Here is a 57,671-nt window from a genome sequence, read left to right as displayed (position 1 = left end):
TGTTACAATATAATTATCTTCATCATTTAAAAACTTAGCGATGTCTTTAGACTGAAACTTTCTTAAAATTAAAACAGCAGCTAACCTTAAGCTTTTATTAGGGCTTTTTACTAATGCTGTTATAGGGAGTATTTCTCCAATACGATATAAGGCTAATACACCAGCGTGTCTTATATATACATCTTCGTCGTTATTTTCTTCAAGCATTTTTAATAAAGGCTTAACAGCTTCTTTATGTTTTAATCTGCCTAGCGCTTGAGCTGCAAAAAAGCGAACACGTGCATTATCGTGTTTTAATAAAGGGATTAATTTAGAACTCGCGTTCTTATGTTTAACGTCTCCTAATATTTTTGCTGCTTGTGCTATAATTTCGGGGTTAGAGTCGGTTAGTAAGTCTAATAAAGGCGAGGCTTTTTCTTGTTTAGAATCGGATATTTGACCTATACCCCAAATGGCATGAATTCTAGCAAATTGGTTGGTGTTATTAATAATAACCTCTTTAAATACATTGTATCCAGAAGTACCTCTTTTTACTAATTCGAACTGTGCTTTTTTTCTAATACGCATGTCTATATAACTAAGTAGTCTCGTGAGCTCGCTTATAGATTGCTTTTTGTAATCTAAAGTTATTAATTTTTGAGTTTCTAAACGCGCGTTTTTTAAGTCGTTTTTATTGGCTTCAACATCTAGTTTCCATACACGTCCTAGGTTTTTTGTTTTCCAACCATTTATCCAATCTGTCATGTATAATGCACCGTCGGGGCCAAAGCGTAAACCGGTAGCTAAAATGCCATTTAAAATAGATTCGTCTTTATCTAATACAAACGAAGCTCCTTTAGGTTTTAATGTGAAATTCCAGACATGAGACCTGTTTGGAGCTCCAGAAAACTGAACCAGAAAAAAACTATTTAGCCAATCTATCCCTAAACCAGTTCCGGGGTTAAATGCCATGCCAGTTGGCCCACCATGAAAATTGGCAATTGGCGGAATAATGTAAGCAGCTTGTCCATCCCAACGTGGTTTAAAAAGTTCTTCATCCATCCAGACTTTGTACTCGTTGTTTTTTGGGTCTGTGTATTTTCCATACTGCCAATTGGCTCTCCATCCTGCATCGTGTCCTTCTACAATATAAATTAAACGTTCTGTTTCTCCTTTGTGATCTCCATCATTATCTGATGTAATAATATTACCATAGGCATCAAAAACAAATTCGTGTGTATTTCTTAATCCGCGAGCAACAATTTCAAAGTTGCTACCGTCTGGGTTACACCTTACAATAACGCCTTGATTTGGGTATTTATAAGTATTGCCTTGGTTGTCTGTTAGGTTAGCACCAATATCACCAATACCCCAATATATTTTCCCGTCTGGGCCTTCGATAGCTCCAGACATACCATGCCCGCCAAAGCCAACGTGAATACCAAAACCATTGGCTAGAGATGTTTTTTCGTCAAAAACACCATCGTCATTGGAGTCTTTAATTTTCCACATATTTGGTGCAATACCAACATATAAATTATCGCCTTTAACTAAAAGAGCACCGGCAACATCATCAACTTCATTGTTAAAATCGTTTAAAATTCGTGTCGATTTATCTGCTATTCCATTACCGTCTGTATCTTCTAGCATCCAAACTTCATCTTTTTCAATCGTTAAATCTTTCCAATCGTGAATAGAGTCGTTATTTAAATCTTTTAACCAAGTATTTTTTGTACTTAAATTGGTTGCAAAGTTTTCGTAAAGAAACTTGCGTCGGTCTTCTACAGTTTGCCAAGAAATAGATGGAGTCATCCAATTTCTATGACCTCTAATATCGAATTCTGAATTTTTTTGACGATTGGTTCTTGTCATAAAAACACGTCCATTTTCATCAATATCCATCGAAACAGGATCTGGAGCCAAAGAATCTGAAGCCCATAAACTTAAAACTAATCCGTCTCCAACTTTAGCAGTAGTAGTTTTTTTGGCCTCTATGGCGCGTATTTCTCCAACTAAAGAATCTTCGATAATGGTTAGGGGTATTTCTGTTGGTTTTTTAGGTTTGTTATTGCAAGAGGTAAGGGCTATGCAAAATAAAAAGGCATAACCCACTATTGGTTTAAGTTTCATAAAATAGTTGTCGTTGGTGTTTAACTTTCTAAAAATAGGAAATTCTAGTTTGATAGGGCTTCTGTTTTATGGGTTTGATTATAAATTAAACGTATTTAGCTGTTTAAAGAATATATGTTGTATTAATTAATGTGTTGTATAGATATTTTAGAGTTGTATTATTTAGGTATTTTTTTCAAATTAACTACATTTGAGTAAATACTTAATAGTTAGGTCTTTAATTTATAAAAATAAAATACGAATGGATAGAAAAATGTTTTTAAAAAAGAGTGGTGTATTATCTGTAGGTGCTTTAGCCTTAATGTCTCCAGCATGTAATTTGTTAACTCCAAAATTTCATTTTGATATTTCGTTGGCGCAATGGTCTGTTCGAGAGGCTTTAAAAAGTGGCACTATTGCTAATTTAGATTTTCCTAAATACGCAAAAGATAAGTATGGTATTTTAGGTGTTGAGTATGTAAGTTTCTTTTTTGATAAACCAGCAACCGATAAAAGCTATCAAAAGGAATTAAAACAAAGAGCAGAAGACGAAGGGGTTAAAAACCTTTTAATTATGGTTGGTAAAGAAGGCTTGTTGGGGCATCAAAGCGAGACAAAACGTTTGGAAGCTGTAGAAAATCATAAAAAATGGATAGAAGCAGCAAAAGCAATAGGTTGCCATTCTATTCGTGTTGATGCAAGGGGAAATGGAAGTAAAGAAGAATTGCATAAAAACACGGTTAAAAGTTTTATAAGCTTATCTAATTTTGCCAAAGATTTTGGGTTAAATGTTATTTTAGAAAACCATGGCGGATACTCTAGTGATGGTGCTTGGGTGGTAGATGTTATGAATTCGGTTAACTTACCAAATTGTGGCACATTACCCGATTTTGGGAATTTTTGTATTAAACGTGGTAAAGAACGTGCTTGTTTAAATGAATATGATAAATATAAAGGTATAGACGAAATGATGCCTTTTGCTAAAGCAGTAAGTGCTAAGTCTTACCATTTTGATGAAAAAGGCGAGGAAACTAAAATTGATTACAAGCGTGTTTTAGAAATTGTTAAAAAACATAATTATTCTGGTTATATAGGTATAGAGTACGAAGGAGAAATTATGAGTCCAGATACAGGTATAATGGCAACTAAGAGGTTGCTAGAAAAGCTTCGTGCAGAATTAAGTTAATCTGTTATTGTTGTAAAATAAAAAACCCTTGAAAATCAAAAGATAATCAAGGGTTCACTTTTCGAAGTGGTGCCTCCAGGAATCGAACCAGGGACACAAGGATTTTCAGTCCTTTGCTCTACCAACTGAGCTAAGGCACCTCGCTTAGCGGATGCAAATATATACTCAATATTGTTATCTGCCAAAATAAAAAGGTAAAAAATTAAAAAAATTATTCATTTTTTTTAGTCGACACCTATAATTGCTTCAATATTAATTACATGAGGAAATAAAATTATTTTAATAAAGTGTTTTGTAAATTTGACACTTGATACAAAAAAATGAATTTAATAATAGATGTAGGTAATACATTAGTAAAGTTTGCTGTTTTTAGTGATAACACACTAATAGATAAGAAAGCAGTTAAGATGGAACACTTTTTAGTTACGGTTAATGGTATAAAAAAGCAGTATCCTTTAATAAAAAAAGCCATTGTTTCGTCGGTAGGAAGTTTAAAAGATGAAGATTTAAAATATATTGACACACATTTTAAATTAATACAATTAAGCTCAGAAACCAAATTACCCTTTAAAAATTTATACGATACGCCAAAAACTTTAGGTGTAGATAGAATAGCGTTAGTTTGCGCTTCTGTGCAGCAATTTCCAAGTAAAAATGTATTAATTATAGATGCGGGAACATGTATTACTTACGATTTTGTTACCGCTAAAAACGAGTATTTAGGTGGAGCCATTTCTCCAGGAATAGTCGTGCGATATAAGTCTTTAAATAATTTAACAGCAAATTTACCGTTGTTAGAAATAGAAGAACCAAAAAATATTATAGGCACATCAACAAACAGCTCGATTCATTCAGGAGTTATTAATGGTGTTTTAAAAGAAATTGACGGGGTAATTGAGGAATATGCTCTTAAATACCCAGATTTAACAGTTATTTTAACAGGAGGCAATAGTAATTTCTTGTCTAAACAATTAAAAAGTAGCATATTTGCGAACTCTAATTTTTTATTAGAAGGATTGAATCATATTTTACAATTTAATTAAACAAATGATAAAAAAACTTGTATTAGTTTTTGTTACAATTTTTACTTTTCAAACTTATGCTCAAGAGAATACGGCATCGCCTTATTCTTTTTATGGAATTGGAAGTCTAAAATTTAAAGGGACGGTAGAGAATAGAAGTATGGGAGGTCTAAGTATTTACACCGACAGTATACATGTTAATTTACGAAATCCAGCATCTTACGCAGGAGATAATTTAGAGCTTTGGAACAACGAAAGTAGACCAGTTAAATTTACAGTTGGTGGTAGCCACTCTAGTATAAACTTAGAAAGCGATGTAAGTGAAGGTAGCACATCTTCTACAACATTCGATTATTTGGCAATGAACGTACCTATGGGTAAGTTTGGCTTTGGCTTTGGTTTAGTGCCATACACAGCAGTAGGTTATAAACTAGAAGATGTCAACGATGATGGTGACATTTCTAACAGATTTACTGGAGAAGGTGGCGTAAATAAAGCCTTTTTAGGTTTTGCTTACCGCATTAAAAAAGGATTTAGCGTTGGTGTTGATGCACAGTATAACTTTGGTAATATAGAGAATAGCTCTATAATTTACAGATACGATAGCGATGGGTTGCCATTGCTTAATCAATCTAAAGAAAGTAATAGGTCAGATTTAAGTGGCTTAAACTTTAACTTTGGTGTGTCGTATAAATCGATGATTACAGAAAAATTAGAACTTGTTACAGGGCTTACCTATATGCCAAAGCATACTTTGGTTTCTAAAAATACAAGAGATTTGTCTACGGTAGTTGTTTCAGATACAGGAACAGATTCAGAAATTAGTTCTGTAAGTGTAGACCTAGAATCAGTAGGTTTGCATCAAACAGATTTAACAATACCGTCAAAATTTTCGTTTGGAGCAGGAATAGGAGCTCCTAGAAAGTGGTTTGTAGGTACCGAATTTACGTCTCAAAAAACTGGCGATTTTTCAAATCCATTATATTCTAGTTCATCTACAACATACGAAGATGCGTCTACTATATCTATAGGAGGTTTTTATATTCCACAATACAATTCGTATACAAGTTACTTAAAACGAATGGTTTATAGAGCTGGTTTACACCAAGAAAAAACAGGTTTAAATATAAACGGACAGTCTATTGAAGAGTTTGGCATGTCTTTTGGAGTAGGATTACCATTAACAGGAGGAATCTCTAATGCAAACCTAGGTCTAGAAATTGGCAAAAGAGGTACTAAAAACAGCAATTTAATACAAGAGAATTTTATTAATTTGCATATAAGTTTATCTTTGAACGATAGATGGTTCGAGAAACGAAAATACAATTAACAGCATAAAATTATTACCATGAAAACAAAAATTACTTTTTTATTAGCTTTCTTATTTATAGGCTTTAATTCAGGTTTTGCACAGCAAGATGAGGAGTGTATGACAAAACTGTCTATATTTCACGAATATGTAAAAGCTAAAAATTATGACGCGGCATTCGAACCTTGGATGGCGGTAAGAAATAAATGTCCAAAGTTTAATACAGCTATTTATATTGATGGAGAAAAAATATTAAACCATAAAATAGACCAAGCATCTGGAGCCGATAAAGTAGCTTTAATTAACGATTTATTATTGTTATGGGAAAAAAGAGCTGAATATTTTGCAAGCAAAACTAAAAAAGGAGAGTATGCTGCAAAAGCTTGCCAATTAATGTATGATAACAAAAAAGAGTTAGGTAAAACTGATGCTGAATTATACGATTGTTTTGATGCAGCTTACAAATTAGATAAAGATACTTTTACAAACCCGAAAAGTTTATATACCTATTTTTCTTTAATGGTAGATTTGTATGATGCAGGGGCTAAACCAGCTCAAGATTTATTTAATAAATACGACGATATTGTAGAGAAAGTAGATGATGAGGTTAAAAGTTACTCAGAAAAACTTAATAAGTTAGCAGAAAAAGTTGATGGAGGAACAGTATTATCTAAAAAAGAAAACAGCTATAAAAGATACTACGAAAGTTATTTAAAAGCTTACGATCAAATTGCTGGTAGTATTGATAGTAAATTAGGAGAAAGAGCAAATTGTACAAACCTTATTCCTCTATACCAAAAAGATTTTGAAGCACATAGATCTGATGCTGTATGGTTAAAGAGAGCGGTTAGCAAGATGTATCATAAAGAATGTACAGAAGATCCATTATACGAGCAATTAGTAAAAGCTTACGATGAAACTGCACCATCTGCAGATACTAAATACTTCGTAGCTACAATTTTACTTAAAAAAGGAAAAACATCTGAAGCAGAAAGCTACTTAAATCAATCTTTCGAGTTAGAAACAGATACTTACAAAAAAGGTAAATTGGCAAACAGAATTGGTTTAATATTAAAAAAGAAGCATAGTTACGGTAAAGCAAGAAACTACTTTAGACAAGCTTTAAAATTAAACCCTTCAAGCGGAAGACCACACCTATCTATAGCAGCAATGTATGCATCTAGTGCTAAAAACTGTGGAGATACTAACTTTAATAAAAGAGCAGTATACTGGTTAGCAGCTCAAGAAGCTCAAAGAGCATCAAGAGTAGATCCAACTTTAAAAAAGGCAGCAGCACAATCTGCTACAAGTTATAAAGCAAAAGCACCTACTAAGTCAGAAATTTTTACAGCTGGTATGACAGGTAAAACAATTACTATTGGTTGTTGGATTGGGTCGTCTGTAGTAGTGCCAAAAATTTAAATGAAACTAATATCAACATATAGAATGTTTAACATAGTCACAGCAATTGCTGTGACTATGTTTTTTTCATGTAATAATAATTTAAGTCAGGTTAATAAAATTGGTGTTTCTGAGAACGAACCCATTGCCGAAGCTGTAGATCTTAATTTTAAGTACATAGATTCTGGTAGGGTTAAATCTATTTTAATTAGCCCGCAAATGTTAGATTACTCTAATAGAAGCTACCCTTATAAAGAGTTTCCTAAGGGGCTCGATTTAGAAGTGTTTAACGAAGACAATAAACGAAGTAATATAATAGCAGATTACGCCATAATTTACGATTTAACAAATTTAATCGATTTACAAGGTAATGTTAAGTTAATTACAGCCGATAAAGACACCTTGTTTGCAGAGCAATTATACTACGATAATACTAAAGGATGGCTGTTTACTAACAAGCCTGTAAAATTTAGAACAGGGTTAGATTTAATACATGGTAATGGTTTCGATTCTAACTCAAAATTTACTAATGCCGAAGTATTAGAAGTTTCTGGTATTGTAACTTTAGACGAGTAGTTACTGCACGTCACTATTTAATAATAAGCTATCAAATAATATAAAGATATATAATACCATATGGTTTTTATCTATCTTTGTATTAAGAATGATTAAATGTTATGACCAAATTTTCAAAATTTTTCCAATATGCCTATTTAATTTTTGCAGCATTATTTCTTTATGACGCTTTTGCAAAATATACTAATACAGGAGAAGTAGCTTATGCTTCTTTATTGTTAGGAGCAACAGCTATTTTTATGTTTTTCTTCAAACGAAAGTTTAGTAAAAAATTCGAAAACAGAAACAACTCTAAATAAATGAGTGTTTATGTAATAATTATAATTGTTTCGTTATTACTATCTGCCTTTTTCTCAGGGATGGAGATTGCATATATATCTTCAAACAAAATACACATCGAAATAGAGAAAAAACAAGAAGGTTTTTTTGCTAAAATATTAAGTAAACTTACAGCAAAACCTTCTAAATTTATAGCAACTATGCTTATTGGTAACAATATAGCACTAGTTATTTATGGGTTTTTTATGGGCGATTTATTGGTCGATTGGTTTCAAACATTTTTACCAACAAGCAATAGTTTTTTAGAGGCAATGCTAACCAATTTTAGTTTGTTAACTCAAACTATAATTTCAACTTTAGTTATTTTAATAACTGCCGAGTTTTTACCTAAGGTATTCTTCCAAATTTATTCTAATTCTCTAATAAAATTCTTTGCCATACCTGCATACATATTTTATGTGTTATTCTCGTTGGTTTCAGATTTTGTTATTTGGATATCAGATTTTGTTCTTAAACATTTTTTTAAAACCGAAGGCGATCAAATTCAGCTAGCATTTACAAAAGTAGAGTTAGGTAACTATATTAGTGAGCAAATGGAATCTGTTGAAGATGATGATGAGGTCGATACCGAAATTCAAATTTTTCAAAACGCATTGGAGTTTTCAGAGGTAAAAGCTAGAGAGGTTATGGTGCCAAGAACCGAAATAATTGGTGTAGAGATTAACGATAGCATTAAAAACCTTAGCGCACTTTTTACTGAAACAGGTTGTACAAAAATTTTAGTTTATAAAGACACGGTAGACGATATTTTGGGTTATGTACATTCTTTCGAGTTGTTTAAAAAGCCAGAGACTATAAAGTCTATGTTACTACCAGTGGAGTATGTGCCAGGTACAGTTTTAATAAACGATGTGCTTAATATTCTTATTAAAAAAAGAAAAAGTATAGCTGTTGTTTTAGACGAGTATGGAGGTACATCTGGTATTATGACTGTTGAAGATATAGTAGAAGAGCTTTTTGGTGAAATTGAAGACGAACACGATAATGTAGATTTAACAGAAGAACTTGTAGACGATAATATATTTAAATTCTCTGCACGTTTGGAGGTAGACCATATAAACGAAACGTATAAAATTAATTTACCCGAAAGCGAACATTACGAAACACTTGGGGGACTTATAGTTAGCCATACAGAAGAAATTCCGCAAGAAGACGATGTTATTAAAATAGATAAGTTTCAGTTTACTATAATAGAGGCATCTAGTGCTAAAATTAGCTTAGTAAAATTAGAACTTGTAGACGAAGATTAATGGTAATAAAATGATTAATATCACAGTAGGTATCAATCATTTTAATTTTCTTACTTCAACAAAAGTAAAAATCTAAAAGTTTAATAGAATTAATGCGCTTTTCTATTTTCATTATTAAATAGAAAATGGTATTTTCGCGCACGATATTTTTGTGAAATTTAAAATAAAAGTGTGTTATAAACACTTAATAATTATAAATTGGGCAAAAAAAATAACAATTTGAATCCCAATAATGGGTATTTTTTAAAAATTTAAATGACAGATGGCAGTTTTAAATAAAATTAGACAACGTTCCTTATTTTTAATCTTAATTATTGCATTGGCTTTATTTGCTTTTGTAATTGGAGATTTATTTAAAAATAGTGATGCACTTTCGGCAAAATCGCAAAATACGGTTGCAACAATAAATGGAAAGGACATTGATCGTAATGAATTTTTACAAAAAGTAGAAGCTGCACAAAGACAAGCAGGACCAAATGCTACAAACACTCAAGTAATGAATTCTGTTTGGGAACAAGAGGTTAGACAAGCTGTTATGGAAACTCAATTCGAAAAATTAGGTATTTCTGTAGAGAAAGACCAAATGAGAGATTTGTTAAAAACAACTTTAGCTAGTAGTCCAGAGTTTTTAAACGAAGCAGGTTTATTTGACGAAAATAAACTAAACGAGTATATAGCTAACTTAAAAGAAACATCTGTCGCTGGTTACCAAGGTTGGGTTAATTACGAAAAATCTATAGCCTCTAATGCCTTACAGCAAAATTACTTTAACATGGTTAAAGCTGGTTTAACAGGTACTTTAGCAGAAGGAGAATTAGCTCATAATTTAGAAGGAAACAAAGTAGATTTAAAATTTATTCAAATTGCTTATTCATCAATTGTAGATAGTACAATTACAGTTTCAAAATCAGATATATCTAGTTATATTAATGATAATAAGCAACAATACGAAGCAGAAGCCTCTAGAGATATTAGATATGTAGAGTTTAAAGAAGTTGCTACTGTTGAAGATGAAAACGCTATTAAAGCAGAATTAAATACTTACTTAACAGGAAAAGAAGCTGGTAGAGATGACGCTATAGAGCCTTTTGCTAAAGTAGAAGATAACGAAACTTATATTAACGAAAATTCTGATGTTAAGTTTGATAACCGTTTTGTATTTAAATCTAGTTTACCAACTGCTGTTGCAGATAATATTTATAACCTTAACGTAGGTGAGACTTACGGACCATATAAAGATGGTGGTAGCTTTAAAATATCTAAACTTATTGCTGTTAAGCAAATTCCAGATTCTGCAAAAGTAAGACATATTCTTATCCCTTATTTAGGCTCTAGATCTGCTGATGCAGCGGTTACTCAAACTGAAGAGCAAGCAAAAATAACTGCAGATAGTTTAGTTAAAGTTATTAAATCTAATAGATCTAAATTTCCTGAATTAGTAAAAGCATTTTCTTCTGATAAAGGAAGTGTAGAGAATGAGGGACGTTACGATTGGCACCCATACAATACAATGGTTCCAGAATTTAACGATTTTGAATTTGAAGGAAAAACAGGAGATATAGGTGTTGTAAAAACAGTTTTTGGTTTCCACGTTATAGAAATAGAAGGACAAAAAGAAAAAAAGAAAGTGGTGCAAGTAGGTACTATTTCTAGAGTTATAGAGCCATCTGAAGCTACAATAGATAAAGTGTTTAGAGATGCTTCTAATTTCGAAATTAAAGTAGGAGAAGGAGATTTTCAAGATATAGCTACAGAAAGTAAGTTTACTGTACGTCCTGTAAATGGAATTAAAGTATTAGACGAAAACATACCAGGCTTAGGTAGCCAAAGACCAATTGTACGTTGGGCTTACGAAGAGGATGCAGAAACAGGAGATGTAAAACGTTTTAATGTTAATGGAGGCTATGCAATTGTACAGTTAGTAGCTAAGCATGAAGCAGGTTTAATGAGTGTAGAAGATGCTTCTGCAACTGCATTACCAGCAATTAGAAAAAAGAAAAAGGCTGAAATGATTAAATCAAGAATTTCTGTAACTAGCCTAGAAGAACTTGCAAAAGCAGAAAACGCTACAATAAGAAACTCGTCTGCTATAAGCATGAAAAACCCAACCATTTCTGGAGCAGGTAGAGAGCCTTTAGTTGTGGGTACTGCCTTTGGACTTAATGAAGGAGAAACATCTGGATTAATAGAAGGTGTTAACGGTGTTTATATGGTTCAAGTAACTAAAGTAATACCTGCTGTAAAGTTAGATAATTACCAAGCAGCTGCTAATAGAGTAGAGCAACAAAAAACAAGTGTTGTTAACTCTAAACTTTATACTGCATTAAAAGACGCTGCAGATATTGAAGATAATAGAGCAAAAACTCAGATTCAATAGAGACATATAGCTTATAAAATTTAAAAAAAGCCTCAATAAATTTGAGGCTTTTTTTATGTCTTAAAATCATCAGTTTTTCTGTCTTGTATTTTCATTTTTTAATATCGAAAGCGCTTTTGTATTTTAAAAATCATTAGTTTATATTACATTTGTCTTTACACTAAAAACAATATATTGATATCACAATCTTCCATAGAACAAGTATTTGAAACCGCTAGAGTAGAAGAGGTTATTGGCGATTTTGTTCAGCTTAAAAAATCGGGTAGTAACTTTAAGGGATTAAGTCCATTTAGCGACGAAAGATCTCCTAGTTTTATGGTGTCTCCTGTTAAGCAAATATGGAAAGATTTCTCTACCGGTAAAGGCGGTACGTCTGTTTCGTTTTTAATGGAACATGAGCATTTTACATATCCTGAAGCTATAAAATATTTAGCTAAAAAGTATAATATAGAAATTGAAGAAACAGTTCAGTCAGACGAGCAAAAAGAGCAAGCTAACGAAAAAGAAAGTTTGTATTTAGTAAGCGAATTTGCAAATACATATTTTCAAAATATACTGCATAAAACAGATCAAGGAAGATCTATAGGTTTAAGCTATTTTAAAGAACGCGGATTTACTGAAGAAACCATAAAAAAATTCGATTTAGGTTATTCTCTTAACGAGTGGCAAGCCTTTACAGATGAAGCATTAAAAAAAGGCTATAACATAGATTATCTAGCAAAAACAGGGCTTACTATTGTAAAAGAAGACAAACGTTTCGATAGGTTTAAAGGTCGTGTTATGTTTCCTATAAAGAGTATGAGTGGTCGTGTTTTAGGATATGGCGGACGTATACTTGTTGCAGATAAAAAAGCTGCAAAGTATGTAAACTCTCCAGAGAGCGATATTTACCATAAAAGCAATGTGCTTTATGGTATTTACCATGCCAAACAAGCTATAGCTAAAGAAGATAATTGCTTTTTGGTAGAAGGCTATACCGATGTTATTCAATTTCATCAAAGAGGTATTACAAACGTTGTATCGTCTTCTGGAACTGCATTAACACCACAACAAATAAGGTTAATAAATAGATTAACTAATAATATAACTGTGCTTTTTGATGGCGATGCAGCTGGTATGCGTGCATCGATAAGAGGTATAGACCTTATTTTAGAACAGGGTATGAATGTTAGGGTTTGTGGTTTTCCAGAAGGAGAAGATCCAGATAGTTTTGCAAAACAAAATTCTTTAGAAGAGCTTACAGATTATTTGTCGAGTAATTCTAAAGACTTTATTCAGTTTAAAGCCTCTATTCTTTTTGAAGAAACAAAGAACGATCCTATTAAAAAAGCCGATACTGTTAGGGATATTATAAATAGTATATCTAAAATTCCAGATCCAATAAAGCGCGAAATTTATATTCAAGAGTGTTCTCGTATTATGGATATAAGTGAAGAGGTGTTGTTTACATCTCTTGCTCAAATAGGAAATAAAGAAGCACAAGATGCTTCAAGTAAACCTAAACAGCAGCCTAAGGCTTTTGAGGTTATTAAACCAGAACAAAAAGTAAAAAAGGTAGATGTACAGTACCTTTTAGAACGAAAGTTGATAGAATCTCTATTATTATATGGTAATAAAGTAGAAGATTTTGAAGATTTAATTTTGAAGGAAAATGCTAAGGGCGATTTGGTTTTAGAGCCTGTTATACAACAAGCAAAAGTGTTCGAAAAAATATTTTTAGACTTGCAAGATGATGAGATGGAGTTTTCTAATTCGCATTTTAAAAATATTTATTTTACAATTATTGATGCTTTAAATCAGAATCCAGATTTTGAGCTAAAAACGTTTATAAATACTATAGATTACGATATGGCTTACGAAATATCTAGTATTTTAATGGAAGACGAACGTTATGGGCTGGACGATTGGGAACGTATGAATATTATACCCAAGAAAAAGAATGATGGAGTAGCGCAACTTGTAAGCGAAACTATTTTAACCTTGCGTTGCTTTTTAATAGATCAAAAAATATTAGAGTTTCAAAAAGAAACCATGCAAAATAAAACCCAAACAAACCGTAACATTCTTGAAGAAGTTAAGGAATATTCGGGTTTAAAAATGTTACTCTCTAGAAAATTAAACCGAGCTTTATAGAGAAGTCTCCATAAGTTTAGCTTGGTTTACTAAATCAACTAAATTTGTTACTTTTAATTTTTTCATCAATCGGGCTTTATATGTACTAACGGTTTTCTCGTTAATATTAAGCTCTTTCGATACTTCTTTGTTTTTTCTTCCAATTGCTAAAAGTTTTAAAACTTCGGTTTCTCTGGTCGATAGTTTTTTAAAGAACGTACCATTTTTGTTAACACGAGTTCCAAAAGCTAATTGCTGCGTTAACTCATTACTTAAATAAATTCCGCCTTCATGTACTTTAATAAGAGCATCATTTATTGTAATAATATTAACGTTTTTAGAAATGTAACCAGATGCACCAGCTTTTATGGCATTTAAACCATATACTTCTTCTGGGTGCCCGCTAAACATAACGGTTTTAATGTCTGGATAATCTGCTTTTAAATAACGTAATACAGTTAATCCATTAAGTTTAGGTAAATCTACTTCTGTAAGGATGATGTCTACCGGTTCTTTTTTAATGAATTCTAAAATGGCTTCGCCATTGTCTAAACTACCAACAATTTTAATGTTTGTAGATGTTGAGAAAAGATGTTCTAAACCTTTTCGAATGATCGGGTGAGGATCTGCTATTAATAATTTTATCATATCTTAGGGGTGGTTTTAATTATCATGATTTGTAGTTAATCTATGATTGAGAGAGTTCCTAAGGTGTAAAAGTAAGAAAAATTTACGAATATAACAAAGTTCAAATAAGATTGTCAGGAATTTCGCAAATTGGTATAGCAATCATTTTGTGTTTATTAGCAGTGTTAAAGCGTTTGTAAATTTTAAACACTTCTTTTTCTCTGTCAGAAAAGTCATTTTCAGTCTTGCCTTCATCATCCATTTTCATAGCCCATTCTAGTTCTGGATACGACGCTCCTATTTGGTCTTCATCGCTTCTTGTGTCTCCAAAAAGCCCATCACTTGGAGCAGCATTAAGTATGGAATCTGGGACGTTAAGAAATTCACCTATTTTATAGACTTCAGATTTTAATAAATCGGCTATCGGACTTAAATCTACACCTCCATCTCCATATTTAGTATAAAAACCAACACCAAAATCTTCAACTTTATTACCTGTGCCTGCAACTAAAAGTTTGTAAAGTCCAGCATAATAATACAAAGTGGTCATTCTTAAACGCGCTCTGGTATTAGCTAATGCCATATCTACTGTAGCTTGGTCTCCATCAAAAAACACTTCGGTTTTAAACTCTTCAAAAACAGGAGTTAAATCTGTTCTTGTGGTGCTTACGTTGCTAAAGTTGTTTTCTAACAATGCCATATGTTCTTGTGCTCTAGTTACATGGCTTTGAGCTTGGTGAATAGGCATTTCTATACACAATACATTTAAGCCTGTTTTTGCACATAGTGTAGATGTTACTGCAGAATCAATTCCGCCAGAAACCCCAACAACAAAACCATTTACTCCTGCTTTTGTCGCATAATTTTTTAACCAGTTTACAATATGATCAACAACTTTTTCTGTATGCATATGAAATAAATTTAATATAAGAATAGTACCTTTGCTAACAAAAATAAAAGAATCACTCAATTAATAAAAATTTATAACGTTTAAGTTTTATATGAAATGCGTTGAGTAAAAAAAAGATGGACTATATACATGGTTGTAACATAACAACCAGCTTGGCATATATAGGTTTGCACATGAGAAAATTTATTACCCTTTTTATTATTGTACTTGGTGTTGCTTCTTGTAAAAAAGAATCGCAATTAGAACAAAATATAGCTAAAATAGATACAAATATTACGGTTGAACGTTTTGATAAATTATTTGCTGAAGCAGATATTAAAGATTTACCAAAAATTAAGAAGCATTATCCGTTTATGTTTTCAGAAAAATATAGCGATACCTTTTGGATCGCTAAAATGCAAGATACTTTGCAAAAGCAGCTTTATGGTGAGGTAGAAAAGGTGTTTGCCGATTTTAGCTCTACAGAACAAGAAATAGAATCTTTATTTAACCATTTAAAGTATTATTTTCCAGAATTTTCTGTTCCTAGAGTGATTACTACAACATCTTTTGTTGATTATAGAAATAAAGTGTTTGTAACAGATACGATTGCTTTAATATCTACTGATACTTATTTAGGTAGTAACCACGAATATTATCAAAGCATACAGAAATTTATAAGAGCAAATTTAAGTAAAGATCAAGTGGTTGTAGATTTAGCAGCCAAATATGCTGATAAGTATGCATTTCAAAAAGAGAAAAAAACATTGTTAGACGAAATGATATATTTTGGAAAGCAATTGTATTTTAAAGATAAAGTTATTCCTTTTAAAACCGAAGCAGAGCGTATAGGCTATACCAACCAGCAATTTAATTGGGCTATGGCCAACGAAAATTATATTTGGCGCTATTTTGTAGAACGTGAATTGTTGTTTAGTACAGACTCTAAGCTGCCTAGTAGGTTTATAAATCCTGCTCCATTTTCTAAATTTTATTTAGAAGAAATAGATGCAGATTCTCCTGGTAGGCTAGGGCAATATATGGGTTGGCAAATAGTAAGAGCTTATATGCAGCAAAATGAAGTGTCTTTAAAAGATTTAATGATAACAAGTACAGAAGAGATTTTTAATAATTCGAAGTTTAAACCCCGTAAATAAAAATGGCTAATAAAATAACATCTAAAATAGAACTAAATGTTGAACTTGATGAAAATCGAGTGCCAGAGAAGTTAAGTTGGACTGCGCAAGATGGCGGTATAACAAATGAAGAGGCTAAAGCGATGATGTTGTCTGTTTGGGACTCTAAGACTCAAGAATCGTTAAGAATAGATTTATGGACAAAAGACATGCCTGTTGATGAAATGAAGGTGTTTTTTCATCAAACACTTGTAGCTATGAGTGATACTTTTAAAAGAGCGACTCAAGACGAAAAAATGACAGCTACAATGAAAGATTTTTGCGATTATTTTGCAGAAAAACTAGAAATTAAAAAGTAAAAGATAGTGTTTATTTGGTGTCTGATATATCTTTTTTTAGATGATCTAGATAAAGAATACCATTTAAATGATCTATTTCGTGTTGAAATATTACAGCAGTAAAACCTTCAATCGTTTCCGTTTTCTGTCTGGACGTCAAGGTATCGTAGGAAATGGTAATTTTAAAATGTCTACTGTTTAAGGTGTCGCTTCTATTGGGTATAGATAAACAACCTTCTTTTACCGTTTGCTTTTTATCTGAATACGATGTTATTTTAGGATTTAAATAGACTTCAAAAGGAAAAAGGTCTTTATCAAAACGTTGTACCCAAATAATATTTTTTAATATGCCAACTTGTGGAGCTGCAATGCCTACGCCCATAGACATGCTATCTCTTACTGTAGCATAAAGGCGTTTTATAAAATGATTAAGCTCAATATTATTAGCATCAGGATTTATGTAATTGCTTTTAGAGCGAAGTAAAAGGGAATCTTTTTTGTTGTTAATTTTATAAATACGCATAGGTTTTAAGCTATCTGCATTCATTATTAAAGCGCTTTCTTGCGAAGTAAATAAAGAGGCTTTTAAGTTTTTAGATCCAGAGCAGCCAAGTATAAATAAAAATGTTATAACTATAAAGAAGTTCTTTATCATTTTAATACATGTTGTTAATGCTAATTTTTGTTACCATTCGTTAATCCTATTAGAGTCTAGTTTTATAAATATAAATATTAATATGGTAAATGCCCAAAGCCCAGAACCACCGTAGCTAAATAAAGGTAGCGGTATTCCTATAGTTGGAATTAAACCCATAACCATGCCTATATTAATTAAAAAGTGCATAAAAATAATGGCTGCTACTCCATAGCCATAAACGCGACTAAATTGAGATTTTTGTAACTCGGCTAAATGTAAAATGCGTAGTAATAATAAAATAAATACAATAACAACAAACGAGGTACCTATAAATCCCCATTCTTCGCCCACTGTACTAAATATATAATCTGTATGTTGTTCTGGTACAAACTTACCCGTAGTTCTTGTTCCTTCCATAAACCCTTTACCTGTAACACCTCCAGAACTAATAGCTTTTTCAGATTCATTAAGGTTGTAGGCAAAAGTTTTTTTCATTTGTTTAAGTTTTACTGGGTCTTTTTCTAGACGCAACCACAAACTTATTCTGTCTTGTTGGTGTGGTTGTAAAATATTTTGATAGAAAAATTTAATACTAACAGATATAACAATACATACTATTAATGCTAAAATAGATTGTATTATTGGTGGCTTTTTTCTGCTTAAAAAATGAAAAGTAGCAATAATTAACGAGGCTATAACACTAGTAATAATAGCACCAAATTTTAAAGATAAAACAGCTATTAATGTGGCAGCAAGGCCAAGTGTTAAATATACTTTAGGTAAACCTTCTCGGTAAAGTACAAAGAAAAAAGCAGCATAAACAATGGTACTACCTGTATCGTTTTGTAATAAAACTAATAAGGCAGGTGTAATTATTATTACAAATGTTTTAAGTTGATCTTTAAAATTTTTAATATCAGTATTTAAATCACTTACATACTTAGCAACAGCAAGTGCGGTGGCTGCTTTGGCAAATTCACTGGGCTGCAATGTCATGCCTCCAATGCCATACCAAGAGGTGGCTCCATTTACATTTTTACCAAAAATAAAGAGGCCTACAAGCGACAGCATGGAGACTATGTAAATTAGACTAGAAAACCGCTCGTAAAACTTAGACTCTATGGCTAGCAATAAAATAATTAACCCAAAGGTTAAAAATATAAACATGAGTTGTTTACCGTAGGGTTGCGAAAAATCTAGATATTCTATTACGTTGCCAGAGTGTGAAGCCGATAATATATTTAACCAGCCAAAACCTGTTAATAATAGAAAAAGGGTAATAGTAATCCAGTCGAATTTAAAATGTTTGTTGCTGTTTCTAATCATTAACTTGAAATGGCGTTTATTTTTTTAAGCGCCTTTTTTAATTGATAATACTCTTGTTCTTCTATAATTTGTAAGGTTGTATTTCCGTTTATTTTAAGAGGTTGGTCTAGATATGGTTTTTTATATTCGTTTTCTAAACTATGCTTTAAAATCCATTCTTCTAAATCTGTTCTTGTAATGGTGTTATTGATGTATTTTTCTATCATTAAACTTGCAATTTTACCTGCAAATCGGCTTCCCCAATATCCGTTTTCCACAAAAACAGCTATAGCTATTTTCGGATTGTCTTTGGGCGCAAAAGCAACAAAAATAGAGTGGTCTGTTAATTGTTGTTTTTTACCATCAATTTTCATAAAGTTTTCTGCGGTACCTGTTTTTCCGCAAATATCTATACCCTTTACTTTTAAAGCAACTGCAGTTCCTTTATTGTAAACATCAAACATACCTTGTACAGCAGGTTCAAAATGTTGTTTGTCTATAGTGGTGTATTTAGGTGTTGTGTAATTAGAGTTTATTGTGTCTCCTTCAATATGTTTAATAATGTGTGGGGTATAAAAGTATCCACGATTGCCAATAGCTGCAACCATGTTTGCGAGTTGTATGGGTGTTGCCTCTACTTCTCCTTGGCCTATGGCGTTAGATATATTGTAGGTTGCAGCCCACCTGTTTTTACCATACCATCTGTCATAAAAAGCACCATCAGGAATTCTTCCTTTGTTACCAATTTTTAAATCGTAGCCCAGATAATTTCCTAGTCCAAAACTTTTTATATGCTTGCTCCAAGCATCCATTCCGTCAGCTGGTTTGTCATATTTTTCAATAATGCGTCGGTATACATTAGCAAAGTAGGCATTGCAAGATTGAGCAATACCCTCGTTCATACTTAACGGACTTTTATGGTGGTGACAACCAGTTAGTTTTTTGCTACCTAAATAATACCCCATTCTACATTTAAACTTATCTTCTGTTGTTACAACATTTTCTTGTAAAGCAACTAGGGCGTTTAATACTTTAAAAGGAGACCCTGGAGCATATTGTGCTTTTAAACCACGGTCGAATAGTGGTTTTGCTATGGTATCGTAATAAAGTTTAGTAAAGTTTTTAGAACGCTCTCTACCAACTAAAAGGTTGGGGTTGTATGAAGGCGCAGAAACCATGGATAGTATTTCTCCAGAGCTAGGTTCTATAGCTATAATACCTCCTCTTTTATTACGCATTAATAATTCGCCATAGGCTTGTAATTTAGAGTCTATGGTTATTGTAATGTCTTTTCCTTGTTCTGGAATGGTATCGAATTTACCGTTTTTATACGGACCAATATTTCTGTTAAATCTATCTTTTTGAATGTGTTTAATACCTTTAGCTCCTCTTAAAATTTCTTCGTAAGATGCTTCGACACCTTGTAAACCTATTAAATCTCCCATTTTGTAATAGGAGTCTCTATTAATAACAGCATTATTTACTTCTCCAATATCGCCTAAAACATTAGCGCCTATTGTAGTCTCGTATTTTCTTAAAGATCTTTTTTGAATATAAAACCCTCTAAATTTTCGCATTTTTTCTTGTAAAACAGCATAATCTTCTTTAGAAATATGAGATTGGAAAACAGAAGATAGCCTTGGGGAATAATGCTTAGCTTTATTGTAGGTTTTTATAAATTTTTCTTTATCAATTTTTAAAAGGGCACAAAACTCTAATGTGTCTAAAGGTTCTACTTCGCGAGGTATAACCATAACATCGTAAGAAGGCTGATTGGCTACTAATAATTTACCATTCCTGTCGTAAACAAAACCTCGTTTAGGATAATCGTATACTTTTCTTATAGCATTGTCGTTTTCTATGCTATAAGTATCGGATGAGTATACTTGAAGATAAAAGAGTCTTGCTAAAAACAAAAACCCAGTAAGTATAATGGTAAGAAATAGTAAGATTTGTCTCAAGTTAATTATATTTTAATAGGATGCAAAGGTCAAATAATTTTTTAAAAATTATTAAAGAATCTATCAATAAATGACATTTTTATTTACTTCGTGTTTCTGCTAAAAATAATAGATAATATGACACACAATAAAATAGTAAATATACTTGAGAATAACGTCTTTTGAAGCACTAAAATTGTTTTAGAAATACTAAAAACTTCTAAAGAGAAAAATATAAAGTGATGCAGAATAGTAAGCAGTGCTATATATGTTATTTTTGAACCTAATTCTGTTGAATCAAATTTTATATTATGATACATAGATCCAAAAGCAAACTTTAAAAAAATTGGGCGTGCATAAGCAATGGTTAATATAGATGCAGCATGAATACCTCCACTATCTGCAAGCATATCGATTGATATACCTAACAAGAAACTAAAAAAGAGAAACAATAAGCGGTTGTTTTGAACAGGGTAAAAGGCAACAAATAAAATATAAACATAGGGGTTTATATTACCCATAAAATTTATATGGTTGCATATTAAAACTTGGGCAAGTATAAGTACGAAAAAGCGAATGGTATGTATAGATATTACCTTATTCATTATTTTCGTTTAGTAAATTGTTAATTTCTAGAATATCTCTATTCTCTATAATATAAACATGCTCTATGTTAGTCATGTCGTTAAATAAAGCAATGTTTATTTCGTAATAATTTTCGGCAGCATCTAATTCAAAATCTTTTATAGTACCTATAGGAATGCCTTTAGGAAAAATAGACGATCTTCCAGAAGTTATTATAGTGTCTCCTTTTGCTACGGGTGCTATTTTTTCTACGTCTATTAATTGTATAATATTAGGTGAGTTACCATTCCAGACCAAAGATCCAAAATGATTTGTTTTTTTTAACTGTGCGCTAATTTTATTTGTGGTATTTAGAATAGAAATAACAGTAGCATAGTTGCTGCTTACACGATCTATTATACCTACAATACCTTTTGTGGTAACCACACCAAAATCTTGTTTAATACTATCGTTTTTACCTTTGTTTAAAAGTAAAATGTTATCTGTGCCAGAGTAGCTGTTTTTTATAATATTGGCTGTGCTAAATTTATAAGTTTTTGCAGTTGTAGAATCTAAAATAACAGAATCTATTGCAGTTTCGCTATTGTAAAGTATAGATTTTAAAGTGTTATTTTCTTCTACTAAAAGTTTATTTTGAGACTTTAAATTTAAATATTGGCTTGTATTATTAATTGTGTTGTATAGACCTCCAGATAAAAAATTCGCAGAATTTATAAACTTACTCTTATGGTAAGAATGCGATTGAATTGTAAAAATAAGAGATATAGAAAACAGCAATAGAAACAACAAAAACAATTTGTTTCGTATTATAAAATTTATAATCTGCTGCATGGGGTAAAACCTATTTTAATGCTTTTTATTTTATCAATACACTTTTGTATTTAGGTAAATTTTTAAGTGTAATACCTGTACCACGAACTACAGCTCTTAAAGGATCTTCTGCAATATAAACAGGTAAATCTGTTTTTTGCGATAAACGTTTGTCTAGTCCGCGAAGCATAGAACCACCACCAGCTAAATAAATACCCGTATTATAAATATCGGCAGCTAATTCTGGAGGAGTTTGAGATAGAGTTTCCATTACTGCATCTTCAATACGTAAAATAGATTTATCTAAAGCTTTTGCAATTTCTCTATAAGAAATAGAAACTTGTTTCGGTTTTCCTGTTAATAAATCTCTACCTTGTACACTCATATCTTCTGGTGGTAGCTCTAAATCTTCAGTAGCAGCACCAATTTGTATTTTTATTTTTTCAGCAGTACGTTCTCCAACATATAAATTGTGTTGTGTACGCATGTAATAAACAATATCGTTTGTAAATACATCACCTGCAATTTTAACAGATTTGTCGCAAACAATACCACCTAGAGCAATAACAGCAATTTCTGTAGTACCGCCACCTATATCTACAACCATATTTCCTTTAGGTTGCATAATATCTACACCAATACCAATAGCTGCAGCCATAGGCTCGTGAATTAAGTATACCTCTTTACCATTAACACGTTCGCAAGATTCTTTTACCGCACGCATTTCTACCTCTGTAATTCCAGATGGAATACAAACTACCATGCGTAAAGCTGGGGTGAAAAATTTCTTTTTTAAAGCTGGTATGTTTTTAATAAACATACTAATCATTTGCTCCGAAGCATCAAAATCTGCAATTACACCATCTTTTAAGGGGCGAATAGTTTTTATGTTTTCATGCGTTTTACCTTGCATTAAACTAGCTTCTTGACCAACAGCTATTATTTTTCCAGATATTCTGTCGCGAGCCACAATAGATGGCGCATCAACAACAACCTTGTCGTTATGAATAATAAGTGTGTTTGCAGTACCTAAATCTATTGCAATTTCTTCGGTTAAGAAATCAAAAAAGCCCATGTATTAAGAGTGATTAATGAAGTTATTATTGAAACGCAGTAAAAGTAATAAATCTAAAGAAAAAAAGGGATGTTTATTATTGTAAGTTAACAAAATAATTTTTATTGCTCATATTGCTTCATAAAAAGTAACTTTTTTTTGGTAAAGAACTATCAATTTATAACAGTGAAATTCAATATTTAGTGTTTTTTATCTGATTAATTTGCTTTTTATCGAATTTATAGTATATTTGAATCTCTTTTATCAAAAAATATAATATTAATTATAATCTCTCACAAAATGGAAGTTACAACTTTAAGTGTATCCAACCCACCTGGTCAACCTCTAGCTCAAAGTAATTTAAAAATTAGAAAACTAGAAGCTCAAATTAATTTTGCGTTTAATTCAACAAGTATCAAACCGTTCTCTCCGCTTGTTCAAGCTAGTTTTGGTATAACAGGCGACTTGCAAATTAGCGCAGTTGTTTATTTGGCTTCGTGCGAATCACCTCAATTATCTGCAGTAAACCAAGAATCTATTATTTTAAACTCTGATAAAACTCAGTTAAATTTTTTTATAGTTTATGATGCTCTAGAAAAAAGTAATCAAACTTTTGATGCTTATAGAATAGATTTTATTGTTAAAAACCCACCTAAAGATTTAGTGCAAATACAAACGTTTCTTTGGGGAAAAGAGTCTATGGCTTCTGGCGGAACAATTACAGTTTTAAATTAAGCTAATTGTTAAAATAAATAAGAACTTAACCCTAAATTTAATATATTATGATTTCTACAGAAGTTGAATTGCCACCAAACACAACCAAATTAACAACAGTTACTAATTTAAACAAAGGAGCCTTAATATCTCCATCTACACAAACAACGGTTACACCGTTACCTCCAGATAATGTAACAGCAATACAAAGCAATAATTTAATTGCTGTTACAGCGACAATTTATATTGATGCAGCCGATAATTTAACAAGTTTAGATATCTATACAGCAAATTCTTTAAAAGTAGGAGGTATTCAAGATGTTTATGTAGTTTATAATTATGAGGAAGAAGTGCCTTTGGCATTATATCCTTATACTATTTCCTTTAATATTGATAACCCAACCAATGCGATTAATAAAATTGAATCGTATTTATGGGATGAAGATCCGGTTTCTTCCAGAGGAACGGTTACAGATATTACGGGTGGATAAATCTGTTTTTAAATAAAAGTATTTTAATAACTACAGGTAATTGCTTGTAGTTATTTTTTTTATTTATTTGTCTTTATGAAATTTCACAAAAAAAGTTTTTATAAAATTAAGTTATGCATAGTTGTAATATTTTTTTGTAACCAACTAATAGCTCAAAAACAGGAGAAACTAGATGCATTTAGTATAGCCATTAAAGAAAAATTAGATTTAAATAAATCGAGTTCTTTTTTTTATAAAGCAGGTATGTTTTTTTTAAATAAAGAATGGGATTCTGTATTGGTTTATACAGCAAGACATAGAAATTTAGATAAAAACCAAAATAAATTAAAAGATTATAATCATTATTTAAGAGGGTATAGTTTTAAGCAAAAGTTATTGTTAAAAGAAGCAAAAAAGGAATATAAGACAATATCGTCCAATTTTAAGTTTAGTAATTTAGTAACCTTTCGTTTAGCCCAAGTAGCGTTAGAAGAAAATAAATTTGAAGTTGCTATCTCGTATTTAAATAGTATAATAAATCTTCCAGATAGTCAATATATTTATTTAAATAAAGGAGATGTTTTGCAAAATTTGGGTGTTTGTTATTTACATTTAAAAGCGTTCGATAAAGCAGAACCATATTTGCTCGATTTTATGCATTATCAAGAAAAAGCAAAAGATACCTTAGGGATAATTGCAGCTTACGGAAATCTAGCAAATTTTTATTACGAACAGTATAAAGATAATCTGGCTATTCCTTATTTCGAAAAAGCGTATTTATTGTCTAAGAGCACTAATGATTTTAAAAAAAGAAATAATGCATCTTTAAATATGGCGGTGGTAGAAGAGAATCGTAAAGATTTTAAAAAAGCACTACAATACAGAAAAGAATACGAAAAATGGCACGATTCTTTAAACGACCAAAATAAAATTTATGAAGTAGCAAAGTTAGAAAAGCTGTTTGCTGTTAAACAAAAGCAAAAAGAAGTGAGTTTGCTTAAAATAGAAAACAAAGCAAAAATAATTGAGCGAAATGGCTTGTTGTATTCTGCATTAACCTTATTAATTTTATTGGGGGTGACTTTTTATTTTTATAATGAGAAAATAAAATCGAATAAAATTATAATGGCTCAAAAAGAAGGTTTAGACGAGTTAAATGCAACAAAAGATAAATTGTTTTCTATTATTAGTCATGATTTACGTTCTTCGGTTAACGCACTAAAAAGCAGTAATACTAAGTTGTTAGATAATTTAGAAGAAAAGAATTTAGAGGCTCTAGATGGTTTGCTTCAAAATAACAGTGCCATTGTAAATAGTGCGTATAGTCTGTTGGATAATTTGTTGCATTGGGCATTATTGCAAACAAAACAATCTTATTTCGAAATTGAAGCTTTGCGCTTGTTTTTTATAGTAGAGCAAATGGCATATAATTACAAACCACTTATGCTAGACAAGTCTATAGATTTTAATAATAAAGTGTTAAAAAAAGATATTGTTTTAGTAGATCAAGAATCGTTAAAAATTATATTAAGAAACCTACTAGACAATGCTATAAAGTTTTCTAAACCTAACGGAAAGATAAAGATTTACACAACATATACTACAGATAATTTTTGCGATTTAGTTATCGAAGATTCGGGTTTGGGCATGAGTAAAAACACCCAAAATAGTCTTCTAGAAAATACTATAATAGTGTCTAAAAAAGAAAACAAAGATATTATTGGTACAGGTTTAGGGTTGCAGTTATGCAAATCGTTAATACAAAAGAATAACGGAAAATTAGCTATAGAAAGCGAATTAGGAAAAGGTACAAAAATGATTGTATCTTTACCAAAAACAACATTAAATGGATAAGGTTAATGTTCTTATTATAGAAGATACTCCTGCAGAAAGTAATAGGTTGATAAAAGTACTAGAAGCCAATAATTATAATGTCGTTGCTGTTGCTACAACGTTTAAAGATGGTTTAAATTTCTTTTACAACCAGCTTATAGACATTATTATTATAGATATTTTTTTAAATGGAAATGCCGATGGTATTTCTTTTGCAGAAACCATTAGTTTAAATCCAAATGGCTCTAAGCCTTTTGTGTTTTTAACCAGTTCTACAGATCGCAAAATTTTTGAGCGCGCTAAGCTAACTCAACCTTTTAGTTATTTAATGAAACCCTTTAATGAGTTAGAAATTCTTTATGCCTTAGAAATGGCTTTAGAGAAATTTTACGAGCAACCAGATACTTTTTTAGGAGATCAAGAAAATACTGTTGTTAGTAAAGACTACTTATTTATTAAAAAAGGAAAATCTTTAAAAAAGGTACAGCTATCTCAAATTATCTTTATTGAGGTAGAAGAGAAATATTGTAATATAATTACCGAAAAAGAAAAATTTGTTATACTAATATCGTTAACAAAAATTTTAAAATTGTTAGATCAATCTGTGTTTTCTAGAACGCATAGAAACTACATTGTAAATACAGCAAAAATTGTAGAAATTGTACCTGCAGATAACCTTATTGTGCTTTCTGGTAACCATAAAGCATTACTTAGCGATACTTATAAAAGTATTTTAAAAACCATACCAACACTTAAATAAAGCTCTTTTTTTTTGCTTAAAACGATTATAATTTATGCATCGTTTTAATTTTTTCTGTCTTATACCAAAAAATACCTGCCTTATGCCATTTTTTTAATTTGGCACTGCCTTTGCATGTAGTTTTACATTATAAATAAAATGTACCAATTTACTTGGTGTATATATTTTAAATATGGCACTTAAACGAAAAAACAAAAAAGGGATGCAGGTAGCTAAAAGAAAAAAATCAGATTATTTTATATGTTTTATAATGTTGGCTGTTATTTTACAGTTGTCAGTACTTCTTTACCGTTTGTTTGCGTTAACAGTATTGTAATGCGCTATTTTTTTCAATCAAAAAAGAATGCTAAGGGATTATATTTTTTCTTTTTTGATTTTTTAACCAAGAGATTTTATATGTAGTAAACTTAAAAACTAAGGGATTTTTTTTGAGAGGATTATTACTGTATTCAGGTTAAAAAAAAAGAGCACCTTTTGGTGCTCTTTTTAAATTTTAATATGTTTTTGTTTACCCTCAATTTTACAAGAGTTTAAACTTTATTTTAATGTTTAAAATGGCGTGTTCCCGTCATAACCATAGCAACATTATTATCGTTACAATAATCAATGCTTAATTGGTCTTTTATAGAACCGCCTGGCTGTATTACAGATGTAATACCCGCTTTATTTGCAATTTCTACACAATCTGGAAAAGGAAAAAATGCATCACTAGCCATAGCAGCTCCTTTTAAGTTAAAGTTAAAAGATTCTGCTTTATGTATCGCCTGTTGTAAAGCATCAACACGACTAGTCTGTCCTGTTCCACTAGCACATAATTGTTTGCCTTTTACAAGTACAATAGTGTTCGATTTTGTATGCTTACAAATTTTAGAAGCAAATATTAAGTCCTCAACATCAGCAGTAGTTGGCGCAGTATTAGTAACCGTTTTTAAATCTTCAGCTTTATCTGTAATATTATTTCTGTCTTGTAATAAAACACCATTTAAACAGCTTCTTACGTTCATTTTTGGCATTTCAATATCATGAATTTCTAATAAAATTCTATTCTTTTTACCTTTTAAAATCTCTAAGGCATCTGCAGCAAAAGCAGGAGCAATAACCACTTCACAGAATAGTTTGTGTATTTCTTCAGCGGTAGCTAAATCTATTTCTTTATTACTAATTAAAACACCACCAAAGGCAGATACAGGATCTCCTGCTAAGGCATCAATATAGGCTTGATGTAAATTATCGCGTTGCGCCAAACCGCAAGCATTATTGTGTTTTAAAATGGCAAATGTTGGTGCATCGTTTTTAAATTCTAGCATTAAGTTTACAGCAGCATCAACATCCAAAAGGTTATTGTAACTTAATTCTTTACCATGAAGTTTAGTAAATAACTCATCAAAATTTCCAAAGAAAAAACCTTTTTGGTGTGGGTTTTCTCCGTAGCGTAAAACCTTACCTTTAGTTTCGCTAATTTTTAAAGCAGCTTCATCATGATTTTGATTAAAATAATTAAAAATAGCAGTATCGTAATGAGACGAAACATTAAAAGCCTTTCCAGCAAAACGTTTTCTGTCTTCTTGAGAAATAGACCCTTTATTGGCAGATATTACATCTAAAAACTCAGCATAATCATCAACAGAAGATACACAAATAACATCTGCATAATTCTTAGCAGCTGCTCTAATTAAAGAAATACCACCTATATCAATTTTCTCGATAATATCTTGCTCTGCAGCACCAGAAGCTACAGTTTTTTCAAACGGATATAAATCAACAATAACCACATCAATTTGCGGAATTTCGTATTCTGCTAATTCGGCAACATCGCCATCATGGTTTTGTCTATTTAAAATACCTCCAAAAACTTTAGGGTGTAATGTTTTTACACGACCACCAAGTATAGAAGGGTAAGACGTTACATCTTCTACCGGAACAACATTTATTCCTAAATCGTTAATAAATTTTTCGGTACCTCCAGTAGAGTAAATAGTTACGCCTTGTTTGTCTAATTCTTTAACTATAGGCTCTAAACCGTCTTTACTAAAAACAGATATTAATGCCGATTTAATTGTTTTTTCGTTGCTCATTGCTGTTGTGTTGTTCAAAATTCCATGCTTATAATACCATGAAATTCAAGTTATTTTAAAGTCTAGTTTTTTATAAAATGCAAAAGTACTTATTTCCTTTAAAAAAAATAGCTAAGAATACCCGAAAAAGAAAGTGAGTTTTTAACTAAAAACACAATTTGTTAACATTAAAAATTAAAATACTACAAAAACACAGCGTAAAAATAATTTGAGCGTTACCTTTTGCGCTCCTGCAAGGTTAAAAAGAAACCATGCAGGAGCGCAAAAGGTCAGGCTTTCGGCAGTCGCTTTTTTTGAGAAAAACAAAAAAGAGCTTCAACAAATGCCTCAATCCTTAACGCGGGTGTATATCTGCAAAAATAGTGTTTGCATAAATACTGTTAAAGCATGCTAGCAACCTGGCTGCAAACAAACTCTAAAAAGCGCTCGTCAGCTTCAGTAAAAGGGTCTGGTGTGTTAGAGTCTATGTCTATTTGTCCAATATTTTCTCCATTAACAAAAACCGGAACCACAATTTCTGCCTTTACCGTAATGCTACAAGCAATATAATTGTCTTGAGCAGCAACATCTGGCACAACAAAATTCTGGTTACTTACAGCAACTTGTCCGCAAATACCTTTTCCAAAAGGAATAACAGTATGGTCTGTAGGAGCGCCAACATAAGGACCTAAAAGCAATTCTTCTTTATTTCCGTTTCTAAAATAGAAACCAACCCAATTATAATAGTCTAAATGTTCTTCAAGTAATTCGCAAATGTTTAGAAGGCGCTCGTCTACCGTTTTTTCTGTGCTAGCTATTATATGTTCTACCTTAGGTTTTAATATTTCGAAAATCATTGCTTTAAATTTTAGGCAAAAGTATTTAAAAAGCTGTAACTTCGATATTCTATTTTTAATAAATTTAACATTCTGAAAACTTTAATTGTAAAATACAAATCGGTAATAAAATTTATAGCTACTTTTTTAGTGGTTTATATCTTGTTGTCTGTAACGTATAAGTTTTATTTACAGTTTTCCCATGGCTTAAAATTCTATCCAGATTATTTTACACATTTGGTAGCAATACAAAGCGAGACGTTGTTAAACACCTTTGGGTATAACACAGCAATATTGCCACACCCAAACGAGCCATCTATAAAATTAATAGTAAATGGACAATATTTAGCAAGAGTAATAGAAGGTTGTAACTCCATTAGTGTTATTATTCTTTTTGTATCTTTTGTAATAGCCTTTTCTGGTCAATTAAAAGACACGGTGCTTTTCGTGCTTTCGGGAGGTGTGCTACTATATGTTGTAAATTTATTACGTATTGTTATGTTAAGTATAGGTATTTATCATTTTCCAGATAAATCTGGGTTTTTACATACCGTTATTTTTCCAGGAATTATTTATGGTATGGTTTTTTTATTATGGATGTTTTGGGTAAATCGTTTTTCTAAATTAAATAAAAAGAATGAGTAAGTCTCTTAAATACATTTTGCTTTTTATAGGGTTTACTTTATTGGTTTTAATCCGGTTTTTCGAGCATGAATTATTCTACGATCCGTATTTAACTTTTTTCGAAAACGATTATTTATATATAGATAACCCTAGGCGAGAAGTTTTAAAACTAACCATATTTACAACCTTACGTTATGCTTTAAATACCCTAATTTCTTTAGCAATACTGTTTCTTGTTTTTAAAGATAAAAGTATTGTTAAATTTTCAGCACTAATATATATCTTATCTTTTTTAATACTAATTATATTGTATTTGTATTTTGTAATTAACCCAAGACAAGAAGATTATTACTTGTTTTTTAATTTGCGTCGTTTTCTTATTCAGCCTATTATTTTAATATTATTACTGCCCGCTTTTTATTATCATAAATTAAAAAAATAAATGTTAATCATTTTATAAAATAAGATAAGTTATTGCCTTTTTTGTATTTTTACAAGGTGATAAAGAAACTATTACATAAAGCTTTTTCTATTGTTATGATGCTATTAGTGTTGTTTTCAACAGTATCTTTTACTATTGAAAAGCATTTTTGTGGCGATGTTTTAATAGATGTCTCTTATTTTTTTGAAGGAGATACATGTGCTATGGACGTAGAAGAAACCATAAAAAAACGAAGCTGTTGTAAAGATGAGGTTGATGTTGTAAAAGGCCAAGACGAATTGCAATTAGGAGCCTTTAAAGATTTTGATTTGCAACCAGAGTTTGTTACAGCATTTGTTTATACTTACATTAATTTATTTAAGGGTTTACCTAAGCAGGTTATACCGCATAAAGATTATTCTCCACCTAATTTGGTTGCCGATATTCAGGTTTTAGACCAAGTTTTTATTATTTGATAATATACATTTTTAAATTCACTTTATTTAAAGTGCATTTAAATTAAATGTAATACTCAAATAAAACTCACAATTATACACATATTAATTTCGGTTTGTACTGGAATGCTTTTTAAGTATATTAAATAATAGAAAAGTTAATATGTATGTTATTCCATTATTTATTTTGAGTATCTCAACTTTATAGAGCAGCTAAAAGTTTATGCCTATTTGTTTAAAATAGCATCATACTAAAAAAGCTGCAGGTATTAAATTAGCACGATAATAGTTTAACTGTTATTATGCGTAAAACCTTGTGTATACAGGGATATTTTAAAATAAAAATGAAAAAAATATTATATATGTTTCTGTTTCTTCCAACGTTAATGTTGTCTCAAGACAAAATTTCGGGAATTATAGTGGAAGCTACAGAAAATAATGTGCCAATGGGTTTAGCAGGAGCTAATGTATATTGGTTAAACACATCTGTTGGTGCTGTTACCGATATAGATGGTAAGTTTAAAATAAATTACTCGCCAGAAAATACAAAATTGGTAATTAGTTATGTTGGGTTTAAAACCGATACCATAACAGTAAGTACACCAAAGTACATTAAACATGCTTTGTATGCCACTAGTAATTTAGATGCGGTAACTATTAATTCTAGAAAGCAAGCTACAGCAAAATCGTACTTACAGGCACAAAATGTATTTACGGTAAGTAGCGACGAGCTATTAAAGGCTGCTTGTTGTAATTTGTCTGAGAGTTTTGAAACAAACCCATCAATAGATGTTAATTTTGCCGATGCTGTTTCGGGCACACGTCAAATAAAAATGCTGGGCTTAAATAGTCCGTATATTTTAATAGCTACAGAAAATATACCGTCAATACGTGGTGCATCTCAAGCTTTTGGTTTAAGTTTTATACCCGGAACATGGGTGGAGAGTATACAAATTACTAAAGGAGCAGGTAGTGTTGTTAATGGTTACGAGAGTATTGCTGGGCAAATAAATGCAGAATTGGTTAAGCCAGCATCCGATAATAAATTGTTTGTTAATCTTTTTGGTAATAAGGCAGGTAGGTTCGAATTAAATACTCACATAAATACAAAGGTAAGCGATAAGTGGAGTACAGGTTTGTATATACACGGTAATACACATAACGAAAAGCATGATGTAAACCACGATGGTTTTTTAGATATGCCATTGTATAACCAAATAAATGTAATGAATCGTTGGCAATATATCGATGCTCAAAAAGGCTTTGTAAGTTTTATTAATTTCAAGGTTTTAAATGATGAAAAACAAATGGGTGAGTTGGATTTTAATCCGAATACAGATAAATTAACAACCAATGCTTGGGGAAGCGAAATAGACACAAGACGTTATCAGGTGTCTACAAAATTAGGGTACGTAAATCCAGAAATTCCTTGGCAAAGTATTGGTTTGCAAACAGCTTTTAGTAGCCATGAGCAAGAATCTTATTTTGGGTTAAATCAATACAATATTACTCATAATAGCTTGTACTCTAATATTATTTATAATTCTATAATTAGCGATTCTAGGCATAAAATTAAAACAGGAATAAGTTATACTTACGACCATTATGATGAGTTTGTAAATACAGCCGATTACGAGCGCACAGAAAAATCTGTAGGTGCTTTTTTTGAGTATAATTTCGATAATTTAGAAAAATTGAACCTAACAGCTGGTTTGCGTGTAGACAACCATAATGTATTAGGAACTTTTGTTACTCCAAGATTTCATGTGCGATACACTCCTTGGGAAAAATCGGCTTTTCGAGCTTCTTTTGGTAGAGGTAAACGTAGTGCTAATATTTTTACAGAAAACCAGCAATTGTTTGCAACCTCACGAACTATTAATATTTTAAACTCTGGAGGAAATGTTTATGGTTTACGTCCAGAAATAGCTTGGAATTATGGATTGTCGTATTTACAAGGTTTTAATTTTTTGGGTAGAAAAGCAGATATTACTTTAGACTATTATAAAACAGATTTTAAAAACCAAGTGGTTGTCGATTACGAAAACCCGTTAGAAGTTAATTTTTATAATCTTGATGGCGATAGTTATGCTAACAGTTTTCAAGCAGAACTTAATTATAATGTTTTTGAACGGTTTGATTTGCGAATGGCTTATAAATATTACGATGTTAAAACCCAGTATAACTCTGGTAAACTGGATAAGCCCTTAACGCCTAAACACCGTTTTTTTACAAATGCGTCATACGAAACCCAAATGAGTAGCAACAGTTCGCAATGGAAATTTGATGCGACTTACAATTGGCTAAGTAAACAGCGTTTTCCGTCAACAATTAGTAGTCCTGAGGCTTATCAATTATCAAAATACACACCAACATTAGGGACTTTAAACATGCAAATTACACGGGTGTTTTCTTCTAAGTTTGAAGTGTATGTAGGAGGAGAGAATATATCAAATGTAAGACAAGATAATCCTATTATTGGTGCAAACGATCCTTTTGGAGCGAATTTTGATTCTACTTTTGTCTATGGACCTATTTATGGAAGTAATTATTATGCAGGATTAAGGTTTAAAATTGAATAATTAGTAGAATGTTTATAAAAGCTATAATAGAAGACGCTAAATAGAAGTACTAGAGTATTATGCTAAGCATGTCTAAGCTTTTTAGCTTAGGTCTTAGGCAAGTTCGCACAGATAGCATGTTAAGCAATTGTGAGAATTGAAAAATTGAAAAATTGAAAAATAAAAATTATTAATAACAAGTTTCCGTTTTAAAGGAAGCACAAACCAAAAACCATGAAAAAATTAATATTATTAACACTATTATTCACCGGACTAACAACCTTTTCGCAAAACAAAGTAGCCAAAGGTGCTTTAGAAGTAGATGGTGTTTGTTTAATGTGTAAGTCTAGAATTGAAAAAGCGTGTTTAACATCAAAAGGCGTAAAGTCTGCCAATTGGGATGTTAAAACACACGAACTAAAAGTTATTTACGACGATAGAAAAACCGATTTAAAGGTTATAAGTCAGACGGTAGCTAATGCGGGTCACGATACAAAACTTATAACAGCATCTGATGAGGCTTATGCAAAAGTGCACCCATGTTGTAAATATAGAGATGAAGCTGTGCAAGATGATCATAAAGATGAATAAGTCTAGGTAAAATTAATTATATAAAACCCAAGGTGTAAAGCTTTGGGTTTTTTTATAGGTTTTATATTTCGATAAAATGTAATGAATTTAATATTGAAAATAATAAAAACATCAATCATCCATTAATCCCCTTTTTACTCTTACGTTTTTTAGAGTTGTTTAGTCTGTACGTGTAGCTCATAATTACATAACGCCCTAAGCTTTCGGTTGTAGTTTCTTCAAAATAATTAATGGTGCTTCGTCTGTATATATCAACGTTTTTGTCTAATAAGTCTATAAATAAAAGTTTTAAAACGTTGTTTTTCTTTTTAGAAAAGGCGTATGATACAGCAGCATTCCATAGTGGTAAATTGTCAATAGAATCAAATTTATTATCAGAAAAAATTAAGTAATCAAACTGCGTGTTAAAATTTAGTTTTTTAGAGACGTCAATATCAAAAGAACTAAAATAATCTTGTTTAGTGTAGGTTCTATCAAGATCGTTAATTATGGAGAAGCTTGTTTCGTTTATAGTAAAAGACGCACCTGTTTTAAAATCGAAGTTGTTTTTATTATGGTTTTCTACAGAAAAACTAGTTAAAAAGTTTTGAGATGTAACATCGTTTAAAATGTTGTTTACAATAGAGTTTGTGGTGCTAAATAGGTTTTGGTTTTTAAGTGTGTACCTAAGTCCAAGTTTACTAATTTTTCTGCTAAAACTAAGCGTAGTATTTAATCGTTTTCGGTTTCCTCCATTTTCGTAGCTTCGTGTTCTAACAAAATCTTCGTCTATATTAATATTAGGTATAATGGCATCTTGAGTATATAAAAATTGAATTTTAGACGAAAATGTAGCTGCAGACTTGTGCTCGAAAATATTGGCAGTTAATTGCAACAAATCTGTTTTTTCGGTTTTTAGCTCAGGGTTTCCACGTCTTATAGAAAATGGATTTAAATTGTTTATAACAGTTGTACTTTGGTTTATTGATGGACTTTTAATAGACCTTCTATAAAAAAAACGATATTTTTTGCCTCGATTAGGTCGGTATTGTACTATTGCTGTTGGATTTACGTAAAATTGACTTTTAGTTATAGGATTTACATGTGTTTCTCCAAAATAGCGATTAAGGTCTTGTAAAATAGTACCTATAGAGATGTTTAATTTTGGTGTGTTATAGTTGTTTAAAATCTTAGTAAAATAGCTATTTTCTCGATATCGGTATTTATAGCTTAAAAAGTCTTCGGTTGTGTTGTTGGTTATTGTTGTTTTAGATTGATTGGTGTTTTCTGTTCCTACAATTTTTAGAAAACTAGTTTCTACACGTAAAAAATAATTTCCGCCAAGAGGTTCTGTGTATTTAAAATTGAAATTAAAACGGTTGTTTCTAAACGATTCGTCTCGAAGAGTTTCTAATTCTCTATAATTTGGATTGTTGGTGTTTAATTTGCGAGATGTAAAAGTGCTTTGCTCGTTATCGCGGTCTGAGCTACTACTAGTTAAATCGAAACCAGTACTAAAACTACGCCCCTTTTTAGCCAACCTTTTAATGTAATTTATATTTACATTTGCTAGTTTTTTGTCGTTTTCGTTTTCTAATTGGTTATTGTTTGTAGTAACTAATTCGTTAGAATTGTTTAAATAAGAACCATCTCTGCCAAGATAACTAGTTCTTTTATCTGCATTTAATTTCCCCTTTACAAAAAGACTATAGCTCTTGTTTGATTGATTTTTGTAGTTGAAATTTAAATTATGATTATTGGTAATGTTAGAGAATGTGTTTTCTGCTTGATAATCAAAATTATTAACGTTAGCAAAATTGATGCGTTTAGAATGTGAAACACCATTGTTTTCAGAATTGTTATAAAAATAATCAGCGTTAAACGATTCTCTTTTTTGATACTCATGACCATAATGAACGCCTGCAACTCCAGTTTTTAAAAAACCGCTAAGGCTTTTTGATGGTTTTTCGCTGTCTTCCTCATCCGATTCGTCTGTTAATCCATCAGCATTTTCTAAAAAGCTTTGTATGTTAGATCCAGTAATATTGATGTTATTGAATTTTCCAATAACAGAAATCTGTGTTTTTTTAGAAAAGTTATTATAGTTGAGGTTGCTAAAATAGCGATTGTCTAACCCTACACCTCCAGATAGTTTACCAAAACCACGGTTTTTCCTTTTTGTTTTTTTTAATGATAGATTAATAACAATTTGTTTGTTACCATCATTTATACCTGTTAACTCGGCTTCATCGCTGTTTTTATCAATAATTTCGACTTTTGCTATTTCATCTGCCGATAAGTTTTTTAAAACAATCGCAGGATCTCCACTAAAAAACTCTTTACCATCAACATATATTTTAGTAACCTCGTTACCTTGTGCTATTACTTTTCCGTCTGTGCCAATATCTAAACCAGGAAGTTTTTTTAGTAAGCCTTCAATATTATCATCTGGATTTACTTTAAAAGAGCTTGCATTAAAAGCAATAGTATCTTTTTTTACTTGTATGGGTACTACAGCCGAGATTACTACTTCGTCTAACTGACTTAAATCCTCTTTTAGTTTAATTGTTTTTAAATCTATAGCTGCCTTTTTGTAAACTATACCCTTGTAATAAGAGTTGTAGCCCATAGAGTAAATGTTTAATAAAAGGGAGTCTTTTGTAATTTCAAAAAGATTGAATATGCCTTTATCGTCTGTTATGGTGTAGCTAACTAATGTCGAGTCTTTTGCGTTTAAAAGAGACACGGTTGCCAGTTCTATAGGTAAGTTGTCGGGACTAATTACAGTGCCTGTTATTGGTGCAGATTGGCTATGTCCAGTAGAGTATATAAATATAAAGAAGAGGACTATAAGAGTTTTTAAAAAAGAGCTTTTGTACATTTAGTTGTTTTATTGGCTAATTATAAGACGAATAACAATTTGTTACAGCTTAATTTATTTTAACAAAAAACGCTCCAAAAAATGATTTTGAAGCGTTCTCTTGTTTAAAATGTGTATTTAAAAACTATACTTAATATATACAATAAGTTTTTTCTTACATCATTCCAGGCATGCCACCATGACCATGATCATGTCCGCCACCTCCAGCTGGAGCTTCCGGAAGGTTTATTAATGCACACTCTGTAGTAAGAATCATTCCTGCAACAGATGCTGCGTTTTCTAAAGCAATACGAGTTACTTTTTTAGGATCGATTATACCTGCTTTAAGCATATCTACATATTCTTCAGACTTAGCATCGTAACCAAAATCTTTTTTACCTTCTAATACTTTAGAGATAACAACACTACCTTCTCCACCTGCATTATCTACAATAGTACGTAATGGGGCTTCTATAGCGCGCGCTACAATTTGAATTCCTGTTACTTCGTCTAGGTTTGCATTAGATATTTTTTCTAGTACAGATTTAGCTCTTACTAAAGCAACACCACCACCGGCAACAATACCTTCTTCTACAGCTGCTCTTGTTGCGTGTAAAGCATCATCAACACGATCTTTCTTTTCTTTCATTTCAACTTCACTAGCTGCACCAACATAAAGAACAGCAACACCTCCAGCTAATTTAGCTAAACGCTCTTGAAGTTTTTCTTTGTCGTAATCTGAGGTTGTCGTTTCTATTTGAGCTTTTATTTGATTAATTCTAGCCTTAATGTTATCTGCATCGCCAGAACCATTAACAATGGTAGTATTGTCTTTGTCTACAGTTACAGTTTCTGCAGAACCTAACATACTTAAATCTGCGTTTTCTAAAGTAAAACCTCTTTCTTCAGAAATAACAGTACCACCAGTTAAAATAGCGATATCTTCTAGCATAGCTTTACGTCTATCTCCAAAACCAGGTGCTTTTACAGCAGCAATTTTAAGCCCGCCACGTAATTTATTAACTACTAATGTAGCTAATGCTTGTCCGTCTACATCTTCAGCAATAATTAATAAAGGTCTGCCAGATTGTGCAACTGGTTCTAGTATTGGAAGAATTTCTTGTAAGTTAGAAATCTTTTTATCGAATAATAAAATGTATGGATTTTCTAAATCGGCAATCATTTTATCGGGATCTGTTACAAAGTAAGGCGATAAGTATCCTCTGTCAAACTGCATACCTTCAACAACGTCTACATAAGTTTCCATACCTTTGGCTTCTTCAACAGTAATAACACCTTCTTTTCCTACTTTTCCAAAAGCAACAGCAATTAGCTCACCAATAGTATCGTCGTTGTTTGCAGAAATAGCAGCAACTTGTTTTATTTTTTCTGAAGAGTTTCCTACTTGTTTAGATTGTTTTTCTAAATCTTCAGTAATAGCTAATACAGCTTTGTCGATACCACGTTTTAAATCCATTGGGTTTGCACCAGCAGCAACATTTTTTAATCCTTCTTTAACAATCGCTTGTGCTAAAACTGTAGCAGTAGTTGTACCATCTCCAGCTAAATCGTTGGTTTTAGAAGCAACTTCTTTTACCATTTGAGCACCCATGTTTTCTAACGGGTTTTCTAATTCAATTTCTTTTGCTACAGATACCCCATCTTTAGTTACTTGTGGAGCCCCAAAACTTTTGCTAATAATTACATTACGACCTTTTGGTCCTAAAGTTACTTTTACTGCGTTTGCTAATGCATCAACACCACGTTTTAAACCGTCGCGTGCTTCAATATCAAATTTTATATCTTTTGCCATTTTAATAAATGCTTTATGCCTTAAGTTCTATGCTTTAGGCGTTCGTTTAATTTTTGTTTTAATGAATAAATTTTTCGTTTAATCGTGTTGCTTCAAGCGGTTTAAATAATAGCTAAAATGTCGCTTTCTCTCATAATTAAATAATCTGTACCTTCTAATTTAAGATCTGTACCAGCATATTTACCATATAAAACAGTATCGCCAACTTGTACAGTAATAGGTTCGTCTTTTGTGCCTTTACCAGCAGCAACAACAGTTCCTTTTTGTGGTTTTTCTTTAGCGTTATCTGGAATAATAATTCCTGATGCTGTTTTAGTTTCTGCAGCAGCTGGTTCGATAAGAACTCTATCTGCTAATGGTTTAATGTTTAAGCCCATTTTTGTTTATATTTTTAAATTATTAAGTTAATATTTATTGATTTGTTATTGTTCGAAAATTATGCCAAGTCTTGTTAACTGACAAACTTGCAGAAACAAAAAATGCCAACTTTATAAGTTGGCATTTTAAATATATTTTGTGAGTGGTATTAGTTTCCTGTTGGAGCAGTATCTTGCGCAGGAGTATTATCTGTAGTAGGTAATGCTTGCGGTAAAGGTTGTGTTGCTTCGGTTTCGTCATAAGCTTTAGAATCTCCAGATCCGCCACCTCTGTTTATAGCTACGTTTGATGCTAATATTAACACTAGTAAAAATGTTGCTAAGTACCATGTACTTTTATCTAAAAAGTCGGTTGTTTTCTTAACGCCTCCTAATTGTTGAGTACCGCCACCTCCAAAAGAAGATGATAATCCTCCACCTTTTGGGTTTTGAACCATAATTACTACAATTAGCAAAAATGCTACAACTACTATTAGTACTAGAAATATTATAAAATTACTCATTACTCTTTATTATTTTGTTCTTGTAAAAGTTCTACTGCTTTAATTTGGTTTGCAAAGAAACTACTTTTTTTTGGATATTTCAAACTTAAAATTTTATAAGATTGTATTGCCTTTTTATAGTTTTTTTGTTCTACATAAATTCGTGCTAAAGTCTCGGTCATTAAGGCTTCGGGTTGAATCATTTGTGCTTTAGCAATATTTCCTTTAGTAGTTGTTGCTTTTGTTGGTTTAATTTTTGGTTTTTTTATTATAAAATCTTCTATTAATTTAAACTTATCTTCTCGTGCTTTTTGGTCTAGAGATTTGTTTTCTTTAATAGGTTCTTGCTGCGATTCTTCTGTTTTTTCGCGTTGTATAGGTTTTAATTTAGCCAATTTAAGCCATTCGTTAAACGAGTGTGCTTCTTGTTTGTCGAACTGTAAAGGTGATCCTAGATTTAGTATGTCTGTACTAATAACTTCTTCTGTTATTTCTGTTTTATTACCTTGTGTTGTAGCAGTGCTGTTATTTATAGATGTGCTAGATTCTTTTTCTGGTCTATGTTCTTTAGGTTGAAATAGAGCAGGGTCTAAAACGCCATCTGTATCTCTAATTTGTTGCTTTAAAGTGTCATCAATAGTTACTTTTTTATCTACAGATATGTCTTCAGCTGTAACATCTAGTCCTTTTAAATGTTCTGTGTTTTGTTTTATAAATTGTGATATTTCATTCTGAAGAAATCCTTTGGAGGTTATAAAATCGAATAAAATACTACGGTCTGTAGTGTAAGCAGCTGTCGTTTTTAAAGTTTGATTGTATTTAAAGCTGTTTTGGTTTTTTAATCCTTTAAGGTAAATGGCTCTTGCAGATTGAAAATATGGAAACTCGTCAATAATAGATTTTAATGCATCTGATTGTTGAGGCGTTACTGCTTCTGCCTGTTTAAGTATGTATGTAAAATCACTATTATTCATTAACTAATTTAAATTTGTTTTAATTTTAGAAGTGTGTGTGTTTTTAGTTAATCATTTTACCATTTAGCCAAAGATGCATTAAAAATATCTTGCGTTATGCGTTCAAAAATTTCTTCGTGGGCTGTGTCTTTTGTGCCTCCTATAAGTTGTGTGCTACCAGGGTAATCGTAAAAGAAAGAAAACGTTTGATCGAACTCTGCTTCGTCATCATTTCTATCTATAAAGTGTACTTTTACACTAATAGTTAAACGGTTTTGCGCTGCTGTGTTTTGAGATGTTGCAGTAGTTGGAGATATTCTATACTCTGTTATTTCGCCTTCGTAAACAATGTCTCCGTTAGAATTTACATTACCTAAATTGGTTTGGTTTTCTAGTAATGTAATAAGTGCGTTTCTAAAATCGACATCTAATCCAGGTTCTACTAATAACGAGTTGTTTTCGAAACGATTAATTTGAAAGGTTTTTGTTTTGTCTGATATTGATGCACCTGTAAAGGAGTAGGCGCCACAACCAACTAGTGCTGTTGTAATAAGTAAAACTAAAATGAGTTTGTATAATTTCATTTGATTTTTTAATGGTATGTTATAATAGAACTTTAAATTACAAATCGTATTGCTTAATCTTTCTATATAATGTGCGTTCGCTAATTCCAAGCTCGGCTGCTGCTAATTTACGCTTTCCTTCATGACGTTCAAGCGATTTTTTAATTAATTCTAGTTCTTTATCGTGTAGCGACAGTGTTTCTTCTTCTTCTATTTCTTCTGCAAAATGGTATTTATCTTGAGATGAAATAATTTCTGGTGGGTTAGTATTGTGTTCTGGAATAGATAAAACATCAGTTTTTTTTATGGGTTCTTCATAAGTTGTGTCATCATCACTATTGTTTCCGTATATTTTTTGAATTAACGACTCGTTATCCTTTTCAACATCTTTAATATTACCATTCTTCATAAGCTCCATAGTTAACTTTTTCAAGTCGTTTAGGTCGCTTTTCATATCAAAAAGAACTTTGTATAAAATTTCGCGTTCGCTACTAAAATCACTTTCGCTTTTAGATGTTTTTATAACTGCAGGTAGGTTGTTTGTACCTGAAACAGGTAGGTAGCTTTTAAGTGTTTCTGCTGTAATGTTTCTATTTTGTTCTAAAACAGATACCTGCTCTGCAACATTTCTAAGTTGACGAATATTACCACTCCATCTGTGTTTTAATAATAGTTGTACCGCAGCATCTGCTAGTTTTACTGTAGGCATTTTGTATTTTAAAGCAAAGTCGCTAGCAAATTTTCTAAATAATATATGGATATCGCCTTGGCGCTCTCTAAGCGGTGGTAAATTAATATCTACGGTGCTTAATCTATAATATAAATCTTCGCGAAACTTTTCTTTCTCTATAGCTTGAAACATATTTACATTGGTAGCAGCTACAATACGTACATCTGTTTTTTGTACTTTACTAGAGCCTACTTTTATAAATTCGCCATTTTCTAAAACACGAAGTAAGCGTACTTGTGTGGTAAGTGGTAGTTCTCCAACTTCATCTAAAAAAATGGTGCCACCATCTGCAACTTCAAAATAACCACTTCGGGTAGATGTTGCTCCGGTAAAAGCGCCTTTTTCGTGCCCAAAAAGTTCGCTGTCTATTGTGCCTTCTGGTATAGCACCACAGTTTACAGCAATATATTTATTGTGTTTTCTGTGCGATAATTGATGAATTATTTTAGGTATACTTTCTTTACCAACACCGCTTTCGCCAGTAACCAAAACAGAGATGTCTGTTGGGGCTACTTGTATCGATTTTTCGATAGCACGATTAAGTGTCTCGCTATTACCAATAATGCCAAAACGTTGTTTTATAGCTTGTACTGATTCCATGTTAATTATTTGTTGATAATTCTACAGCTTCTCCAATAAGTGTTGCACTGGTGCAATCTGTTATTTTAACATTTACAAAATCGCCAATTTTATAGTGTTCTTTAGGGAAAACAGCAACAATGTTATGTTGTGTTTTGCCAGACCATTGAGCGTTCGATTTTTTTGATTCTTTTTCTATTAAAACCTCTACAACGGTATTTAAATGTTCTTTGGTTCTTATTTCGCTATGTGCTCTTTGTAAGTCTACAATGTCCTGCAATCTTCTTTTTTTTGTAGCTTGCGGTACATCGTCTTCCATTTTACGCTCTGCCATAGTTCCAGGCCTTTCAGAGTAAGCATACATAAAACCAAAGTTATATTTTACATACTCCATTAACGACATGGTATCCTGGTGATCTTCTTCTGTTTCTGTAGGGAAACCAACAATCATATCTTGGCTTATAACGCAGTTAGGTATAATATCTCGAATATTATCTATAAGTTTAAAATATTCCTCACGTGTGTGTAGCCTGTTCATTTCCTTTAAAATACGATTGCTTCCGCTTTGTACAGGTAAATGTATATGGTTGCAAATATTTTGATGTTTGGCCATGGTTTTAATAACATCCATGGTTAAATCTTGTGGGTTAGATGTCGAGAAGCGAATACGCATTTTAGGATACGCTTTAGCACACATATCTAACAAGGTAGAAAAGTTTGTTGAAGTTGCTTTTTGAATTTCGCTAGCCTTATCAAAATCTTTTTTAAGTCCGCCACCATACCAAAGATAACTGTCTACATTCTGGCCAAGAAGTGTTATTTCTTTAAAGCCACGACTCCATAAATCGCTAATTTCTTCTATAATACTTTGCGGATCTCTACTACGTTCTCTACCTCTAGTAAAAGGTACAACGCAAAAGGTGCACATGTTATCGCAACCACGTGTAATAGATACAAAGGCGGTTACCCCATTTGTGTTTAAACGTACGGGCGAAATATCGCCATAAGTTTCCTCTTTAGAGAGAATAACGTTTATAGCATCTTTACCATCGTCTACTTCGGCTAAAAGATTTGGTAAATCTTTATAAGCATCTGGGCCAACAACAAGGTCTACAATTTTTTCTTCTTCAAGAAATTTTGTTTTTAAACGCTCTGCCATGCAACCTAAAACGCCAACTTTCATTTTAGGGTTGTGGTCGCGTTTAACAGCATTATATTTTTCTAAGCGTTTACGTACTGTTTGTTCTGCTTTATCTCGAATAGAGCAAGTGTTTACTAAAACTAAATCGGCCTCTTCAAGAGTTTTAGTTGTATTAAAGCCTTGGTTTGCTAAAATAGAAGCAACAACTTCGCTATCGCTAAAATTCATTGCACAACCATAACTTTCTATAAATAGCTTGCGTTTGTTGCCTTCTTTTTGATCAAGAATTAAAGAATCTCCTTGTTTATCTTCGTCTATAATTTTTTCCATAGTGTATTGAAACTCTAAGCAGTCAATAAGTATGCAAAGATATAATTTATTTATGTCTTGTGACAAGATGTCATGTGTATTTATTAAATATTTAACGCAACCATACCAAAGATTTGGTATCTAAATATTGTGTTTAAAAATGTATTATTATGTTGCAAATCAAAAGATTGTTTTTCGTTCTTGTTGTTTCTTTGGCTTTTTTTAATATGACCTGTGAAGAGGATGATGTTGTAAAGGTTAATTGTGATAACACAGTGGTTGTTAGCGAAAACGATTTTAATAATTTAGAATCGGCAAACTTTATAATTATTGATGCCGAAATTGAAGGCGATTGTTTATTGCTTAAAATAGGAGCTTCTGGTTGCGATGGGAGTACTTGGCAATATAATTTGGTAGACTCTGGCGCTATAGCAGAGTCTTTGCCAGAGCAGCGCTATTTAAAATTTCAATTAATAAATGAAGAAATGTGTGAAGCGTATTTTAATAAAACGGTGTCTTTTAATTTAAGTCCACTAAAAATTGATAATGGAGTGGGTAAAGTCGTTTTACATATTGAAGGTTTAGAATCGTCATTAACTTATACATATTAAATTAAAATATAATCAATTAAAACCAATCAACCTTATGAAAACAAAATGCTTTTTTGTCTGTTTTTTACTAGCTTTATTAAGCTCTTGTAATAATGATGACGCCAATTTCGAAACTGTTACAGTAGCTATTCCAGAAGTGTTAAGTATGTCGGAGTTTAGAAAATCTGTAAGTGTTAAAGATCCGCAAATAATTGAAGAGTTAGGTAAAATATATGCTTATGAGAATTATATTTTTGTAAGCGATGTAGCTCATGGTATTCATGTTATAGATAACACAAATCCGGAATCGCCTCAAGCTATTAAGTTTATAAATATACCTCGAAACGAAGACATATCTATAAAAGATAATTTTTTATATGCTGATAGTGCTTCTGACTTGGTTGTTTTCGATATATCGGATATTAATAACATTATAATAAAAGAACGTCTAGAAAATGTATTTGTAGAGCATAGTTTGCAAAGACCAGCAGAGGCAGATTTTATAGATTGGGGAAGTGTAGATTATAAGTCGGACATGGTTGTAGTAGGATGGACTTTAAAAGAAGAGCGTAGAACAATCGATAAAAATAGTTATGTCGATAATTTTACTATTGAAGCAGCATCAGCAGATAGCAGAGCATCTGACAATGTAGGAACAGGAGGCTCTTTAGCGCGTTTTCAAATTGTTAAAAATTATTTATATACTGTGAGCTCTCACGAAATGACAATTTTTAATATTAGCGATTTAACAAAGCCAACACAGACAAGTACCTTTTATGCAGGTAATAACATAGAAACATTGTTTTATGCAGAAAACTATTTGTATATAGGAAGCACAGATGGTATGTATATTTACGATTTAAAAAATGCAGAAGCACCAGAGTATGTGTCAGAGTTTATACATTGGACAGGTTGCGACCCTGTAGTTGTAGACGGAAATTATGCTTATTTAACCTTGCGTGGAGGCAATAACTGTGGGCAACAAGACAGCGTTTTAGAAATAATTGATATAAGCGATAAAGCAAACCCTACTTTGGCAGCAAGGCATATATTAGAAAACCCTTACGGGTTGGGTGTAAAAGGTAATAGGCTTTTTGTTTGCGATGGTAATGCAGGTTTAAAGGTGTTTAACAAAGAAAATCCGTTAGATATTAAACAAATTGGTCAGTTTAAAAACATACAGTCTAAAGATGTTATTCCTTTAAAAAACACACTAGTAATGATTGGTGGCAATTCGCTATACCAATACGAGTACACAGATAATGGTGTAGCACATTTAAGTACATTTTCTCTTAACTAAATTATAGGTTTAATAGTGAATTTAAAAATCCTGTTTTAACAGGATTTTTTTTTGATTTAATAAGGCTTTGCAATGTCTTTTTTTAATAAAAACTTTTACCTTTAGAGGCGTAAATTATAAAAGCAATATATAATGAATACACTTTCGTCGCTTCAAGATAAAATAGATAATGCTAAAGAATTAGATTTTGGAGATATTTTAAATAGAACTTTTAATCTTTTTAAAAAGACATGGGTGCAAGGTTTTATATTGTTGTTGCTGGTAATGGTGGTAATGTTACCTTTTTTTATGGCAATATTTATGCCAACATACAATTCTATTTTAGAGCAGGCGCAAAGTGGTAATTACGACCCTAATAATGCAAGTGCTTTTCTTCAAGATCAGCCAGATTCTTTTAGGTATATGATATTGGGTTTAACCTTTTTGGTAAGCTTTGTAACTACGGGCTTAATGGCTGGTTTTTATAGAATTGTAAAACGAATCGATTTTAATGAGTCTTATAGTTTTGCCGATTTTTTTTATTTTTATAAAGCAAAATATATAGGTAAAATATTTGCTATAGCATCTTTCTCGTTGCTTATTGCTTTAATTAATTTTGCTGTCGAAAAGTTTTTTCCTCCTATAGGAGCTTCTTTATTTAACGGTGTTTTATCAATAATATTAAGTGTTTATACTACGCTTTTTGTTGTGTTTTTTGCTTATAACCCACATTTAGAAAGTTCAGATTTTTTTACACTTAGTTTTAAATTTGGATCAAAAAAATGGTTTCTTATTTTTGGATTAATGTTTGTTACCGCAATAATAGGAATGCTTGGTGCAATAGCTTGTTTTGTAGGTATGCTATTTACAATGTCTATAGTGTATTTGCCTATGTATTTAGTATACAAAGATACATTTGGGTTTAATAATATTAGTGCTATAGATAAAATAGGAACAGAGTAATATAGCTTATTTTAAATAGGTGAAATAATATAAAAAAAGCTGAGTTTTTTAATTAAAACTTAGCTTTTTTAGTTTAAATATTTTAGACTTCACCTATAAAATTAGGAACATTAACGAATTTTGATATACATTTGTAGCATTCAAAAAATCAAGTATGGCGAAGAATCTAGTAATTGTTGAGTCACCTGCAAAGGCGAAAACAATAGAGAAATTTTTAGGAAAGGAATTTAAAGTAGAATCTAGTTTTGGGCATATTTCTGATCTTCCTTCAAAGGAATTGGGGATTAATGTTGATGGCGATTTTAAACCAACCTACGAAGTCTCTAAAGATAAAAAGGCAGTAGTAAAAAAGCTTAAAGATTTAGCAAAGAAAGCAGAAATGATATGGCTAGCTAGTGATGAGGATCGCGAGGGTGAGGCTATAGCATGGCATTTGGCTGAAACATTAAAACTAGAAAAAGAAAGAACTAAACGTATTGTTTTTCATGAAATTACTAAAACCGCTATTCAAAAAGCGATAGAAAACCCTAGAGGTATAGATTACGATTTAGTAGATGCACAACAAGCACGTCGTGTTTTAGATAGAATTGTTGGTTACGAATTGTCTCCTGTACTTTGGCGAAAAGTAAAAGGAGGTTTGTCTGCAGGTCGTGTACAGTCTGTGTCTGTTAGGTTAATTGTAGAAAGAGAAAGAGATATTCAAAACTTTGAAGCGGTTGCTTCTTACAGAATAGATGCCGAGTTTTCTAACGAAGATGGGCAATCATTTAAAGCTAAGCTTCCAAAAACATTTGCTTCAAAAGAAGAAGCTTATAAGTTTTTAGAATCTAATAAAACAGCCGATTTTAAAGTAGCCGATTTACAAAAAAAGCCAGCTAAAAAATCGCCAGCTGCACCATTTACAACATCAACATTACAACAAGAAGCATCGCGTAAATTATATTTTTCGGTAAGCAAAACCATGACAATGGCACAACGTTTATACGAAGCGGGTCTTATTACCTACATGAGAACCGATAGTGTAAATCTATCAGACGAAGCAAGAAAAGGAGCTAAGGCAGAAATAGAAAGTGCTTACGGGGCTAAATATAGTAAAGAACGCAACTATAAAGGAAAAGCAAAAGGCGCACAAGAGGCTCACGAAGCTATACGTCCAACAAATTTCGCGACCCATTCTGTAGATATAGATAGAGATCAAGCAAGACTTTACGATTTAATATGGAAACGATCTATCGCTTCGCAAATGAGCGAAGCAGAATTAGAGCGTACTAATGTTAAAATTAGTGCTTCTACACATAAGGAAATATTTACAGCAAACGGAGAGGTTATTACGTTTGATGGGTTTTTAAAAGTGTATTTAGAAGGAACAGATGATGAAGACACAGAGCAAGATGGTATGTTGCCAGCAATGAAGGTGAACGAAACTTTATTAAATAGTTTTATTTCTGCAACAGAGCGTTACACACGTGCTCCTGCTAGATTTACAGAGGCATCTTTAGTAAAAAAATTAGAAGAGCTAGGTATTGGTAGACCGTCTACTTATGCACCAACAATATCAACAATTCAAAACAGAAATTATGTTGAAAAAGGAGCTGTAGAAGGAGTAGAACGTAAATATTCGCAACTTAAATTACAACATGGCGAATTAACAGACACCTTGTTATCTGAAAAAGTAGGGTCTGATAAAGGAAAATTAGTGCCAACAGATATTGGGATGATTGTTACCGATTTTTTGGTAAATCATTTCGAAAACATATTAGATTATAATTTTACAGCAAAAGTAGAGGCAGATTTTGACGAAATAGCCGAGGGTAAAGAAGATTGGATTAAAATGATGAAATCATTTTATAAAAGTTTTCATCCGCAGGTAGAAGATGTTAAAGAAAATGCCGATAGAGAATCTGGAGAGCGTATTTTAGGTAAAGACCCAAAAACAGGAAAACAGGTAAGTGTAAGATTAGGACGATTTGGGCCAATGGTACAAATAGGTACCGTAGATGACGAAGAAAAACCTCAATTTGCAAGTTTAAGTCCAGATCAGCAATTAAATACAATTACTTACGAAGAAGCAATGGATTTGTTCCAATTACCTAAAAACTTAGGTGTTTTTGAAGATGAAGAAGTTGTGGTTAATAATGGTAGGTTTGGGCCTTATGTTAAATTTGGCGCAGCTTACGTGTCTTTACCAAAAGGAACAGACCCATTAAGTGTAGAGCTTGACGATGCTATAGTTTTAATTAAAGAGAAACAAAAAGCAGATGCACCAATATACATGTATAACGATTTGCCAGTGCAAAAAGGTAAAGGGCGCTTTGGACCATATATTAAATGGAACAACATGTTTATTAATGTGAATAAAAAATACGACTGGGATAATTTATCTGATGAAGATATTGTTGAGCTAATTGAAGTTAAAATTCAAAAAGAAATAGACAAGGTTATTCACAATTGGGAAGAAGAAGGCATTCGTGTAGAAAAAGCACGTTGGGGAAGACACAATGTTATACAAGGAAAAATAAAGGTAGAATTGCCTAAAACTGTAGATGTTTCAGACATGACTATAGAAGAAGCAAAAGCACATATAGCAACAAAAGCTCCAAAGAAAAAAGCACCAAGAAAAAAAGCTGCTCCTAAAAAGAAAGCGGCGCCAAAGAAAACAGCAGCAAAGAAAAAGTAAAACAAAAAAAATACCTATTAGTAGGTATTTTTTTTTTGTCTAATAAATATTTAATTTGGTAGCCATTGTGTTTACCCAGTGGTTTTTTAGCTGGAAACAAAAGAATTAACTAAACATTAGCAAAAAAGACTTTTAAAATTCAATATTTATTGAATCATTTTTATCTTAAAATAGGAAAAAATCATTTATTCTATTGATATTTGTGTTTATACTAAAAAGAATAATAGAAATAATTAGCGAATAAATGAATTTTAATTTTCTATCTCCAGTACCAGATTCTGTAGTAGCACATAACGAATTATTATCGCCACAAGCTTTAGGGCAAAAATTCAGGATTCATTCTTCTCAAAATGGTATACCCGATTTAAATGGCGTTAAAGTTGCTCTTTTGGGGGTTTTAGAGAATAGAAACGATGTTAATTATATAGGCGAAGCATTTCAGTTAGACGAAATTAGAAAATCTTTGTACGCACTATATCCAGGAAGTTGGAATACAGTAGTGGCAGATTTGGGAGATATTAATAAAGGTGAAACAGTTAGCGACACCTATTTTGCACTTCGAGAAACTATAGAGATTTTAGTCAAGAAAAAAATAATACCTATTATATTGGGGGGTACGCAAGATCTTACTTATGCTAACTATAGAGCTTACGACGATTTAATACCCATGGTAAACATTGTAAATGTAGATTGTAGGTTCGATTTAGGAGACTCTGCTAAACCTATAAAAAACAATAGTTTTGTTGGTAAAATTATTTTAGACGAGCCCTATAACCTTTTTAGTTATGCAAATATTGGCTACCAAACTTATTTTAATTCGCAAGAAGAAATAGATTTGATGGAGAAGCTATACTTCGAAACCTATAGATTAGGTAAAGTTGCTAACGATATAAAATTAGTAGAACCTGTTTTAAGAGATGCTAATATTGTTAGTTTAGATTTAAATGCTGTAAAAGGAGCCGAGGTGAGTTTAAAACAAAAGTTTTCTCCTAATGGCTTAGACGGAAAAGAAATTTGCGCTATTGCCAGATATGCAGGCATAAGTAATAAGGTGTCTTCTTTTGGTATTTACGAGTATAAACCATCTAAAGACGACGAAATTACATCCATGCTTATATCTCAAATTATATGGTATTTTATTGAAGGTGTAAACTATAGAGTTAAAGATGATGATTTCTCTGACGAAAATAGCTATCAAAAATATATTACACTAATTGAATCTGAAGAATTAATATTTTATAAGAGTATTAAGACAGGAAGATGGTGGATTGAGATCCCTTTTTTATCAGAAGTTAATAATAAATTGAAAAGGCATACGTTATTACCATGCATGCATCAAGATTATGTTGATGCTTGTAATAATAAGGTTCCAGATAGGTGGTATAAAGCACTGCAAAGGAACAGTATTTAAAAATATTACAGTTAAAAGGTAGATTTCATCGGTAAAATGTTATTTTTATACGACGAAATGTATTTTTTTTAGATAAAAAGTTGTTTTTTAAGAAATATATAAATATGTTTACGCTCTCGAAAAAGAAGCTTAAAATAATTAACCTCGAGTTTTCTATGGATATGAAGAAGTTTGTATTATTAACCGCAGTATTAACGTTACTTGCTAGTTGTGGCTCCAACGATAGAGGAGAGCTAGTAGGTGTACAAGGAAAAAAATGGCATCCAGAAAAGCCTTATGGTATGGAACTTGTTCCAGGTGGTGCTTTTATTATGGGTAAAGCAGATGACGATTTAGCGGCAGTACACGATGCTCCTGCTAAAACAGTTACCGTAAGAGCTTTCCATATGGATGCAACAGAAATTACAAATAGCGAATATCGCCAATTTGTTAATTGGGTAAGAGATTCTATAGTTAGAATGAAACTTGCTGTATTAGCAGACGAAGTTGGAAAAGTTCCAGATGATGGTGGTATTGGTGAATTTGCATTTAAAGATGCAGATACAGCTAATATGTCTGTTTACGAAAAGTATATGTTTGAAAATTATACCGGACTAGGACCAACAGGATACGAAGGAAGGAAGTTAAATCATGATGTTGATTTGATTTATGATACTAGTGATTATCCAGACGAGTATTATGCTGAGGTTATGGACACGATGTATTTATCTCTAGACGAATCTTATAATGGGCAACGCACGTGGGATGTTAAGAAATTTAAATTTCAATACAGCTACATGGACATTCAAGAGGCAGCAAAAAGTAGAGGTATAGAGCGTAAAGACGTTATTAGAAAAGAAGAAATTGAAATATACCCAGATACAACTGTTTGGATTAGAGATTTTGCTTACTCGTATAACGAGCCAATGCATAACGATTATTTTTGGCACGATGCTTATGGAGATTACCCTGTAGTAGGTGTAACATGGCAACAAGCAAAGGCGTTTTGCGAATGGAGAACTATAAACAAGAACGCTTACCAAAAATCTAAAAAAGGAGCTGCTTTTGTAAATGCTTTTAGATTACCATCTGAAGCAGAATGGGAGTATGCTGCTAGAGGCGGACTGCAAGCTGCAACTTATCCATGGGGAGGTCCTTATACTAAAAGCGATAGAGGTTGTTTTATGGCAAACTTTAAACCTGTAAGAGGAGATTATGCAGCAGATCAAGCTTTGTATACAGTAGAAGCTAAATCTTATGAGCCAAACGATTATAATTTATATAACATGGCAGGAAACGTATCAGAATGGGTAAACGCATCATACGATCCTAACTCTTACGAATATTTCTCAACTATAAACCCAAGTGTTAACGAAAAGAATAACAAACGTAAAGTTGTTAGAGGTGGTTCTTGGAAAGATGTAGCTTACTATTTGCAAGTAAGTTCTAGAGATTATGAATATGGAGATTCTGCAAGAAGCTATATAGGCTTTAGAACCGTTCAAGATTACATGGGGACACAAGTAACTAAGAACGCAGGAAAATAAATTTAACCCAATAAATAACCAGTAATACTATTAATTAACCTACTTAAGTATAAAAGATATACTTAAAAATTAAAACCAAAAAATTATGGCAAAGTCAAAAGCAAGTAAAAGATTCATGAACATGGCTTATGGATTAGGAGCAGCAATCGTAATCGTTGGAGCTTTATTCAAAATTATTCACTTCGAAATTGGACCACTTACAGGTAACGTAATGTTAACTATTGGTCTTGTTACAGAGGCAATTATTTTTGCATTATCTGCATTCGAACCGGTGGATGATGAGTTAGATTGGTCTTTAGTTTATCCAGAATTAGCAGGAGGACAATCTCTAGGAGCTAAAGAGGAAAAGCAAGATGCTCAAGGATTATTATCTAAAAAATTAGATGAATTATTAAAAGATGCTAAAATTGATGGAGAATTAATGTCTAGTTTAGGCGAAAGCATTAAAAACTTTGAAGGTGCTGCAAAAAGCATTTCTCCTACTGTAGATTCTATTCAGGCAACAAAAAAATATGGCGAAGAGTTATCTTTAGCTGCTGCACAAATGGAATCTTTAAACAGTTTATATAAAGTACAATTAGAAAGTGTAAACAAACAAGCTACAATAAACGAAGAGTCTGTAGAGAATGCTGCTAAATTAAAAGAGCAAATGCAATCTTTAGCGTCTAATCTATCATCTTTAAATGGTGTATATGGAGGTATGTTATCTGCAATGAACAAATAATTAGGGGTTAATCCCAAATTTAATATTAACCAAAAACCTAATTAAACATGGCAGGAGGAAATTTATCACCCAGACAGAAAATGATAAACTTGATGTATTTAATATTTATAGCAATGCTAGCTTTAAATATGTCAAAAGAAGTGCTTTCAGCATTTGGATTAATGAACGAAAAGCTTACCGTATCTAACGAAGCAACAGAAGCTAGAAATGCTAGTTTTGTAGCCAGTTTAGATGTAAAAGCAGAAGATCAACCAGAAAAGTATAAGCCTTTAAAGGCTAAAGCAGATCAAATTGATGTATTAGCACATAAGTTTGATGCTTATTTAGAAGATTTAAAATCTAAGATGACTGCTAAAGTTGAAGATCCTACAGATTACGAAATCATGGATAAAGGCGATTACTTAGATCAAAACTTTTTTAAAGGAGGAAAAGTAAGCGAAGGCGGACAAGAGTTTTTAGCTCAAATGAAAAACTTTAGAGAAGGTGTAGCTAATATTTTAGCAGGCGAAAAAGGTATGGAGTCTGTTATTAAAGATGTAAACGATAAATTTAGTACAGAAGAAGAAGTTAATAGAGATGGCATTAAAGTAGATTGGTTAGATTACCACTACAAAGGTTTTCCTTTAGTAGCATCTTTAACTAAAATGACTCAATTACAAGCAGATATTAAAACTACTGAGTCTGAAATATTATCTAATATGCTTCAAGGTACACTTTCTAGCGAGGTGTCTATGACAAATTATACAACCTTAATGGAAACATCTAAATCTGCTTACTTCAATGGAGAGCAATTCGATGGTCAAATTGTATTAGGTCGTAAAGATGCATCTACTAAACCAAGTCGAGTAGAATTAACTTTAGATGGAAGAAAACTTTCTGATAAGCAATATACTATTGAAGACGGTAAAGTAAAATTAAAAATAGGTACAGGTGGTGTTGGAGAACATAAAATTGAAGGTAAATTAATTTTTGCTCAAGATGGAGAAGAAATTGAAGTACCAGTAAAGTCTTCTTTTGCTACAGTTGCAAAACCAAATTCGGCAACTATATCTGCAGATAAAATGAATGTTGTTTATAGAGGTGTAAAAAACCCAATGACAATTTCTTTTGCAGGTGTGCCAGATAACAAAGTATCTGCTAGCGCCCAAGGTTTATCTAGAAGTTCTGGTAGTAGCTATGTAATGGACGCTACAAGAATTAAAGGTAGAGAAGTAACTATTAACGTAACAGGTACTTTACCAGATGGAGGTAAAGTAAGCGATAACGCTAAATTTAGAATTAAAGATTTACCAAAACCAACAGGAACAATTAGAGGTGAAGACGGATCTGTAAAGATGCAACGTAACAGTCTTGAAATTTCTACTATTGGTGCTAAGTTTGATGATTTCGATTTTGAGTTACCATTACGTGTAACTGGATTTAAATTTAAAGTTCCAGGGCAACCAACAATAAATGTTAATGGAAGTAAGTTAGATAGTAGAGCTAAAGGTGCTTTGCGTAAAGCAAAAAGAGGATCTTCAGTTCAAGTATTCGATATTCAAGCCAAAGCTACTGGTGTTAGTGTAATACTTAAAAAAGTATCACCAATTATTATTGAGCTGACAAATTAGTAATGTATCAGAGTGTAGCTTAAAACTACACTCTGATAAATAAAATGTAAGATAAGATGAATTTGAAAAGTTTTTTATTAACCGTTACAACTGTTTTTACAGTATCTGGTGTATTTGCTCAGGCAGCTAATATATTAAATGCTAAAAGCCCAGAAGAAATTGGAGTAAGAACAGCAGCACAAAAGGAAGTTGATAACGATAAACCATTAGAATATGGTTACGTAGACGATAGAGACATACTTTTTTCTAAAATGACTTGGGAAAAAATTGTTCTAGACGAGCGTGCAAACTTTCCGTTGTATTATCCAATAGATACTAATAATATTGGTCGTAACAGACGTTCGTTATACGATGTACTTATGAAGAACATTAAAAACGGAAAAATAAAAAATCTATACGACGATTCTTATCTAACAACAAAAAGAACTCTAAAAGATATTGAGGCTTCTTTAGTAAAAGTAGATACTACAGAGTATGGTATTGAGCAATTAAATGCTGGAGAACAATTATCTGCAGAGTTTATAAACAGAAGAGATATTACTGCTGCTGATATTAGAGAATACCATATTAAAGGTCTTTGGTATTTTGACAAGCGTCAAGCAGAGATGAAGTATAGATTGTTAGCTATTGCTCCTGTAGCTCCAGATGTTAACTTTATTGATTCTGGTGATGATGGACAACAAGATTTAGTGCCTCTTTTCTGGGTGTTTTTGCCAGATGCCAGAGAGGTGTTGCACGAGGCTAAATCGTTTAATAACGAGAATAGTTCTATCCCGTTTTCTTTCGATCATATTTTAAATTCTAGACGTTTTCATGGCTACATATATAAAGAGGAGAATGTACAAGGCGATAGAAAAATTAGCGAGTACGTAACGCAAAACTCTTTAATGCAGTTATTAGAATCTGATAGAATTAAAGATAAAATTAGAGATTTTGAATTGGATATGTGGACGTATTAATACGTTAACACTAATAAAACATAATTTAAACACCTGCATTTGTGCAGGTGTTTTTTTTTGCTATTTATTTAAAGCAATCAAAAAACAATCTGCTTATCTTCGCAATACAATGAAAGTAGATTATATTATAGTAGGTTGTGGTATCGCTGGTATAAGTTTTTGCGAACAATTAAAAGAAAATAACAAAACGTTTGTAGTGTTCGACGATAAGTCTCAGTTATCATCAACAGTGGCAGGTGGTTTATATAATCCGGTCGTTTTAAAACGGTTTACATCGGTTTGGAAAAGCAAAGAGCAATTGGCTCTAGCTTTGCCAATGTATCAAACTATAGAAAAATCGCTGGATGTTAAATTGGATTATAAAACACCAGTTTACAGAAAGTTTGCGTCTTTAGAAGAACAAAATGATTGGTTTTCAGCATCAGATAAACCTAAACTTGCAGCATATTTGTCTACTAAAATTAAAAAGAATACTAATGTTTTTCTAAAAGCAGATTTTGGTTTTGGAGAAGTGCTAAATACAGGAAGAATAGATGTAGCAGCATTAATTAAGGCTTATAAAGCGTATTTACTTAAATCTAATTTATTGTTTGAAGATGCATTTGTTTATGCCAATTTAAAACATGAAGAAACAGGAGTAGAGTATCTAAATATAAAAGCAAAACAAATTGTGTTTTCTGAAGGTTTTGGGGTTACTAAAAACTTATTTTTTGATTCCTTGCCTATGGTACCAACAAAAGGAGAGTTATTAACTATATATGCGCCAGATTTAAAAATGGATTTTGTTTTAAAAGGAGCGGTAGTTTTAATTCCTTTAAAAAACGATAACTATTTAGTTGGTGCAACTTACGATTGGGATGATACATCGCACGATATTACTTTAAAAGCTAGAGAAACTCTTTTAGAGAAGCTAAAAGCCATGATAAACTGCGAGTTTAAGGTTGTTAATCAGGTAGCAGGTATACGACCTACAGTTAAAGATAGACGCCCATTAGTAGGCAAACATAATATGTATAATAACATGTATGTTTTAAATGGCTTGGGTACACGAGGTGTTATGATTGGGCCATATGTGGCAAAACAACTTTTTAATTTTATAGAAAAAAATGAGCCTTTAGAAAAAGAGGTAGATATTAGTAGGTTTACTAGCTAGAACTTCTTTTTTTAATTTTGTTTTTACAATAAAAAACGATTTCCGAAAGACCAGTTTTTAGTTAAAGCTTATTTTTTTTAAGCGCGGTTACTTGTATTTCAATTTTCATTTTAGGATCTGCCAATCCAGCAGAAAACATGGTTGCTGCGGGTCTTATGTTTTCAAAATAATGACGTAATGTTGGCCAGCATTTTTCAAAATCAGAAGCATCAGGAAGTATATAAGTTACGCGTACCACGTCTTCAATCTTGGCATCAGCTTGTTTTAATGTATCTATTATGTTTTTTAAACATTGTTCGGTTTGCGCAATAACATCACTAGCTATATTCATAGTTTTGTAATTGTAACCTGTGGTGCCAGATACAAACACCCAATTACCTTCTATAACAGCTCTAGAGTATCCAATTTTTTTTTCGAAGGTCGAACCAGAACTTAATAATTTACGTGTCATTTTTTTGAAAGTTTTTTATCGTAATGCATAAAAAAGTTAATCCAAATATTTCGAGATAGCCTTAAAATAATAGGTAGAAAAACAATTAAGGTGAGTATAATTGAGATAAATATGTAATTGATGCTAGCATTAAAAACAAAATGCGAAATAATAAAAGCAGCTACAGCAAAAGCTATACCTACTGCATAACTTACATACATGGCACCATAAAAGAAAGAGGGTTCTATTTTATATTTTGTATT

51 protein-coding genes and 1 tRNA gene (2 of these 52 only partly in view) are annotated in these 57,671 nt (G+C 31.8%); 30 read left to right on the top strand and 22 right to left on the bottom strand.

Translation table 11 applies throughout. The features are described from left to right. Window positions 1–2,109, bottom strand: the 5' portion of a protein-coding gene (locus ABD715_RS11550) for a HEAT repeat domain-containing protein (RefSeq protein ID WP_344788388.1). The gene continues 1,293 nt to the left of window position 1, outside the view; only the first 2,109 of its 3,402 coding nucleotides appear in the window; the start codon lies at window positions 2,107–2,109; the stop codon falls past the left edge of the window. Window positions 2,110–2,350: 241 nt separating this feature from the next. Here ABD715_RS11550 and ABD715_RS11545 point away from each other — a divergent pair, with 241 nt between their 5' ends. Continuing rightward, window positions 2,351–3,274, top strand: a complete 924-nt coding sequence (locus ABD715_RS11545; RefSeq protein ID WP_344788387.1) for a sugar phosphate isomerase/epimerase family protein — start codon at window positions 2,351–2,353, stop codon at window positions 3,272–3,274. A 67-nt stretch (window positions 3,275–3,341) separates the two neighbouring features. Here the strand turns inward: ABD715_RS11545 and ABD715_RS11540 are convergent. Continuing rightward, window positions 3,342–3,414, bottom strand: a tRNA-Phe gene (locus ABD715_RS11540). Window positions 3,415–3,594: 180 nt separating this feature from the next. On the opposite strand from ABD715_RS11540, the gene ABD715_RS11535 reads away from it, so the two are divergent. The 8 genes from ABD715_RS11535 (at window position 3,595) to dnaG (ending at window position 13,681) form a co-directional block, all read left to right on the top strand. After that, entirely contained in the window at window positions 3,595–4,317 is a 723-nt protein-coding gene (locus ABD715_RS11535; protein WP_344788386.1) for a type III pantothenate kinase, read from the top strand. 4 nt (window positions 4,318–4,321) lie between these two features. Beyond that, window positions 4,322–5,626 (top strand): BamG family beta-barrel-assembly machinery protein, encoded by a 1,305-nt coding sequence (gene bamG / locus ABD715_RS11530; protein WP_344788385.1) that lies wholly within the window; start codon window positions 4,322–4,324, stop codon window positions 5,624–5,626. 18 nt (window positions 5,627–5,644) lie between these two features. Then, the gene (locus ABD715_RS11525; RefSeq protein ID WP_344788384.1) at window positions 5,645–7,027 is read left to right on the top strand and encodes a tetratricopeptide repeat protein; all 1,383 of its coding nucleotides are present in this window, start codon (window positions 5,645–5,647) and stop codon (window positions 7,025–7,027) included. 24 nt (window positions 7,028–7,051) lie between these two features. Continuing rightward, window positions 7,052–7,582: an LPS export ABC transporter periplasmic protein LptC gene (gene lptC, locus ABD715_RS11520; protein ID WP_344788383.1), complete on the top strand. Its 531-nt coding sequence runs from the start codon at window positions 7,052–7,054 to the stop codon at window positions 7,580–7,582. A 101-nt stretch (window positions 7,583–7,683) separates the two neighbouring features. After that, window positions 7,684–7,881, top strand: a complete 198-nt coding sequence (locus tag ABD715_RS11515; protein ID WP_344788382.1) for a hypothetical protein — start codon at window positions 7,684–7,686, stop codon at window positions 7,879–7,881. Continuing rightward, entirely contained in the window at window positions 7,882–9,171 is a 1,290-nt protein-coding gene (locus ABD715_RS11510) for a hemolysin family protein (protein ID WP_344788381.1), read from the top strand. Window positions 9,172–9,433: 262 nt separating this feature from the next. Continuing rightward, the gene (locus ABD715_RS11505) at window positions 9,434–11,548 is read left to right on the top strand and encodes a peptidylprolyl isomerase (protein WP_344788380.1); all 2,115 of its coding nucleotides are present in this window, start codon (window positions 9,434–9,436) and stop codon (window positions 11,546–11,548) included. 174 nt (window positions 11,549–11,722) lie between these two features. Next, complete coding sequence (gene dnaG / locus ABD715_RS11500) at window positions 11,723–13,681, top strand: DNA primase (protein WP_344788379.1); 1,959 nt, start codon at window positions 11,723–11,725, stop codon at window positions 13,679–13,681. Here the strand turns inward: dnaG and ABD715_RS11495 are convergent. Beyond that, a complete protein-coding gene (locus ABD715_RS11495) occupies window positions 13,676–14,308 on the bottom strand; it encodes a response regulator (protein ID WP_344788378.1) in 633 nt (210 codons plus the stop codon). The two genes, dnaG and ABD715_RS11495, sit on opposite strands and share 6 nt — an antisense overlap. A 100-nt stretch (window positions 14,309–14,408) precedes the next feature. Further along, a complete protein-coding gene (nadE, locus tag ABD715_RS11490; RefSeq protein WP_344788377.1) occupies window positions 14,409–15,197 on the bottom strand; it encodes an NAD(+) synthase in 789 nt (262 codons plus the stop codon). Between the two features lie 173 nt (window positions 15,198–15,370). Here nadE and gldB point away from each other — a divergent pair, with 173 nt between their 5' ends. Together gldB and gldC are read left to right on the top strand one after the other, a co-directional pair. Then, entirely contained in the window at window positions 15,371–16,333 is a 963-nt protein-coding gene (gene gldB / locus ABD715_RS11485; protein ID WP_344788376.1) for a gliding motility lipoprotein GldB, read from the top strand. A 2-nt stretch (window positions 16,334–16,335) separates the two neighbouring features. Continuing rightward, window positions 16,336–16,671, top strand: coding sequence for a gliding motility protein GldC (gene gldC, locus ABD715_RS11480; protein WP_344788375.1), 336 nt, complete (start codon window positions 16,336–16,338; stop codon window positions 16,669–16,671). Window positions 16,672–16,681: 10 nt separating this feature from the next. On the opposite strand, the gene def is transcribed toward gldC, so the two are convergent. The 6 genes from def to ABD715_RS11450 all read right to left on the bottom strand — a co-directional run bounded on the left by def (window position 16,682) and on the right by ABD715_RS11450 (window position 23,002). Further along, on the bottom strand, window positions 16,682–17,305 hold the full coding sequence (gene def / locus ABD715_RS11475; protein WP_344788374.1) for a peptide deformylase: 624 nt from the start codon (window positions 17,303–17,305) through the stop codon (window positions 16,682–16,684). 30 nt (window positions 17,306–17,335) lie between these two features. After that, a complete protein-coding gene (rodA, locus tag ABD715_RS11470) occupies window positions 17,336–18,613 on the bottom strand; it encodes a rod shape-determining protein RodA (RefSeq protein WP_344788373.1) in 1,278 nt (425 codons plus the stop codon). Beyond that, the gene (locus ABD715_RS11465) at window positions 18,613–20,553 is read right to left on the bottom strand and encodes a peptidoglycan D,D-transpeptidase FtsI family protein (protein ID WP_344788372.1); all 1,941 of its coding nucleotides are present in this window, start codon (window positions 20,551–20,553) and stop codon (window positions 18,613–18,615) included. Before ABD715_RS11465 ends, rodA begins: the two co-directional genes overlap by 1 nt. A gap of 83 nt (window positions 20,554–20,636) precedes the next feature. Continuing rightward, window positions 20,637–21,137 carry a rod shape-determining protein MreD gene (locus tag ABD715_RS11460; protein ID WP_344788371.1) on the bottom strand — a complete coding sequence of 167 codons (501 nt, stop codon included), beginning with the start codon at window positions 21,135–21,137 and terminating at the stop codon, window positions 20,637–20,639. Further along, window positions 21,130–21,948 (bottom strand): rod shape-determining protein MreC, encoded by an 819-nt coding sequence (gene mreC, locus ABD715_RS11455; protein ID WP_344788370.1) that lies wholly within the window; start codon window positions 21,946–21,948, stop codon window positions 21,130–21,132. The genes ABD715_RS11460 and mreC overlap by 8 nt, the downstream gene beginning before the upstream one ends. 25 nt (window positions 21,949–21,973) lie before the next feature. Further along, window positions 21,974–23,002, bottom strand: a complete 1,029-nt coding sequence (locus tag ABD715_RS11450) for a rod shape-determining protein (protein ID WP_344788369.1) — start codon at window positions 23,000–23,002, stop codon at window positions 21,974–21,976. 279 nt (window positions 23,003–23,281) lie between these two features. Between ABD715_RS11450 and ABD715_RS11445 the strand changes: the two genes are divergently transcribed. From ABD715_RS11445 to ABD715_RS11430, 4 genes are all read left to right on the top strand, one after another. Next, complete coding sequence (locus ABD715_RS11445) at window positions 23,282–23,716, top strand: hypothetical protein (protein WP_344788368.1); 435 nt, start codon at window positions 23,282–23,284, stop codon at window positions 23,714–23,716. A 47-nt stretch (window positions 23,717–23,763) separates the two neighbouring features. Continuing rightward, a complete protein-coding gene (locus tag ABD715_RS11440) occupies window positions 23,764–24,186 on the top strand; it encodes a hypothetical protein (protein WP_344788367.1) in 423 nt (140 codons plus the stop codon). 75 nt (window positions 24,187–24,261) lie between these two features. After that, on the top strand, window positions 24,262–26,019 hold the full coding sequence (locus ABD715_RS11435) for an ATP-binding protein (protein WP_344788366.1): 1,758 nt from the start codon (window positions 24,262–24,264) through the stop codon (window positions 26,017–26,019). After that, complete coding sequence (locus tag ABD715_RS11430) at window positions 26,012–26,758, top strand: LytR/AlgR family response regulator transcription factor (RefSeq protein ID WP_344788365.1); 747 nt, start codon at window positions 26,012–26,014, stop codon at window positions 26,756–26,758. Before ABD715_RS11435 ends, ABD715_RS11430 begins: the two co-directional genes overlap by 8 nt. 542 nt (window positions 26,759–27,300) lie before the next feature. Here ABD715_RS11430 and purH read toward each other — a convergent pair. Together purH and ABD715_RS11420 are read right to left on the bottom strand one after the other, a co-directional pair. Beyond that, window positions 27,301–28,833 carry a bifunctional phosphoribosylaminoimidazolecarboxamide formyltransferase/IMP cyclohydrolase gene (purH, locus tag ABD715_RS11425; RefSeq protein ID WP_344788364.1) on the bottom strand — a complete coding sequence of 511 codons (1,533 nt, stop codon included), beginning with the start codon at window positions 28,831–28,833 and terminating at the stop codon, window positions 27,301–27,303. A gap of 380 nt (window positions 28,834–29,213) precedes the next feature. After that, window positions 29,214–29,669, bottom strand: coding sequence for a GAF domain-containing protein (locus ABD715_RS11420; protein ID WP_344788363.1), 456 nt, complete (start codon window positions 29,667–29,669; stop codon window positions 29,214–29,216). 72 nt (window positions 29,670–29,741) lie between these two features. Between ABD715_RS11420 and xrtF the strand changes: the two genes are divergently transcribed. The 5 genes from xrtF to ABD715_RS11395 all read left to right on the top strand — a co-directional run bounded on the left by xrtF (window position 29,742) and on the right by ABD715_RS11395 (window position 34,300). Continuing rightward, window positions 29,742–30,293 (top strand): exosortase family protein XrtF, encoded by a 552-nt coding sequence (gene xrtF, locus ABD715_RS11415; RefSeq protein ID WP_425567972.1) that lies wholly within the window; start codon window positions 29,742–29,744, stop codon window positions 30,291–30,293. Next, entirely contained in the window at window positions 30,286–30,714 is a 429-nt protein-coding gene (locus tag ABD715_RS11410; RefSeq protein WP_344788362.1) for an exosortase F system-associated membrane protein, read from the top strand. Before xrtF ends, ABD715_RS11410 begins: the two co-directional genes overlap by 8 nt. A gap of 56 nt (window positions 30,715–30,770) precedes the next feature. Beyond that, window positions 30,771–31,169 carry an HYC_CC_PP family protein gene (locus ABD715_RS11405; protein ID WP_425567967.1) on the top strand — a complete coding sequence of 133 codons (399 nt, stop codon included), beginning with the start codon at window positions 30,771–30,773 and terminating at the stop codon, window positions 31,167–31,169. Window positions 31,170–31,492: 323 nt separating this feature from the next. Next, window positions 31,493–33,730 (top strand): TonB-dependent receptor, encoded by a 2,238-nt coding sequence (locus ABD715_RS11400; RefSeq protein WP_344788359.1) that lies wholly within the window; start codon window positions 31,493–31,495, stop codon window positions 33,728–33,730. 213 nt (window positions 33,731–33,943) lie between these two features. Continuing rightward, window positions 33,944–34,300, top strand: coding sequence for a heavy-metal-associated domain-containing protein (locus tag ABD715_RS11395; RefSeq protein ID WP_344788358.1), 357 nt, complete (start codon window positions 33,944–33,946; stop codon window positions 34,298–34,300). A 115-nt stretch (window positions 34,301–34,415) separates the two neighbouring features. On the opposite strand, the gene ABD715_RS11390 is transcribed toward ABD715_RS11395, so the two are convergent. The 8 genes from ABD715_RS11390 to miaB all read right to left on the bottom strand — a co-directional run bounded on the left by ABD715_RS11390 (window position 34,416) and on the right by miaB (window position 44,107). Next, a complete protein-coding gene (locus ABD715_RS11390) occupies window positions 34,416–37,160 on the bottom strand; it encodes an outer membrane beta-barrel protein (protein WP_344788357.1) in 2,745 nt (914 codons plus the stop codon). 154 nt (window positions 37,161–37,314) lie between these two features. Further along, the gene (groL, locus tag ABD715_RS11385; protein ID WP_344788356.1) at window positions 37,315–38,952 is read right to left on the bottom strand and encodes a chaperonin GroEL; all 1,638 of its coding nucleotides are present in this window, start codon (window positions 38,950–38,952) and stop codon (window positions 37,315–37,317) included. A gap of 101 nt (window positions 38,953–39,053) precedes the next feature. Beyond that, window positions 39,054–39,329 (bottom strand): co-chaperone GroES, encoded by a 276-nt coding sequence (locus ABD715_RS11380; RefSeq protein WP_344788355.1) that lies wholly within the window; start codon window positions 39,327–39,329, stop codon window positions 39,054–39,056. Window positions 39,330–39,478: 149 nt separating this feature from the next. After that, complete coding sequence (gene secG / locus ABD715_RS11375; protein WP_344788354.1) at window positions 39,479–39,832, bottom strand: preprotein translocase subunit SecG; 354 nt, start codon at window positions 39,830–39,832, stop codon at window positions 39,479–39,481. Continuing rightward, the gene (locus tag ABD715_RS11370; protein ID WP_344788353.1) at window positions 39,832–40,785 is read right to left on the bottom strand and encodes a hypothetical protein; all 954 of its coding nucleotides are present in this window, start codon (window positions 40,783–40,785) and stop codon (window positions 39,832–39,834) included. The genes secG and ABD715_RS11370 overlap by 1 nt, the downstream gene beginning before the upstream one ends. Window positions 40,786–40,841: 56 nt before the next feature. Further along, on the bottom strand, window positions 40,842–41,348 hold the full coding sequence (locus ABD715_RS11365) for an LptE family protein (protein WP_344788352.1): 507 nt from the start codon (window positions 41,346–41,348) through the stop codon (window positions 40,842–40,844). Between the two features lie 37 nt (window positions 41,349–41,385). Beyond that, on the bottom strand, window positions 41,386–42,657 hold the full coding sequence (locus ABD715_RS11360; RefSeq protein ID WP_344788351.1) for a sigma-54 interaction domain-containing protein: 1,272 nt from the start codon (window positions 42,655–42,657) through the stop codon (window positions 41,386–41,388). A 1-nt stretch (window position 42,658) separates the two neighbouring features. After that, window positions 42,659–44,107: a tRNA (N6-isopentenyl adenosine(37)-C2)-methylthiotransferase MiaB gene (gene miaB, locus ABD715_RS11355; RefSeq protein ID WP_344788349.1), complete on the bottom strand. Its 1,449-nt coding sequence runs from the start codon at window positions 44,105–44,107 to the stop codon at window positions 42,659–42,661. Window positions 44,108–44,256: 149 nt separating this feature from the next. On the opposite strand from miaB, the gene ABD715_RS11350 reads away from it, so the two are divergent. The 10 genes from ABD715_RS11350 to ABD715_RS11305 all read left to right on the top strand — a co-directional run bounded on the left by ABD715_RS11350 (window position 44,257) and on the right by ABD715_RS11305 (window position 56,978). Continuing rightward, a complete protein-coding gene (locus ABD715_RS11350; RefSeq protein WP_344788348.1) occupies window positions 44,257–44,697 on the top strand; it encodes a hypothetical protein in 441 nt (146 codons plus the stop codon). 34 nt (window positions 44,698–44,731) lie between these two features. Then, the gene (locus ABD715_RS11345; protein WP_344788347.1) at window positions 44,732–45,976 is read left to right on the top strand and encodes an LVIVD repeat-containing protein; all 1,245 of its coding nucleotides are present in this window, start codon (window positions 44,732–44,734) and stop codon (window positions 45,974–45,976) included. A gap of 132 nt (window positions 45,977–46,108) precedes the next feature. Beyond that, window positions 46,109–46,918, top strand: coding sequence for a hypothetical protein (locus ABD715_RS11340; protein ID WP_344788346.1), 810 nt, complete (start codon window positions 46,109–46,111; stop codon window positions 46,916–46,918). A gap of 154 nt (window positions 46,919–47,072) precedes the next feature. Beyond that, window positions 47,073–49,595, top strand: a complete 2,523-nt coding sequence (gene topA, locus ABD715_RS11335) for a type I DNA topoisomerase (RefSeq protein WP_344788345.1) — start codon at window positions 47,073–47,075, stop codon at window positions 49,593–49,595. A gap of 244 nt (window positions 49,596–49,839) precedes the next feature. Further along, complete coding sequence (locus ABD715_RS11330; protein WP_344788344.1) at window positions 49,840–51,006, top strand: formimidoylglutamase; 1,167 nt, start codon at window positions 49,840–49,842, stop codon at window positions 51,004–51,006. Between the two features lie 161 nt (window positions 51,007–51,167). Beyond that, window positions 51,168–52,532 carry a T9SS ring complex lipoprotein PorK/GldK gene (gene porK / locus ABD715_RS11325; RefSeq protein WP_486357906.1) on the top strand — a complete coding sequence of 455 codons (1,365 nt, stop codon included), beginning with the start codon at window positions 51,168–51,170 and terminating at the stop codon, window positions 52,530–52,532. Between the two features lie 85 nt (window positions 52,533–52,617). Then, complete coding sequence (gene porL / locus ABD715_RS11320; RefSeq protein WP_344788342.1) at window positions 52,618–53,256, top strand: type IX secretion system motor protein PorL/GldL; 639 nt, start codon at window positions 52,618–52,620, stop codon at window positions 53,254–53,256. A gap of 47 nt (window positions 53,257–53,303) precedes the next feature. Beyond that, window positions 53,304–54,866, top strand: coding sequence for a type IX secretion system motor protein PorM/GldM (porM, locus tag ABD715_RS11315; RefSeq protein WP_344788341.1), 1,563 nt, complete (start codon window positions 53,304–53,306; stop codon window positions 54,864–54,866). Window positions 54,867–54,922: 56 nt separating this feature from the next. Then, the gene (gene porN / locus ABD715_RS11310) at window positions 54,923–55,825 is read left to right on the top strand and encodes a type IX secretion system ring subunit PorN/GldN (RefSeq protein WP_344788340.1); all 903 of its coding nucleotides are present in this window, start codon (window positions 54,923–54,925) and stop codon (window positions 55,823–55,825) included. A gap of 109 nt (window positions 55,826–55,934) precedes the next feature. Beyond that, complete coding sequence (locus ABD715_RS11305) at window positions 55,935–56,978, top strand: NAD(P)/FAD-dependent oxidoreductase (protein WP_344788339.1); 1,044 nt, start codon at window positions 55,935–55,937, stop codon at window positions 56,976–56,978. A gap of 61 nt (window positions 56,979–57,039) precedes the next feature. On the opposite strand, the gene ABD715_RS11300 is transcribed toward ABD715_RS11305, so the two are convergent. Further along, window positions 57,040–57,429, bottom strand: coding sequence for a RidA family protein (locus ABD715_RS11300; protein WP_344788338.1), 390 nt, complete (start codon window positions 57,427–57,429; stop codon window positions 57,040–57,042). Further along, window positions 57,426–57,671, bottom strand: partial view of a DUF983 domain-containing protein gene (locus ABD715_RS11295; RefSeq protein ID WP_344788337.1) — the 3' portion only. 138 nt of this gene lie beyond the right edge of the window; only the last 246 of its 384 coding nucleotides appear in the window; the start codon falls outside the window, past its right edge; the stop codon is at window positions 57,426–57,428. The genes ABD715_RS11300 and ABD715_RS11295 overlap by 4 nt, the downstream gene beginning before the upstream one ends.

Origin of the sequence: Postechiella marina, assembly GCF_039538365.1 — a bacterium.
GTDB lineage: Bacteria > Bacteroidota > Bacteroidia > Flavobacteriales > Flavobacteriaceae > Postechiella > Postechiella marina.
Note: the sequence above shows the minus strand (reverse complement) of the source record. Positions and strands in the feature narration are given on the sequence as shown.

Coding starts and splice junctions, on each gene's coding strand:
- ABD715_RS11545 (WP_344788387.1), top strand. CDS start 2,351: ATGGATAGAAAAATGTTTTTAAAAAAGAGTGGTGTATTATCTGTAGGT.
- ABD715_RS11535 (WP_344788386.1), top strand. CDS start 3,595: ATGAATTTAATAATAGATGTAGGTAATACATTAGTAAAGTTTGCTGTT.
- bamG (WP_344788385.1), top strand. CDS start 4,322: ATGATAAAAAAACTTGTATTAGTTTTTGTTACAATTTTTACTTTTCAA.
- ABD715_RS11525 (WP_344788384.1), top strand. CDS start 5,645: ATGAAAACAAAAATTACTTTTTTATTAGCTTTCTTATTTATAGGCTTT.
- lptC (WP_344788383.1), top strand. CDS start 7,052: ATGTTTAACATAGTCACAGCAATTGCTGTGACTATGTTTTTTTCATGT.
- ABD715_RS11515 (WP_344788382.1), top strand. CDS start 7,684: ATGACCAAATTTTCAAAATTTTTCCAATATGCCTATTTAATTTTTGCA.
- ABD715_RS11510 (WP_344788381.1), top strand. CDS start 7,882: ATGAGTGTTTATGTAATAATTATAATTGTTTCGTTATTACTATCTGCC.
- ABD715_RS11505 (WP_344788380.1), top strand. CDS start 9,434: ATGGCAGTTTTAAATAAAATTAGACAACGTTCCTTATTTTTAATCTTA.
- ABD715_RS11495 (WP_344788378.1), bottom strand. CDS start 14,308: ATGATAAAATTATTAATAGCAGATCCTCACCCGATCATTCGAAAAGGT.
- nadE (WP_344788377.1), bottom strand. CDS start 15,197: ATGCATACAGAAAAAGTTGTTGATCATATTGTAAACTGGTTAAAAAAT.
- gldB (WP_344788376.1), top strand. CDS start 15,371: ATGAGAAAATTTATTACCCTTTTTATTATTGTACTTGGTGTTGCTTCT.
- gldC (WP_344788375.1), top strand. CDS start 16,336: ATGGCTAATAAAATAACATCTAAAATAGAACTAAATGTTGAACTTGAT.
- def (WP_344788374.1), bottom strand. CDS start 17,305: ATGATAAAGAACTTCTTTATAGTTATAACATTTTTATTTATACTTGGC.
- rodA (WP_344788373.1), bottom strand. CDS start 18,613: ATGATTAGAAACAGCAACAAACATTTTAAATTCGACTGGATTACTATT.
- ABD715_RS11460 (WP_344788371.1), bottom strand. CDS start 21,137: ATGAATAAGGTAATATCTATACATACCATTCGCTTTTTCGTACTTATA.
- mreC (WP_344788370.1), bottom strand. CDS start 21,948: ATGCAGCAGATTATAAATTTTATAATACGAAACAAATTGTTTTTGTTG.
- ABD715_RS11450 (WP_344788369.1), bottom strand. CDS start 23,002: ATGGGCTTTTTTGATTTCTTAACCGAAGAAATTGCAATAGATTTAGGT.
- ABD715_RS11445 (WP_344788368.1), top strand. CDS start 23,282: ATGGAAGTTACAACTTTAAGTGTATCCAACCCACCTGGTCAACCTCTA.
- ABD715_RS11440 (WP_344788367.1), top strand. CDS start 23,764: ATGATTTCTACAGAAGTTGAATTGCCACCAAACACAACCAAATTAACA.
- ABD715_RS11435 (WP_344788366.1), top strand. CDS start 24,262: ATGAAATTTCACAAAAAAAGTTTTTATAAAATTAAGTTATGCATAGTT.
- ABD715_RS11430 (WP_344788365.1), top strand. CDS start 26,012: ATGGATAAGGTTAATGTTCTTATTATAGAAGATACTCCTGCAGAAAGT.
- purH (WP_344788364.1), bottom strand. CDS start 28,833: ATGAGCAACGAAAAAACAATTAAATCGGCATTAATATCTGTTTTTAGT.
- ABD715_RS11420 (WP_344788363.1), bottom strand. CDS start 29,669: ATGATTTTCGAAATATTAAAACCTAAGGTAGAACATATAATAGCTAGC.
- ABD715_RS11410 (WP_344788362.1), top strand. CDS start 30,286: ATGAGTAAGTCTCTTAAATACATTTTGCTTTTTATAGGGTTTACTTTA.
- ABD715_RS11400 (WP_344788359.1), top strand. CDS start 31,493: ATGAAAAAAATATTATATATGTTTCTGTTTCTTCCAACGTTAATGTTG.
- ABD715_RS11395 (WP_344788358.1), top strand. CDS start 33,944: ATGAAAAAATTAATATTATTAACACTATTATTCACCGGACTAACAACC.
- ABD715_RS11390 (WP_344788357.1), bottom strand. CDS start 37,160: ATGTACAAAAGCTCTTTTTTAAAAACTCTTATAGTCCTCTTCTTTATA.
- groL (WP_344788356.1), bottom strand. CDS start 38,952: ATGGCAAAAGATATAAAATTTGATATTGAAGCACGCGACGGTTTAAAA.
- ABD715_RS11380 (WP_344788355.1), bottom strand. CDS start 39,329: ATGGGCTTAAACATTAAACCATTAGCAGATAGAGTTCTTATCGAACCA.
- secG (WP_344788354.1), bottom strand. CDS start 39,832: ATGAGTAATTTTATAATATTTCTAGTACTAATAGTAGTTGTAGCATTT.
- ABD715_RS11370 (WP_344788353.1), bottom strand. CDS start 40,785: ATGAATAATAGTGATTTTACATACATACTTAAACAGGCAGAAGCAGTA.
- ABD715_RS11365 (WP_344788352.1), bottom strand. CDS start 41,348: ATGAAATTATACAAACTCATTTTAGTTTTACTTATTACAACAGCACTA.
- ABD715_RS11360 (WP_344788351.1), bottom strand. CDS start 42,657: ATGGAATCAGTACAAGCTATAAAACAACGTTTTGGCATTATTGGTAAT.
- miaB (WP_344788349.1), bottom strand. CDS start 44,107: ATGGAAAAAATTATAGACGAAGATAAACAAGGAGATTCTTTAATTCTT.
- ABD715_RS11350 (WP_344788348.1), top strand. CDS start 44,257: ATGTTGCAAATCAAAAGATTGTTTTTCGTTCTTGTTGTTTCTTTGGCT.
- ABD715_RS11345 (WP_344788347.1), top strand. CDS start 44,732: ATGAAAACAAAATGCTTTTTTGTCTGTTTTTTACTAGCTTTATTAAGC.
- ABD715_RS11340 (WP_344788346.1), top strand. CDS start 46,109: ATGAATACACTTTCGTCGCTTCAAGATAAAATAGATAATGCTAAAGAA.
- topA (WP_344788345.1), top strand. CDS start 47,073: ATGGCGAAGAATCTAGTAATTGTTGAGTCACCTGCAAAGGCGAAAACA.
- ABD715_RS11330 (WP_344788344.1), top strand. CDS start 49,840: ATGAATTTTAATTTTCTATCTCCAGTACCAGATTCTGTAGTAGCACAT.
- porK (WP_486357906.1), top strand. CDS start 51,168: ATGAAGAAGTTTGTATTATTAACCGCAGTATTAACGTTACTTGCTAGT.
- porL (WP_344788342.1), top strand. CDS start 52,618: ATGGCAAAGTCAAAAGCAAGTAAAAGATTCATGAACATGGCTTATGGA.
- porM (WP_344788341.1), top strand. CDS start 53,304: ATGGCAGGAGGAAATTTATCACCCAGACAGAAAATGATAAACTTGATG.
- porN (WP_344788340.1), top strand. CDS start 54,923: ATGAATTTGAAAAGTTTTTTATTAACCGTTACAACTGTTTTTACAGTA.
- ABD715_RS11305 (WP_344788339.1), top strand. CDS start 55,935: ATGAAAGTAGATTATATTATAGTAGGTTGTGGTATCGCTGGTATAAGT.
- ABD715_RS11300 (WP_344788338.1), bottom strand. CDS start 57,429: ATGACACGTAAATTATTAAGTTCTGGTTCGACCTTCGAAAAAAAAATT.